The 47226-nt window shown below is 65.0% G+C and carries 52 protein-coding genes (1 of these 52 running past the window's edge); 49 read left to right on the top strand and 3 right to left on the bottom strand.

Annotated elements, in window-relative coordinates; genetic code table 11:
• The 38 genes from FB461_RS08055 to FB461_RS07870 all read left to right on the top strand — a co-directional run.
• Positions 1 to 776 (top strand): DNA-directed RNA polymerase subunit beta (locus FB461_RS08055; RefSeq protein WP_484335623.1); only part of this gene is annotated, 776 nt, incomplete at its 5' end.
• A gap of 115 nt (positions 777 to 891) precedes the next feature.
• Entirely contained in the window at positions 892 to 4758 is a 3867-nt protein-coding gene (locus tag FB461_RS08050; protein WP_142120563.1) for a DNA-directed RNA polymerase subunit beta', read from the top strand.
• Positions 4759 to 5821: 1063 nt separating this feature from the next.
• The gene (gene rpsL, locus FB461_RS08045) at positions 5822 to 6196 is read left to right on the top strand and encodes a 30S ribosomal protein S12 (RefSeq protein WP_142112749.1); all 375 of its coding nucleotides are present in this window, start codon (positions 5822 to 5824) and stop codon (positions 6194 to 6196) included.
• Positions 6196 to 6666, top strand: coding sequence for a 30S ribosomal protein S7 (gene rpsG / locus FB461_RS08040; protein WP_142120561.1), 471 nt, complete (start codon positions 6196 to 6198; stop codon positions 6664 to 6666). Before rpsL ends, rpsG begins: the two co-directional genes overlap by 1 nt.
• A 79-nt stretch (positions 6667 to 6745) precedes the next feature.
• Positions 6746 to 8848 carry an elongation factor G gene (gene fusA / locus FB461_RS08035; RefSeq protein ID WP_142120559.1) on the top strand — a complete coding sequence of 701 codons (2103 nt, stop codon included), beginning with the start codon at positions 6746 to 6748 and terminating at the stop codon, positions 8846 to 8848.
• Between the two features lie 122 nt (positions 8849 to 8970).
• Entirely contained in the window at positions 8971 to 10158 is a 1188-nt protein-coding gene (tuf, locus tag FB461_RS08030) for an elongation factor Tu (protein WP_142120557.1), read from the top strand.
• A 225-nt stretch (positions 10159 to 10383) separates the two neighbouring features.
• A complete protein-coding gene (locus FB461_RS08025; protein WP_170222656.1) occupies positions 10384 to 13308 on the top strand; it encodes an Ig-like domain-containing protein in 2925 nt (974 codons plus the stop codon).
• Between the two features lie 524 nt (positions 13309 to 13832).
• Positions 13833 to 14141, top strand: coding sequence for a 30S ribosomal protein S10 (gene rpsJ, locus FB461_RS08020; protein ID WP_142120553.1), 309 nt, complete (start codon positions 13833 to 13835; stop codon positions 14139 to 14141).
• 17 nt (positions 14142 to 14158) lie between these two features.
• Positions 14159 to 14818 (top strand): 50S ribosomal protein L3, encoded by a 660-nt coding sequence (rplC, locus tag FB461_RS08015; protein ID WP_142120551.1) that lies wholly within the window; start codon positions 14159 to 14161, stop codon positions 14816 to 14818.
• 5 nt (positions 14819 to 14823) lie between these two features.
• The gene (gene rplD / locus FB461_RS08010) at positions 14824 to 15525 is read left to right on the top strand and encodes a 50S ribosomal protein L4 (RefSeq protein WP_142120549.1); all 702 of its coding nucleotides are present in this window, start codon (positions 14824 to 14826) and stop codon (positions 15523 to 15525) included.
• Positions 15522 to 15824 (top strand): 50S ribosomal protein L23, encoded by a 303-nt coding sequence (gene rplW / locus FB461_RS08005; protein ID WP_142120547.1) that lies wholly within the window; start codon positions 15522 to 15524, stop codon positions 15822 to 15824. The genes rplD and rplW overlap by 4 nt, the downstream gene beginning before the upstream one ends.
• Positions 15825 to 15858: 34 nt before the next feature.
• The gene (rplB, locus tag FB461_RS08000; RefSeq protein ID WP_142120545.1) at positions 15859 to 16695 is read left to right on the top strand and encodes a 50S ribosomal protein L2; all 837 of its coding nucleotides are present in this window, start codon (positions 15859 to 15861) and stop codon (positions 16693 to 16695) included.
• Between the two features lie 15 nt (positions 16696 to 16710).
• Positions 16711 to 16992, top strand: coding sequence for a 30S ribosomal protein S19 (gene rpsS, locus FB461_RS07995; RefSeq protein ID WP_142112767.1), 282 nt, complete (start codon positions 16711 to 16713; stop codon positions 16990 to 16992).
• Positions 16989 to 17405: a 50S ribosomal protein L22 gene (gene rplV / locus FB461_RS07990; RefSeq protein WP_142120543.1), complete on the top strand. Its 417-nt coding sequence runs from the start codon at positions 16989 to 16991 to the stop codon at positions 17403 to 17405. The genes rpsS and rplV overlap by 4 nt, the downstream gene beginning before the upstream one ends.
• Positions 17405 to 18217, top strand: a complete 813-nt coding sequence (gene rpsC, locus FB461_RS07985; RefSeq protein WP_142120541.1) for a 30S ribosomal protein S3 — start codon at positions 17405 to 17407, stop codon at positions 18215 to 18217. The genes rplV and rpsC overlap by 1 nt, the downstream gene beginning before the upstream one ends.
• A gap of 2 nt (positions 18218 to 18219) precedes the next feature.
• Complete coding sequence (rplP, locus tag FB461_RS07980; protein WP_142120539.1) at positions 18220 to 18639, top strand: 50S ribosomal protein L16; 420 nt, start codon at positions 18220 to 18222, stop codon at positions 18637 to 18639.
• The gene (gene rpmC / locus FB461_RS07975; RefSeq protein WP_142120537.1) at positions 18639 to 18878 is read left to right on the top strand and encodes a 50S ribosomal protein L29; all 240 of its coding nucleotides are present in this window, start codon (positions 18639 to 18641) and stop codon (positions 18876 to 18878) included. Before rplP ends, rpmC begins: the two co-directional genes overlap by 1 nt.
• 7 nt (positions 18879 to 18885) lie before the next feature.
• Complete coding sequence (rpsQ, locus tag FB461_RS07970; RefSeq protein WP_142120535.1) at positions 18886 to 19161, top strand: 30S ribosomal protein S17; 276 nt, start codon at positions 18886 to 18888, stop codon at positions 19159 to 19161.
• A gap of 117 nt (positions 19162 to 19278) precedes the next feature.
• Positions 19279 to 19647 (top strand): 50S ribosomal protein L14, encoded by a 369-nt coding sequence (rplN, locus tag FB461_RS07965; protein WP_142120533.1) that lies wholly within the window; start codon positions 19279 to 19281, stop codon positions 19645 to 19647.
• Between the two features lie 2 nt (positions 19648 to 19649).
• On the top strand, positions 19650 to 19991 hold the full coding sequence (gene rplX / locus FB461_RS07960; RefSeq protein WP_142120531.1) for a 50S ribosomal protein L24: 342 nt from the start codon (positions 19650 to 19652) through the stop codon (positions 19989 to 19991).
• Entirely contained in the window at positions 19991 to 20572 is a 582-nt protein-coding gene (gene rplE / locus FB461_RS07955; protein WP_142120529.1) for a 50S ribosomal protein L5, read from the top strand. Before rplX ends, rplE begins: the two co-directional genes overlap by 1 nt.
• Position 20573: 1 nt before the next feature.
• Positions 20574 to 20759 carry a type Z 30S ribosomal protein S14 gene (locus tag FB461_RS07950; RefSeq protein ID WP_142120527.1) on the top strand — a complete coding sequence of 62 codons (186 nt, stop codon included), beginning with the start codon at positions 20574 to 20576 and terminating at the stop codon, positions 20757 to 20759.
• 68 nt (positions 20760 to 20827) lie between these two features.
• The gene (gene rpsH, locus FB461_RS07945) at positions 20828 to 21226 is read left to right on the top strand and encodes a 30S ribosomal protein S8 (RefSeq protein WP_142120525.1); all 399 of its coding nucleotides are present in this window, start codon (positions 20828 to 20830) and stop codon (positions 21224 to 21226) included.
• Positions 21227 to 21247: 21 nt separating this feature from the next.
• Positions 21248 to 21784, top strand: a complete 537-nt coding sequence (rplF, locus tag FB461_RS07940) for a 50S ribosomal protein L6 (RefSeq protein ID WP_142120523.1) — start codon at positions 21248 to 21250, stop codon at positions 21782 to 21784.
• The gene (gene rplR / locus FB461_RS07935; protein ID WP_142120521.1) at positions 21784 to 22155 is read left to right on the top strand and encodes a 50S ribosomal protein L18; all 372 of its coding nucleotides are present in this window, start codon (positions 21784 to 21786) and stop codon (positions 22153 to 22155) included. Before rplF ends, rplR begins: the two co-directional genes overlap by 1 nt.
• A 46-nt stretch (positions 22156 to 22201) precedes the next feature.
• Positions 22202 to 22873 carry a 30S ribosomal protein S5 gene (rpsE, locus tag FB461_RS07930; RefSeq protein WP_142120519.1) on the top strand — a complete coding sequence of 224 codons (672 nt, stop codon included), beginning with the start codon at positions 22202 to 22204 and terminating at the stop codon, positions 22871 to 22873.
• Positions 22873 to 23055, top strand: a complete 183-nt coding sequence (gene rpmD, locus FB461_RS07925) for a 50S ribosomal protein L30 (RefSeq protein WP_142120908.1) — start codon at positions 22873 to 22875, stop codon at positions 23053 to 23055. The genes rpsE and rpmD overlap by 1 nt, the downstream gene beginning before the upstream one ends.
• 2 nt (positions 23056 to 23057) lie before the next feature.
• Entirely contained in the window at positions 23058 to 23531 is a 474-nt protein-coding gene (gene rplO / locus FB461_RS07920; protein ID WP_142120517.1) for a 50S ribosomal protein L15, read from the top strand.
• Between the two features lie 232 nt (positions 23532 to 23763).
• Positions 23764 to 25059 carry a preprotein translocase subunit SecY gene (gene secY, locus FB461_RS07915; protein WP_142120515.1) on the top strand — a complete coding sequence of 432 codons (1296 nt, stop codon included), beginning with the start codon at positions 23764 to 23766 and terminating at the stop codon, positions 25057 to 25059.
• Positions 25056 to 25628 carry an adenylate kinase gene (locus FB461_RS07910; protein WP_142120513.1) on the top strand — a complete coding sequence of 191 codons (573 nt, stop codon included), beginning with the start codon at positions 25056 to 25058 and terminating at the stop codon, positions 25626 to 25628. Before secY ends, FB461_RS07910 begins: the two co-directional genes overlap by 4 nt.
• Positions 25629 to 25639: 11 nt before the next feature.
• A complete protein-coding gene (gene map, locus FB461_RS07905) occupies positions 25640 to 26479 on the top strand; it encodes a type I methionyl aminopeptidase (protein ID WP_142120511.1) in 840 nt (279 codons plus the stop codon).
• A 311-nt stretch (positions 26480 to 26790) separates the two neighbouring features.
• A complete protein-coding gene (gene infA / locus FB461_RS07900; protein WP_089395665.1) occupies positions 26791 to 27012 on the top strand; it encodes a translation initiation factor IF-1 in 222 nt (73 codons plus the stop codon).
• A gap of 86 nt (positions 27013 to 27098) precedes the next feature.
• A complete protein-coding gene (rpmJ, locus tag FB461_RS07895) occupies positions 27099 to 27212 on the top strand; it encodes a 50S ribosomal protein L36 (protein ID WP_142120509.1) in 114 nt (37 codons plus the stop codon).
• 165 nt (positions 27213 to 27377) lie between these two features.
• On the top strand, positions 27378 to 27752 hold the full coding sequence (gene rpsM / locus FB461_RS07890) for a 30S ribosomal protein S13 (RefSeq protein WP_142120507.1): 375 nt from the start codon (positions 27378 to 27380) through the stop codon (positions 27750 to 27752).
• 77 nt (positions 27753 to 27829) lie between these two features.
• Positions 27830 to 28231: a 30S ribosomal protein S11 gene (gene rpsK / locus FB461_RS07885; RefSeq protein ID WP_142120505.1), complete on the top strand. Its 402-nt coding sequence runs from the start codon at positions 27830 to 27832 to the stop codon at positions 28229 to 28231.
• A 128-nt stretch (positions 28232 to 28359) separates the two neighbouring features.
• Positions 28360 to 29373, top strand: a complete 1014-nt coding sequence (locus tag FB461_RS07880; protein ID WP_142120503.1) for a DNA-directed RNA polymerase subunit alpha — start codon at positions 28360 to 28362, stop codon at positions 29371 to 29373.
• Between the two features lie 60 nt (positions 29374 to 29433).
• A complete protein-coding gene (gene rplQ, locus FB461_RS07875; protein WP_142120501.1) occupies positions 29434 to 30060 on the top strand; it encodes a 50S ribosomal protein L17 in 627 nt (208 codons plus the stop codon).
• Positions 30061 to 30197: 137 nt separating this feature from the next.
• Positions 30198 to 32492: a DUF6541 family protein gene (locus FB461_RS07870; protein WP_142120500.1), complete on the top strand. Its 2295-nt coding sequence runs from the start codon at positions 30198 to 30200 to the stop codon at positions 32490 to 32492.
• Positions 32493 to 32585: 93 nt separating this feature from the next.
• Here the strand turns inward: FB461_RS07870 and FB461_RS07865 are convergent, their stop codons facing one another.
• Entirely contained in the window at positions 32586 to 33362 is a 777-nt protein-coding gene (locus FB461_RS07865; protein WP_142120497.1) for an ROK family protein, read from the bottom strand.
• Between the two features lie 29 nt (positions 33363 to 33391).
• Between FB461_RS07865 and truA the strand changes: the two genes are divergently transcribed.
• On the top strand, positions 33392 to 34282 hold the full coding sequence (gene truA / locus FB461_RS07860) for a tRNA pseudouridine(38-40) synthase TruA (RefSeq protein WP_142120906.1): 891 nt from the start codon (positions 33392 to 33394) through the stop codon (positions 34280 to 34282).
• A gap of 8 nt (positions 34283 to 34290) precedes the next feature.
• Here the strand turns inward: truA and FB461_RS07855 are convergent, their stop codons facing one another.
• Entirely contained in the window at positions 34291 to 34689 is a 399-nt protein-coding gene (locus FB461_RS07855) for a DUF5709 domain-containing protein (RefSeq protein ID WP_142120495.1), read from the bottom strand.
• 85 nt (positions 34690 to 34774) lie between these two features.
• Here FB461_RS07855 and trhO point away from each other — a divergent pair, with 85 nt between their 5' ends.
• The 7 genes from trhO (at position 34775) to FB461_RS07820 (ending at position 43121) form a co-directional block, all read left to right on the top strand.
• Complete coding sequence (trhO, locus tag FB461_RS07850; RefSeq protein WP_142120493.1) at positions 34775 to 35701, top strand: oxygen-dependent tRNA uridine(34) hydroxylase TrhO; 927 nt, start codon at positions 34775 to 34777, stop codon at positions 35699 to 35701.
• Positions 35702 to 35929: 228 nt separating this feature from the next.
• Positions 35930 to 36373 carry a 50S ribosomal protein L13 gene (rplM, locus tag FB461_RS07845; RefSeq protein ID WP_142120491.1) on the top strand — a complete coding sequence of 148 codons (444 nt, stop codon included), beginning with the start codon at positions 35930 to 35932 and terminating at the stop codon, positions 36371 to 36373.
• Positions 36374 to 36429: 56 nt separating this feature from the next.
• Positions 36430 to 36915 carry a 30S ribosomal protein S9 gene (gene rpsI, locus FB461_RS07840; protein ID WP_142120489.1) on the top strand — a complete coding sequence of 162 codons (486 nt, stop codon included), beginning with the start codon at positions 36430 to 36432 and terminating at the stop codon, positions 36913 to 36915.
• A 451-nt stretch (positions 36916 to 37366) separates the two neighbouring features.
• Entirely contained in the window at positions 37367 to 39046 is a 1680-nt protein-coding gene (locus FB461_RS07835; protein ID WP_211349852.1) for a carboxypeptidase regulatory-like domain-containing protein, read from the top strand.
• Positions 39047 to 39312: 266 nt separating this feature from the next.
• Positions 39313 to 40989: a carboxypeptidase-like regulatory domain-containing protein gene (locus FB461_RS07830; protein ID WP_170222654.1), complete on the top strand. Its 1677-nt coding sequence runs from the start codon at positions 39313 to 39315 to the stop codon at positions 40987 to 40989.
• Positions 40990 to 41163: 174 nt separating this feature from the next.
• Entirely contained in the window at positions 41164 to 42510 is a 1347-nt protein-coding gene (gene glmM / locus FB461_RS07825) for a phosphoglucosamine mutase (RefSeq protein WP_142120483.1), read from the top strand.
• Positions 42511 to 42512: 2 nt separating this feature from the next.
• Positions 42513 to 43121 carry a peptide deformylase gene (locus FB461_RS07820; protein ID WP_142120481.1) on the top strand — a complete coding sequence of 203 codons (609 nt, stop codon included), beginning with the start codon at positions 42513 to 42515 and terminating at the stop codon, positions 43119 to 43121.
• A gap of 56 nt (positions 43122 to 43177) precedes the next feature.
• Here the strand turns inward: FB461_RS07820 and coaA are convergent, their stop codons facing one another.
• Entirely contained in the window at positions 43178 to 44125 is a 948-nt protein-coding gene (gene coaA / locus FB461_RS07815) for a type I pantothenate kinase (protein ID WP_142120904.1), read from the bottom strand.
• A 154-nt stretch (positions 44126 to 44279) separates the two neighbouring features.
• On the opposite strand from coaA, the gene FB461_RS07810 reads away from it, so the two are divergent.
• The 3 genes in view from FB461_RS07810 to FB461_RS07800 are tightly spaced (each overlapping or abutting the next) and all read left to right on the top strand, a layout consistent with a single transcriptional unit that may run on beyond the window.
• Positions 44280 to 44909, top strand: coding sequence for a DUF4956 domain-containing protein (locus tag FB461_RS07810; RefSeq protein ID WP_142120479.1), 630 nt, complete (start codon positions 44280 to 44282; stop codon positions 44907 to 44909).
• Positions 44906 to 45739: a polyphosphate polymerase domain-containing protein gene (locus tag FB461_RS07805; protein ID WP_142120477.1), complete on the top strand. Its 834-nt coding sequence runs from the start codon at positions 44906 to 44908 to the stop codon at positions 45737 to 45739. Before FB461_RS07810 ends, FB461_RS07805 begins: the two co-directional genes overlap by 4 nt.
• Positions 45736 to 47226 carry the 5' portion of a carbohydrate-binding domain-containing protein gene (locus FB461_RS07800; RefSeq protein WP_142120475.1) on the top strand. The gene runs 405 nt beyond the window's last position, so only the first 1491 of its 1896 coding nucleotides appear in the window; the start codon lies at positions 45736 to 45738; its stop codon lies off the right edge, out of view. The genes FB461_RS07805 and FB461_RS07800 overlap by 4 nt, the downstream gene beginning before the upstream one ends.

The following is a 47226-nucleotide window of genomic DNA, read 5'->3' as shown; positions in this document are numbered from 1 at the left end:
CGGGACGAATGAACGTCGGCCAGGTGCTTGAGGTCCACTTGGGCTGGATCGCCTCGCAGGGCTGGGACGTGACGGGACTCAAGGAATCGGCCAACGAATGGCTCAAAAAGATTCCCGCACACGCTCGCCAGGCGGAGCCCGGCAGCCGCGTTGCGACTCCGGTGTTCGACGGCGTGGAAGAGGACGTCCTGACGGGCCTGCTCGCCAACACGCTGCCGAACCGCGATGGTCAGCGCCTCGTCGGCCCGGACGGCAAGGCCCGCCTGTTCGACGGTCGCTCCGGCGAGCCGTTCCCGGACCCGGTGGCGGTCGGCTACATGTACATCCTGAAGCTGCACCACCTGGTGGACGACAAGATCCACGCGCGTTCGACCGGCCCGTACTCGATGATCACCCAGCAGCCACTCGGCGGTAAGGCCCAGTTCGGTGGCCAGCGCTTCGGTGAGATGGAAGTGTGGGCGCTCGAGGCATACGGTGCGGCCTACACCCTCCAGGAGCTCCTCACGATCAAGTCGGACGACGTCCCTGGTCGAGTGAAGGTCTACGAGGCGATCGTCAAGGGTGAGAACATCCCGGACTCGGGAATTCCCGAGTCGTTCAAGGTGCTGCTGAAGGAAATGCAGTCGCTGTGCCTGAACGTGGAGGTGCTCTCGATCGACGGCGGCATCATCGAGATGAAGGAGTCCGACGACGACGACGGTTACCGCGCCGCGGAGGAACTTGGAATCGACCTGTCGCGTCGCCCGAACGCCGCGAACAGCATCGACGAGATCTGACGTGCGTGTGGCGGCGGCCACGGGCATTGCGCCCCGGCGCCGCCGCCACACCACCACTCAAGGTTTTCCATATTTGCCAGCCCTGCTGCTGGCGACAATTAGGAAGTAGGACATCTTGCTCGACGTCAACATCTTCGACGAGCTGCGTATCGGCCTCGCCGACGCCGATGACATCCGCGCCTGGTCTCACGGTGAGGTCAAGAAGCCCGAGACGATCAACTACCGCACGCTGAAGCCCGAGAAGGATGGGCTGTTCTGCGAGCGGATCTTCGGTCCGACCCGCGACTGGGAATGCTACTGCGGCAAGTACAAGCGCGTGCGCTTCAAGGGCATCACGTGTGAGCGCTGTGGTGTCAAGGTCACGCGCTCCAAGGTTCGCCGTGAGCGCATGGGCCACATCGAGCTCGCCGCGCCCGTCACCCACATCTGGTTCTTCAAGGGTGTGCCCTCCCGGCTGGGCTACCTGCTGGACCTCGCCCCGAAGGACCTCGAGAAGGTCATCTACTTCGCGGCCTACATGATCACCGACGTGGATGAGACCGCCCGCGCCGAGGACCTGCCGAACCTCCAGAACGGCATCGACATCGAGCTCAAGGAGATCGCCCAGCGTCGCGACGGTGACATCGACACCCGCGCCACGAAGCTGGAGCAGGACCTGGCCGCGCTCGAGGCCGAGGGTGCGAAGGCCGATGTGCGCCGCAAGGTGCGCGACTCGGCGGAGCGCGAGATGGCCCAGATCCGCAAGCGCGCGGATCAGGAGATCGAGCGCGTCGAGAAGGTCTGGGACCGCTTCAAGAACCTCAAGGTTTCCGACCTCGAGGGCGACGAGGCGCTCTACCGCTCGCTGCGCGACCGCTACGGGGACTACTTCGAGGGCTCGATGGGCGCCGCGGCGATCCAGAAGCGCCTGCAGTCCCTGGACCTCGCTGCCGAGGCTGACTCGCTGCGCGAGATCATCTCGACCGGCAAGGGACAGCGCAAGACTCGTGCGCTGAAGCGCCTCAAGGTCGTCAACGCGTTCCTCTCGACGGACAACTCGCCGACCTCGATGGTGCTGGACGCCGTGCCGGTCATCCCGCCGGACCTGCGCCCGATGGTTCAGCTCGACGGTGGCCGCTTCGCCACCTCGGACCTGAACGACCTCTACCGTCGCGTGATCAACCGCAACAACCGACTCAAGCGCCTGCTCGACCTCGGTGCGCCGGAGATCATCGTCAACAACGAGAAGCGCATGCTTCAGGAGGCCGTCGACTCGCTGTTCGACAACGGCCGCCGTGGCCGCCCGGTCACCGGACCGGGTAACCGCCCGCTGAAGTCGATCTCCGACATGCTCAAGGGCAAGCAGGGGCGTTTCCGCCAGAACCTGCTCGGAAAGCGCGTCGACTACTCGGGTCGTTCCGTGATCGTCGTCGGCCCGAAGCTGAAGCTGCACCAGTGCGGCCTGCCCAAGCAGATGGCACTCGAGCTCTTCAAGCCGTTCGTGATGAAGCGCCTCGTGGACCTGAACCACGCCCAGAACATCAAGGGCGCCAAGCGCATGGTCGACCGTGCTCGCCCCGAGGTCTGGGACGTGCTCGAAGAGGTCATCGCCGAGCACCCGGTGCTACTGAACCGTGCGCCGACCCTGCACCGCCTGGGTATCCAGGCGTTCGAGCCGCAGCTCGTCGAGGGCAAGGCCATCCACCTGCACCCGCTCGTGTGTGGCGCGTTCAACGCCGACTTCGACGGCGACCAGATGGCGGTTCACCTGCCGCTGAGCGCTGAGGCGCAGGCCGAGGCCCGCATCCTCATGCTGTCGAGCAACAACATCCTCAAGCCGTCGGACGGCCGCCCGGTGACGATGCCCTCGCAGGACATGGTCATCGGTCTGTACCACATGACCTCGCTGCGCGAGGACTCGGTGGGTGCGGGGCGTGCCTTCTCGTCGGTGAGCGAAGCGATCATGGCGTTCGACCAGGGATCGTTGCACCTCAACGCGCCGGTTCGCATCCGCTTTTCGGCGGACTTCGTGCCGCCGGCCCCCCTGCCGGAGGACTGGTCCGCGGAGCGCGCCTTCGAGACGACCCTTGGACGAGCCCTCTTCAACGAGTTGCTGCCTGTCGACTACCCGTACATCAACGCCGTGGTGGACAAGAAGAAGCTCTCGGGGATCGTCAATGACCTCGCTGAGCGTTACCCGAAGGTTCTCGTCGCGGCTTCGCTCGACGCGCTGAAGGACGCCGGATTCCGCTGGTCGACCCGTTCGGGTGTGACCATCGCGATCTCCGACGTCGCGACGCCTGCGAACAAGGCCGAGATCCTGGAGGCCGCTGAGGCGCGTGCGCTGACGGTTCAGGAGCAGTACGACACCGGTCTGATCACGGATGACGAGCGCCGCCAGGAGCTCATCGACATCTGGACCCAGGCGACCGACGAGGTCGCCGAGGCGATGCAGAAGAACTTCCCGCAGTACAACACCGTGTACCGCATGGTCGGTTCGGGTGCTCGTGGTAACTGGATGCAGGTGCGTCAGATCGCCGGTATGCGCGGTCTTGTGGCGAACCCGAAGGGTGACATCATCCCTCGTCCGATCAAGTCGAACTACCGCGAGGGACTGTCGGTCCTCGAGTACTTCATCGCGACCCACGGTGCGCGTAAGGGTCTTGCCGACACGGCGCTTCGTACCGCCGACTCGGGATACCTGACGCGTCGTCTGGTGGACGTCTCGCAGGATGTCATCATCCGCGAGGAGGACTGCGGTACCCACCGTGGTCTGACGCTGCCGGTCGCCATCTCCGATGGAGCGGGCAGCCACCTGCGTCACGACAAGGTCGAGACCTCGATCTACTCGCGCACGCTGGCCACCGACGTCGAGATCGACGGCGAGGTCATCGGCCGCGGTGGTGAGGATGTCGGCGACGTGCTCATCGACAAGCTGATCGCCGCTGGCGTCGAGACCCTCAAGGTGCGCTCGGTACTCACCTGCGAGTCGCGCGTCGGCACCTGCGCCAAGTGCTACGGCCGTTCGCTCGCCACTGGAAAGCTCGTCGACATCGGTGAGGCCGTCGGTATCATCGCGGCGCAGTCGATCGGTGAGCCCGGTACGCAGCTGACCATGCGTACGTTCCACACGGGTGGTGTCGCCTCGGCGGATGACATCACGCAGGGTCTTCCGCGTGTGACCGAGCTCTTCGAGGCCCGTACCCCGAAGGGTGTCGCGCCGATCGCCGAGTTCGCTGGCCGCGTGACGATCGAGGACGAGGATCGGTCTCGCAAGATCATCCTCACCCCGAACGACGGCTCGGAGCAGATCACCTACCAGGTCTCGAAGCGTGCTCGCCTGCTCATCTCCGACGGCGAGACGATCGAGCCGGGTACCCAACTGGTTCAGGGTGCGCGCGACCCCAAGGAGGTCCTGCGTATTCTCGGTGCCGCTCTGACGCAGAAGCACCTGGTGGACGAGGTCCAGGAGGTCTACCGTTCTCAGGGCGTGGACATCCACGACAAGCACATAGAGGTCATCGTGCGCCAGATGCTTCGCCGCATCACGGTGCTCGACTCGGGCGACACGAACCTGCTTCCGGGTGAACTGGCCGAGCGTGGCCGGTTCGAGGATGCCAACCGCAAGACGATCGCCGAGGGCGGGCGTCCGGCCTCCGGCCGTCCGGAGCTGATGGGTATCACGAAGGCGTCGCTCGCGACGGACTCGTGGCTGTCGGCGGCCTCCTTCCAGGAGACCACCCGCGTGCTCACCGAGGCTGCCATGTCGGGCCGTCGCGACCCGCTGCTCGGTCTCAAGGAGAACGTCATCCTCGGTAAGCTCATCCCCGCTGGTACCGGCCTGCCGCGCTACCACCAGGTCACGGTCGAGCCGACCGAGGCCGCGAAGGACGAGCTCTTCCCGAGCTTCGGCTACGACACGGACGCCCAGCTGACCGACTTCGGTCTGGGCACCGGCGAGTCGATCCCGCTGGATGAGATCGACTTCGGCGACTTCAACTGAGTCTCCACTGAGTCCTGACGGCTGGGGCCGGTCGTGCTGGGTTTTCCTGGTGCGGCCGGCCCTTGGCCGTCGCCCCGCCACCGCGTACTCTGGCAGCGGTGGGAGAAACAGGAGGGGCATGTGCGCACGTGGATTGAAACACTCGTCTACACGCTGGTGGGCTGCGCGCTCGCTGCGCATTGGGTCTATCTCTTCGTGGGGGCCTCAGCCCCGAACGGAGAGCAGAGCCAAGATGCGGCTCGATTTGTCCTACGCGGGTTCATCACGGTCGCCTATATCGCGTTGGTATGGCGCTGGCAGCGACGGCGAGAGCGGGAACGCCGTCATGTCTGGGAACAGCAGCAGGCCACGTTGGCGCCGACGCCAGAGGAGGACATCCATGGCGAAGCGCCACGAGCTCTCCATGATAGCCGGAACTGGGACACCCAACCTCAACATCGTCCCAGCTGGGACAGGCGATAGCGTGACTTCTGCGTCTGAGGCGCGTTTCCATGCGTGACCCTAAGCACGGGTGTCAGGTCGCAGACGCTAAGACTTTCCTACAGTGTGCAACTTTATCGTTCTGACGCTTGCGATATGGGTCGTGGGGATGGTCTACGCCACTGTCGCTGCGTCTGTACGCAACAGGCATCAATTCGCGCCAGGCGGCTGATGCAACCTGCCTATTGGCCTATTGGAATACCGGCGCGGCGGTGATAGAGTAGTCAACCGTGCCTGTTAGACAGGCCCATTTTCCGTGCGCGTATGCGTGTCGCACCCCTAGGTGTGCGACTCTGTGCCGAGGAAAAGCTAGAGATACAGTGCCGGCCCAGCCGTGCGCCGGCCTCCACGAGGTGAAGTCTTAGCAGCGGGTCGAACCAGACACACACCGGGCAAACCGCCTTCTTGGCAACCTGCCCGGCCATCGAGCCGGTGGTACGTGGCGTAATGCAGCTCTTGGGCTGCGGCGCGCTGGTGCGCCCAGTTCGACCCGAGAGTTTGGGTCCGCCCCGTGGGCCCAGCCAATGCAGTGACAACCACGAAAGCCCGTTAACAATGACTGGCTCGAACAAACGGAGAAGTAGTGCCAACTATTCAGCAACTCGTCCGTAAGGGACGGACTTCGAAGGTGGGGAAGTCGAAGACTCCCGCCCTCAAGGGATCCCCGCAGCGCCGTGGCGTTTGCACCCGCGTGTACACCACCACCCCGAAGAAGCCGAACTCGGCACTTCGCAAGGTTGCGCGTGTCAAGCTCTCCTCGGGCATTGAGGTCACCGCCTACATCCCCGGCGTCGGCCACAACCTGCAGGAGCACTCGATCGTGCTCGTCCGCGGTGGTCGTGTGAAGGACCTCCCCGGTGTTCGCTACAAGATCGTGCGCGGCGCGCTCGACACGCAGGGCGTGAAGGGTCGCAAGCAGGCACGTAGCCGTTACGGCGCCAAGAAGGAGAAGAGCTGATGCCTCGTAAGGGACCGGCCCCCAAGCGGCCCGTAATCATCGACCCCGTCTACGGCTCGCCCGTTGTGACGCAGTTGATCAACAAGGTTCTGCTCGACGGAAAGAAGACGACCGCCGAGGCGATCGTTTACGGCGCCCTCGAGGGCGTCCGCGAGAAGACCCAGCAGGACCCCGTCGCCGTGCTCAAGCGCGCGCTCGACAACGTGCGCCCCGCGCTCGAGGTCCGCTCCCGCCGCGTCGGTGGCGCCACCTACCAGGTTCCGGTCGAGGTCCGCCCCGCCCGTGCGACGACTCTCGCACTGCGCTGGCTGACCGACTTTTCCCGCGCTCGCCGCGAGAAGACGATGACCGAGCGCCTGCAGAACGAGATTCTCGACGCATCCAACGGCCTCGGTGCCGCGGTGAAGCGTCGCGAAGACATGCACAAGATGGCCGAGTCCAACCGGGCCTTCGCGCACTACCGCTGGTGATTCCGCCCGCCCCGGTCCGCCGGGGCCAACCACCCGCATCCTCTAGAAGACCCTCCAGCGAATAGGCGAGGTAACTTACGTGGCACTCGAAGTGCTGACAGACCTGAACAAGGTCCGCAACATCGGCATCATGGCGCACATCGATGCAGGCAAGACGACTACAACCGAGCGCATCCTGTTCTACACGGGTGTGAACTACAAGATCGGTGAGACGCACGACGGTGCCTCGACGATGGACTGGATGGAGCAGGAGCAGGAGCGCGGCATCACGATCACGTCGGCCGCGACGACCTGCTACTGGAAGAACAACCAGATCAACATCATCGACACCCCCGGGCACGTCGACTTCACCGTCGAGGTGGAGCGCTCGCTCCGCGTGCTCGACGGCGCTGTCGCGGTGTTCGACGGCAAGGAAGGTGTCGAGCCGCAGTCCGAGACCGTTTGGCGTCAGGCGGACAAGTACAACGTTCCGCGTATCTGCTTCGTCAACAAGATGGACAAGCTGGGCGCGGACTTCTACTTCACGGTCGACACGATCATCAACCGCCTCAAGGCGAAGCCGCTCGTCATCCAGCTGCCCATCGGCGCTGAGAACGACTTCATCGGCGTCGTCGACCTCATCGAGCGTAAGGCTCTGGTGTGGCGCGGCGAGACGAAGCTCGGCGAAGAATACGCAACCGAAGAGATTCCCGCGGACCTCGTAGACAAGGCTGAGCAGTACCGCAATGACCTCATCGAGGCCGTTGCCGAGGCCGACGAGGAACTCCTCGAGAAGTACCTCGGTGGCGAAGAGCTGTCGATCGACGAGATCAAGGCGGGCATCCGCAAGCTCACCGTCGCCGGCGAGGCATTCCCGGTCCTGTGTGGTTCGGCGTTCAAGAACAAGGGCGTCCAGCCCATGCTCGACGCCGTGATCGCCTACCTCCCGTCGCCGCTTGACGTGCCCGCCATTGAGGGACACGACGTCAAGGACGAGGAGAAGATCGTCGAACGCCACCCGGACGCCAGCGAGCCTTTCTCGGCTCTGGCGTTCAAGGTCGCGACGCACCCGTTCTTCGGCAAGCTCACCTACGTCCGCGTCTACTCGGGCAAGGTCGAACAGGGCGCCCAGGTGCTCAACTCGACCAAGGGCAAGAAGGAGCGCATCGGAAAGCTCTTCCAGATGCACTCCAACAAGGAGAACCCGGTCCAGGAAGCATCCGCTGGTCACATCTACGCGTTCATCGGTCTGAAGGACGTCACCACCGGTGACACCCTGAGCGACGTGGCTAACCCCGTGATCCTCGAGTCGATGACCTTCCCCGAGCCCGTCATCGACGTGGCCATCGAGCCGAAGACCAAGGCCGACCAGGAGAAGCTGTCGACCGCGATCCAAAAGCTCGCCGAGGAGGACCCGACATTCCGCGTGAAGCTTGACGAGGAGACCGGGCAGACCGTTATCGGCGGCATGGGCGAACTCCACCTCGACATCCTCGTGGACCGCATGCGTCGCGAGTTCAAGGTCGAGGCAAACGTCGGCAAGCCGCAGGTTGCGTACCGCGAGACGATCCGCCGCGCGGCGGAGAAGATCGACTACACGCACAAGAAGCAGACCGGTGGCTCAGGACAGTTCGCAAAGGTCCAGGTGACCTTCGAGCCGCTCGACATGTCCGAGGGCGAGATCTACGAATTCAAGAACGCCGTCACCGGTGGTCGCATTCCGCGTGAGTACATCCCGAGCGTGGACGCCGGTATCCAGTCGGCGATGGAACAAGGTGTGCTGGCGGGCTTCCCGCTCGTCGGTGTCAAGGCAACGCTGCTCGATGGTGCATACCACGACGTTGACTCGTCCGAGATGGCGTTCAAGATTGCTGGCTCGATGGTCCTCAAAGAGGGCATCAAGCGGGCAGACCCGGTTCTCCTCGAGCCGGTGATGGCGGTCGAGGTACGTACACCCGAGGAGTACATGGGTGACGTGATTGGCGACCTGAACTCCCGCCGTGGCATGATCCAGTCGATGGAAGATGCGACGGGTGTCAAGGTTGTTCGCGCTCAAGTACCGTTGTCAGAGATGTTCGGATACATCGGCGACCTGCGTTCCAAGACTCAGGGCCGCGCGGTGTACTCGATGCAGTTCGACAGCTACGCCGAGGTTCCTCGGGCCGTTGCCGACGAAATCATCAAGAAGACCCGGGGCGAGTAAGTCCCACAGGTCGAGAACCTCAACCCAGAAATATCAACCTGTAGTAACGCCCCGCAGGATCAAACAAGGTAAGATTCTGCATCGTTCGGCACAACTACCCTTTCGTCCCCAGGAGGACCCCAGTGGCTAAGGCCAAGTTCGAGCGGACCAAGCCGCACGTCAACATCGGTACCATCGGTCACGTCGACCACGGTAAGACCACGCTGACTGCGGCAATCTCCAAGGTGCTTCACGACAAGTTCCCCGACCTGAACCCCGAGTTCAAGTTCGACGACATCGACAAGGCTCCTGAAGAGAAGCAGCGCGGTATCACGATTAACATCGCGCACATCGAGTACGAGACCGACAAGCGTCACTACGCACACGTCGACGCCCCCGGTCACGCCGACTACATCAAGAACATGATCACGGGTGCCGCCCAGATGGACGGCGCAATCCTCGTGGTTGCCGCGACCGACTCGGTCATGGCACAGACCAAGGAGCACGTCCTCCTCGCCCGCCAGGTTGGTGTTCCCTACCTGCTCGTCGCCCTCAACAAGGCTGACGTCGTGGACGACCCCGACATGATCGAGCTCGTCGAGGAAGAGGTTCGTGACCTCCTCGAGTCGCAGGGCTTCGACCGCGACGCCCCCGTCATCCCCGTCTCGGGCCTCAAGGCTCTCGAGGGTGACCCGGAGTGGGTCGCTTCCGTCGAGAAGCTGCTCGACGCTGTCGACGAGAACGTTCCGGACCCGGTTCGCGACCTCGACAAGCCGTTCCTGATGCCGATCGAGGACGTCTTCACGATCACCGGTCGTGGAACCGTCGTCACCGGCAAGGTCGACCGTGGTGTCCTCACCGTCAACTCCGAGGTCGAGATCGTTGGTCTCCGCCCGCTGCAGAAGACGACCGTCACCGGTATCGAGACCTTCCACAAGCAGATGGACGAGGCTCAGGCTGGTGACAACACCGGTCTGCTGCTCCGCGGCATCAAGCGCGACGAGGTCGAGCGTGGCCAGGTCGTCGTCAAGCCGGGTTCGATCACCCCGCACACCGAGTTCGAGGCTCAGGTCTACATCCTCAACAAGGACGAGGGTGGCCGCCACAACCCGTTCTTCTCGAACTACCGCCCCCAGTTCTACTTCCGCACCACGGACGTGACTGGCGTCATCACGCTTCCTGCCGACAAGGAAATGGTTCTGCCCGGTGACAACACCGAGATGACCGTGACCCTGATCCAGGAGATCGCGATGGAAGAGGGCCTCGGCTTCGCCATCCGCGAGGGTGGCCGCACCGTTGGTTCGGGTCGTGTGACCAAGATCCTCAAGTGATCATCTTGCCGTCCTAGGCCGGGACGGCGGCGGGGGCCGGATGCGTCAGCATCCGGCCCCCGCTTTCGTATTCCACCGTTGACGCCTCCGGTCCATTGCGTATTGGGCTCTCATGTCTGTTGACAGGTCTGCGCCGGGGTGAAAGTATGGCAACGTTGTCGGAATTGTGTGCGTGTGTCCCTCTCCGACCTGCCCCTGTTAAAACCTGAAAGGTCTCCCATGCTGTTGAGCCATCAAACTCCGGCGCATATCCACCGCATTCCGCGTGTGTGGCTGGCACTTCTCACAGTCTTGGCACTCATCGCGACCGCGATGGTCTGGCAAGTGGTCCGCCCCGCCGCATCGCAGGCCGCTGCGGTCAACGAATCGTTTGCGGGTGCGACGCTGAGCGATGCGGCCTGGCAGTTGCTCGGAACGGCATGCCTCACGGATGCGCCGACCGGGAGCGCTAACGCGTGCGCACGCGACACGGACCCGACCTCGTCCACGAGTGCGGCCGGATTCGGCACGCCAGCCGCTGGCAACGACGGCACCGGCTTCCTGCAGCTGACGGACAATGCGCTGAACCGCACTGGCGGGATCGTTTACAACTCCGCCATCGCGGCGAACCAGGGCCTGGCCATCGAGTTCACTCAGTACCAGTACGGTCCCACGCGTAACCGCACAGACCGTCGCCCGGCCGACGGCATCGGGTTCTTCCTCGTCGATGGGTCTGCCAACTTGACGGCGACCGGACCGGAGGGTGGTGCGCTCGGCTATGGTGCACGCAAGGACTCGTTACCTGTGCGCGCAGGCATCAACAACGGATACCTGGGTGTGGGACTCGATACCTTCGGAAACTTCGCGAACCAGGGTCACGTCGGCGGTACCGACTGCGTGGCGCCGGGCACGGAACCCGCCAACCTCTACGGCGGCTCCGGATGGAACACTCTCGATAACGCGAACGCACAGTTCACCAACAACATCTCCCTGCGCGGCCCGGGCAATGGCACGACCGGCTACTGCCTGATCCAGCGCCAGAAACTAGACACCATCGGAACCGCGGGGTCCGTGGCCGATACGTTCACCGGCGGCGCCCAGACGACGGTCGGCTCATGGGGCAGTAGGGCGCTGTGGGCGGGCGACCTGACGACGACCCCGTCGCAGGCCGCCGTGCTCGCTGCGGGACGCAAGATCCGCATCGTGGTCTCCCCGGTGACGAACCCCGGCGACTTCCCCCAGGTCACCGTCTCCATCGACTACACCGGAACCGGCAACAGCTACGTTCAGGTGCTCAACACCACGGCTCCCGCAGCGATCCCCGCTGCCGGATTCAAGTTCGGGTTCGCTGCCTCCACCGGTAACAACACCGGATCTCACCTGATCGGCGACCTGACCATCCTCAACGCGCCCAGCGCGATCGATGACTCGGTGACGTTGAACCAGTGGAACGCGGCATCGTTCAACGCGGCATCGCTCGTCACGCCCGGGGCCTCTCCCATTCCAGCGACCGGGGGCTACGCCATCGAAGACCCCGCCAACCCGGGATCGTTCGGGACGACGTTCACGACGGCCTACGGTACCTGGACTATCAACCCCAATACCGGAGCAACCACGTACACGCCGACTGCGGGCGTTCCGCAGACGGGGCAGACTCCGACCATTACGTTCCGTGCGACCGATGGGGTGGGACAGTCCGCCACCGGCACGCTCGAAGTGATCTACGTGCCGGTGACCGGTGACCTGGAGAAGATCGTGGAGCCTGGCGCCACCGCGACGTTCCCCCAGGCCGAACTGGGTGTCGGACGAGGCTCGGGAACGATCACCGGTGACGGGACTACCCCTGCCTACCAGCTTGTGCACCCGACTTCCGGCGCGCTCGTGAACACCTACACGGACACCCACGGCGGTGTCTGGACGGTCAACCCGACCACCGGTCAGGCGCAGTATGCCGCTGACGCCTCGTATCGGGGGCCGGTTCCCTCGATCGACTATCGCATCACGGACTCGAACGGCGAGCAGGCGACGGGTACGTTGTCGATCATTATGCCGCCGTTGGCGGGGGATCAGACGAAGGCTGGGAATCCTGGTGATTCGGTGTCGTTTGATCCGCTTGCTGATTTGGTTGCGGCGGGCTCCTCGCCGGCGTTGACCGTTTCGTTGGTGACGCCTGATACTCCAGGTGGCACGACCCAGACGGTCGCCGGCCAGGGCACCTGGACGCTCAACACCACGACGGGTGAGATCACGTTCACCCCGGTGGCGGGATTCACCGGAAATCCGGACCCGATCAACTATTGCGTCACCGACGGCAACAACCTCTCCGATACCGCGACGTTGACCGTGACCTACAACGTTCCGCCTACGGCGGGCGATCAGACGGTGACGGTGAATCCGGGTACGCCTGCGACGTTGAACCCGGTGATTACTCCCGGTTCGGATCCCACGTTGACTGTTTCCATTGATGGCTCGGATCCGGGTAGCCCGACTACGAAGACGGTGCCGGGCCAGGGTGTGTGGACGATCAACCCGACCACGGGCGTGGCGACGTTCACCCCGGAGCCTGGCTACACGGGTAACCCGACGCCGATCACTTACACGGTGACCGATGGGAACGGGTTGACCGATTCGGGCACGTTGACGGTGCTTACTTTCACGCCGCCGGTCGCGAAGGACCAGTCCAAGACGACCGAGCCGTCCACGCCGGTGACGTTTGATCCGATCGCGAATCTGATCACTCCGGGTTCTAACCCGACGCTCACGGTCCAGTTCATCGATCCGGCGACGGGTAACCCGACCACGGACCTGTCGGTGACGGTTCCTGGTGAGGGTGTGTGGAGCATCGATCCGGCTACGGGCAAGGTCACGTTCACTCCGGAGGATGGTTTCACGGGCAAGGCCACGATCGGGTATCGGGTCACGGATGGCAACACGCTGTTCGATGAGGCGAACTTGACGGTCACGGTGACGGATTCCAAGGACGAGTCCTCCGAGGATGACGGGGACGACACCGAGGACACTGACGACACCGATAGTGGTTCGGGCAACAATGGTGACGACCAGTTGCCCACCACGGGCGCGGACATCACTGCCGGCCTGGTCGGAGCCACGGGAATGCTGCTGCTCGGTGCTGGCCTGGTGATCATCACCCGCCGCCGCACGCAATCCTGAACGACGACGTAGCCACTCCCAACGGGGAGTAGCACGCCAGTCCACATGGGGCAGGTCACCACGGAATCCCGCGGTGACCTGCCCCATATCTAGTGCGTGGCGAAGAACTCGTCCAAAAACCACGGAAAGCGCAACGCGATTGGGTTGCGCTCGCCTCGAAAGCTGTGGCAAGATGTACAGGTTGCCTGCTGACAGGCGGCCCCGCTATGGGGTTTGACGAATCGAACAGTGTAGTGCGTGATTGCGCAGATCCGGCCATGGGCCCGGATCGAATCAGTGCTGGACCGTCGAGGAGTCATGTCTGAGTGACCTCCGGTCGCTGGAATCGTCAGTGTTGGACAGGTAGAGAGACGTTACGATTCCGTCAAGGCGCCAGCCGAGCTGGTCAGCCGCTTCGGAATCGCCACTCACAAACGACCTCCACGTCCCACCCGGGACAGCGCGAAGATGTGCCGCAACATGCGACACGCCCGAGTGCGGGGGTCGGACAGCAAGCGGTTCAAGAAAGAGAGTCTGACGACGCCATGGCGGGACAAAAGATCCGCATCCGGCTCAAGTCCTACGACCACGAGGTCATCGACAGCTCGGCGCGCAAGATCGTCGACACGGTGACCAACGCTGGTGCGACAGTTGTGGGCCCGGTGCCGTTGCCGACCGAAAAGAACGTGTTCGTGGTGATTCGGTCGCCGCACAAGTACAAGGACAGCCGTGAGCACTTTGAGATGCGCACGCACAAGCGGCTGATCGACATCATCGATCCCACGCCGAAGGCCGTCGACTCGCTGATGCGTCTCGACCTGCCTGCCGACGTGAACATCGAGATCAAGCTCTGAGGCGGGGAGGAGAAATCATGACTACCCACCAGAACGAGCGCCCAGTTACCGCGGTGCTCGCCACGAAGCTCGGCATGACCCAGGTCTGGGACGAGGCTGGCAAGCTGGTTCCCGTCACCGTCGTCGCTGTCGCCCCTAACGTCGTGACCCAGGTGCGCACCGCGGACGTCGATGGCTACGCCGCCGTCCAGGTTGCCACTGGGCAGATCGACCCGCGCAAGGTGACGAAGCCGCTCAAGGGCCACTTCGAGAAGGCCGGCGTTACGCCGCGCCGCCACGTGGCCGAGATCCGTACCCCGAACGCCGCCGAGTTCTCACTCGGTCAGGAGATCACCGCCGAGGCCTTCGAGGCCGGCATCCTGGTCGATGTTCAGGGCACGACCCGCGGTAAGGGATTCGCCGGTGTTATGAAGCGCCACGGCTTTGCCGGTGTGAGCGCCTCTCACGGTGCCCACCGCAACCACCGCAAGCCCGGTTCGATCGGCGCTTGCGCGACGCCAGGGCGGGTCTTCAAGGGTCTGCGCATGGCCGGCCGCATGGGCCACGAGACCCAGACCACCCAGAACCTCAAGGTGCACGCCGTGGACGCCGCCAAGGGCCTGCTGCTCGTCAAGGGCGCAATCCCCGGCCCCAAGGGCGGCATCGTCGTGGTTCGCAACGCCGTGAAGGGTGCGTGACATCAATGACTGACGCAACGCTCACGGTCGACATTCTCGACGCCAAGGGCAAGAAGGCCGGTAAGGCCGAGCTCCCCGCCGAGATCTTCGACGTGCAGACCAACATCCCGCTGATCCACCAGGTCGTCGTCGCGCAGCTCGCTGCCGCGCGCCAGGGAACCCACTCCACGAAGACTCGTGGTGAGGTCTCCGGTGGTGGCAAGAAGCCGTTCAAGCAGAAGGGCACCGGCCGCGCCCGCCAGGGTTCGACCCGCGCGCCGCAGTTCGCCGGTGGTGGCGTCGTCCACGGCCCGCAGCCTCGCGACTACAGCCAGCGCACCCCCAAGAAGATGAAGGCCGCCGCGCTTCGCGGAGCCCTCTCTGACCGGGCTCGTGCCGGCCGCGTACACGTGGTCAGCGGCTTCGGAATCGACGAGGCCCCCTCGACGAAGGCCGCGGTTTCCGTGCTCAAGCAGCTGTCCGAGCGCAAGAACGTGCTCGTGGTGCTGGAGCGCACGGACGATCTAGCGCTCAAGTCGCTGCGCAACGTTCCCGAGGTGCACCTGCTCGTCGCGGACCAGCTCAACACGTATGACGTCCTGATTTCGGACGATGTCGTCTTCACCAAGGGAGCCCTCGAGCAGTTCGTCGCCGGTCCGGCGACGGGTCGTGCGGCTACTGCGGTTGCCACGTCTTCCGAGGCAGAAGCTGAGGAGGCAGGCAAGTGACCGCCGTGCAGAAGAACTACCGCGAAATCCTGATCGCTCCGGTCGTCTCTGAGAAGAGCTACGGCCTGATCGACGAGGGCAAGTACACGTTTATCGTCGCACCTGACGCGAATAAGACCGAGATCAAGATCGCGGTCGAGAAGGTGTTCGATGTCAAGGTCGCCTCGGTCAACACGCTCAACCGCAAGGGCAAGACCCGGCGCACGAAGTTCGGTATTGGCAAGCGCAAGGACACCAAGCGCGCGATCGTTACCCTCGCTGAGGGCGACACGATCGACGTCTTCGGTGTCATTAACTGACGCGGGCCACGAAGGAGATTGAGGACAAACCCCCATGGGAATCCGTAAATACAAGCCGACTACGCCGGGCCGCCGTGGCTCCAGCGTCGCGGACTTCGCCGAGGTCACCCGGTCAACGCCGGAAAAGTCCCTGGTACGCCCGCTGACCAAGTCGGGTGGCCGTAACAACACCGGCCGCATCACGACCCGCCACAAGGGTGGCGGACACAAGCGCGCCTACCGCGTCATCGACTTCCGTCGTCATGACAAGGACGGCGTGCCCGCGAAGGTCGCTCACATCGAGTACGACCCCAACCGCACCGCACGCATCGCGCTGCTTCACTACGCGGACGGCGAGAAGCGCTACATCGTGGCGCCGAACAAGCTCCGTCAGGGTGACTTCGTCGAGGCCGGTCCTGCCGCGGACATCAAGCCCGGTAACAACCTGCCGCTGCGCAACATCCCCACGGGTACCGTTGTGCACGCGATAGAGCTCCGCCCCGGTGGCGGCGCCAAGATCGCCCGCTCCGCGGGTGCCTCGGTGCAGCTCGTCGCGAAGGATGGACCCTACGCCCAGCTGCGTATGCCGTCCGGCGAGATCCGCAACGTCGACGCGCGCTGCCGCGCCACCGTCGGTGAGGTCGGCAACGCCGAGCAGTCGAACATCAACTGGGGTAAGGCTGGTCGTAACCGCTGGAAGGGCAAGCGCCCGACCGTCCGCGGTGTCGCCATGAACCCGATCGACCACCCGCACGGTGGTGGTGAAGGTAAGACCTCCGGTGGTCGCCACCCGGTGAGCCCCTGGGGTAAGCCTGAGGGCCGTACCCGTCGCCCCGGCAAGCCGAGCGACAAGTTGATCGTCCGTCGCCGCCGGACTGGCAAGAAGCGCTGATAAGGAGCCTGACTAATGCCACGCAGCTTGAAGAAGGGCCCCTTCGTCGACGACCACCTGCAGAAGAAGGTGGACGCCCAGAACGATGCGGGTACCAAGAATGTCATTAAGACCTGGTCACGTCGGTCGGTCATCACTCCCGACTTCCTAGGTCACACGTTTGCCGTGCACGACGGCCGCAAGCACGTCCCGGTCTTCGTGACCGAGTCCATGGTCGGCCACAAGCTCGGTGAGTTTGCACCCACGCGCACCTTCAAGGGGCACGTGAAGGACGACAAGAAGGGGAGGCGGCGATGAGCGGCACTCCACGTAACAAGGAGAACCCCTCCGAGCGCCGGCTCAGCCTGCTCGGCGATTCCGATGGTGCCTTCGCTGTCGCGCGCTTCGTTCGCGTGACCCCGATGAAGGCCCGCCGCGTCGCCGACCTGGTTCGCGGCACCTCGGTGGAGCAGGCCATCACGACGCTGAAGTTCGCTCCGCAGGCCGCGGCAGCCGACGTGCTCAAGGTCGTGGAATCCGCAGCCGCCAACGCCACTGAGACCGAGAACCTCTCCCGTGAGAGCCTCGTCGTCTCGAAGGTGTTCGTGGACGAGGGGCCCACGTTCAAGCGCTTCCGGCCGCGTGCTCAGGGCCGCGCCGGACGCATCCTGAAGAGGACCAGCCACATCACCGTGGTTGTCACCCCGCGTGAAGAGAAGGGACGGGCCTGATGGGTCAGAAGGTAAACCCGCTCGGGTTCCGCCTGGGCATCACGACTGACCACCGTTCGCGGTGGTTCGCAGACAGCACCAAGCCGGGCCAGCGGTACCGCGACTACGTGAAGGAAGACGTAGCGATCCGCAAGCTCATGAGCACTGGTCTGGAGCGCGCCGGCATCTCCCGCGTGGAGATCGAGCGCACCCGCGACCGCGTCCGCATCGACATTCACACCGCCCGCCCGGGCATCGTGATCGGTCACCGCGGCGCCGAGGCTGACCGCCTGCGCGGTCAGCTCGAGAAGCTCACGGGCAAGCAGGTCCAGCTGAACATCCTCGAGGTGAAGAACCCCGAGATCGACGCTCAGCTGGTCGCTCAGGGGATCGCAGAGCAGCTCGCCAGCCGTGTCTCGTTCCGCCGCGCGATGCGCAAGGGCATGCAGTCCGCCCAGCGCGCCGGCGCCAAGGGTATCCGAGTCCAGTGCTCGGGCCGTCTTGGTGGCGCGGAAATGAGCCGTTCGGAGTTCTACCGTGAGGGTCGCGTTCCGCTGCACACGCTGCGCGCGAACATCGACTACGGCTTCTTCGAGGCGCGCACGACCTTCGGCCGTATCGGCGTCAAGGTCTGGATCTACAAGGGCGACCTCACCGAGAAGGAATGGGCTCGCGAGCAGGCTTCCCAGGGACCCCGCGCTGGTCGCGGCGGTCGTGGTGGACGCCCGGCGCGTGGCCCCCGTCGCGGTGACCGCGCGGCAGCTCCCGCGGCTGCTGAGGCACCGTCCGCTGGTGGCGACGCCGTGCAGGCATCTGCCGGTAAGGAGGCATGAGAATGCTGATTCCTCGCAAGGTTAAGTACCGCAAGCAGCACCACCCCAAGCGTTCCGGCGCTGCCAAGGGTGGTACCACGATCGAGTTCGGCCAGTACGGCATCCAGGCTCTCGAGCCCGCCTACGTGACGAACCGCCAGATCGAGGCTGCTCGTATCGCGATGACCCGCCACATCAAGCGTGGCGGTAAGGTCTGGATCAACATCTTCCCGGACCGTCCCCTGACCAAGAAGCCCGCCGAGACCCGCATGGGTTCCGGTAAGGGTTCCCCCGAGTGGTGGGTCGCCAACGTCAAGCCGGGCCGCATCGTCTTCGAGCTGGCCGGCGTCGACGAGGCTCTTGCCCGCGAGGCGATGCGCCGCGCGATCCACAAGCTCCCGATGAAGTGCCGTTTCGTGGTGCGCGAAGGTGGTGCGAACTGATGGCAGTAGGTTCCAAGGGGCTTGCCCCGTCCGACCTCGACGGTTTCACCGACGAGAAGCTCGTCGCTGAGCTGGACAACGCCAAGAAGGAGTTGTTCAACCTGCGCTTCCAGTCGGCCACAGGCCAGCTGGAGGACCACGGGCGACTGAAGGCTGTCAAGCGCGACATCGCCCGGATCTACACGATCCTGCGCGAGCGCGAGCTCGGCATCCGTACAGCACCGAGCGCGAGCAAGTGAGGCATTGATGAGCGAAAACAACGACACCCAGGTTCGCGCCAGTCGCAAGACGCGGCGCGGCTACGTGGTGAGCGACAAGATGGACAAGACCGTCGTGGTCGAGGTCGAGGACCGCGTAAAGCACGCGCTGTACGGTAAGGTTATTCGCCGTACGTCCAAGATCAAGGCGCACGACGAGGAGAACTCCGCAGGCATCGGTGACCTGGTGCTGATCATGGAGACGCGTCCGCTGTCAGCCACCAAGCGCTGGCGCCTCGTCGAGATCCTCGAAAAGGCCAAGTAAGAAGTCTCGCGTGGCCCGGCCCTGCACAATCACGGCCGGGCCACGCAAGCATGACATGTATCCGTTCGGCAAGGCTCGCACACTGCGAGAACCGGCACGACGACAGGAGTTCAACACATGATCCAGCAGGAGTCGCGACTGCGAGTCGCCGACAACACCGGTGCCAAGGAGATCCTTTGCATCCGTGTGCTCGGCGGTTCCGGCCGCCGCTACGCCGGTATCGGTGACGTAATCGTCGCCACCGTCAAGGACGCAATCCCTGGCGGTAACGTCAAGAAGGGCGAGGTCGTCAAGGCCGTCATCGTCCGCACTGTTAAGGAACGCCGTCGTCCCGACGGTTCCTACATCAAGTTCGATGAGAACGCAGCGGTCATCCTCAAGGGTGACGGCGAGCCTCGTGGAACCCGCATCTTCGGCCCCGTCGGTCGCGAACTTCGCGACAAGCGGTTCATGAAGATCATCTCGCTGGCGCCGGAGGTGCTCTGACCATGGCAAAGATCAAGAAGGGCGACCTGGTCGTCGTCATTGCCGGTTCCGACCGCACCAAGCAGGGCCGCGTGCTCGAGGTGCTCGTGGACTCCGACCGCGTGATCGTCGAGGGTATCAACCGCAAGACGAAGCACCGCAAGGTCGGCCAGACCCAGCGTGGAAGCCGCACCGGTGGCATCGAGACCATCGAGGCGCCGATCCACATCTCCAACGTGATGCTGGTTGACCCGGAGACCAAGAAGGGCACCCGAGTCGGCTACCGCACCGAGACTGTCGAGCGTGACGGTCGTTCCCGCGAGACGCGGGTCCGTGTTGCCAAGCGCTCTGGTAAGGACATCTGATGAGCACCGAAACCACCGTCGCCACGGCGCCGGCGCTGCCGCGCCTCAAGGAGAAGTACCGCGAGGAGATCATCGCGGGGCTTCGCGAAGAGTTCAAGCACGAGAACATCAACCAGGTCGCCGGTCTGTCGAAGATCGTCGTGAACATGGGTGTTGGGGACGCTGCCAAGGACTCGAAGCTGATCGAGGGCGCTATCCGCGACCTGACGATCATCACCGGCCAGAAGCCGCAGGTCACGCGTGCTCGCAAGTCGATCGCGCAGTTCAAGTTGCGCGAGGGCATGCCGATCGGCGCGCACGTCACGTTGCGTGGCGACCGCATGTGGGAGTTCCTGGACCGTCTGCTGTCGCTCGCGCTTCCGCGCATCCGCGACTTCCGCGGCCTGAGCGCCAAGCAGTTCGACGGCCACGGCAACTACACCTTCGGCCTGACCGAGCAGTCGATGTTCCACGAGATCGATCAGGACAAGATCGATCGCGTGCGCGGTATGGACATCACTCTCGTGACCACTGCCACCACTGATGATGAGGGCCGCTCGTTGCTGCGCCGGCTCGGCTTCCCCTTCAAGGAGACGAACTGATATGGCTAAGAAGGCCCTGATCAACAAGGCGGCTGCGAAGCCTAAGTTCGCAGTGCGTGCTTACACCCGGTGCCAGCGGTGCGGCCGTCCGCACTCGGTGTACCGCAAGTTCGGCCTGTGCCGCATTTGCTTGCGCGAGATGGCTCACCGCGGTGAGCTTCCCGGCATCAAGAAGAGCAGCTGGTAAACAACTACGTCGCAGGTCCGCCGGCTTATAGCCGGATGGATACCCCGACGAGGAAGGGCTAGAGCCCAATGACGATGACTGACCCCATCGCAGACATGCTGACGCGTCTGCGTAACGCCAACTCGGCACACCACGACGAGGTGACCATTCCCTACTCGAAGCTGAAGGCTCGCATCGCCGAGATCCTGAAGGCAGAGGGATACATCACCGGGTGGGACGTCGCCGACGCAAAGATTGGCAAGAACCTCACACTGTCCCTCAAGTACGGGCCGAACCGAGAGCGTTCGCTCGCCGGTATCAAGCGCGTCTCCAAGCCGGGTCTTCGCGTTTACGCGAAGTCCACTGGCCTGCCCAAGGTCCTGGGCGGTCTTGGCATCGCGATTCTGTCCACGTCCTCGGGTCTGCTTACTGACAAGCAGGCTCAGGCCAAGGGTGTTGGCGGGGAAGTCCTCGCCTACGTCTGGTGATTCGGAAAGGAATATCGAACCATGTCTCGAATCGGTAAGATCCCCGTTCCGGTCCCGGCCGGAGTGGACGTCAAGATCAACGGTGACCTCGTCACCATCAAGGGCCCCAAGGGCACTCTCGAGCACACCCTGCCCTCGCCCATCGCGGCGGAGCTGGAAGGCAGCGAGCTGAAGGTCGTTCGTCCGAACGACGAGACCCAGTCCCGTGCACTGCACGGCCTGACCCGGACGCTCCTCGCCAACATCATCGAGGGCGTTACCAACGGCTACGAGAAGAAGCTCGAGATCGTCGGCACGGGTTACCGTGTGACGGCCAAGGGCTCGGATCTCGAGTTCGCGCTCGGATTCTCGCACCCCGTCGTCGTGACGCCGCCCGCCGGCATCACCTTCGCCGTCGAGAGCCCCACCAAGTTCTCGGTTTCTGGTATCTCGAAGCAGCAGGTGGGCGAGGTAGCCGCCAACATCCGCAAGATCCGCAAGCCCGAGCCTTACAAGGGCAAGGGCGTGCGCTACGCGGGCGAGAACGTACGCCGCAAGGTCGGAAAGGCTGGTAAGTGATGGCTGTCGAGATCAAGGGCAAGGGCAAGAGCGTCGCACGTGCGCGTCGCCACTTGCGCCTGCGCAAGAAGATTACTGGCACCACCTCCCGGCCTCGCCTGGTCGTGACGCGCTCCACGCGCCACATCGTGGTGCAGGTCGTGGACGACACTGCCGGCCGCACCCTGGCGTCGGCTTCGACCCTCGAGGCGGACCTGCGCGCGCTGGACGGTGACAAGAGCGCCAAGGCCCGCAAGGTCGGCGAACTCGTCGCCAGCCGCGCCAAGGCCGCCGGGGTCGAGACCGTCGTGTTCGACCGCGGCGGAAACAAGTACCACGGTCGTGTGGCTGCTGTCGCAGAGGGTGCTCGCGAAGGCGGGCTGACACTGTGATCGACTACACCAACATTTCCGTAGCACTCGAGCAAAGGACTATCTGATGGCTGCTGGGCAGCAGGGTAACGCCGGCCGCAGTGCCGGAGATAACAACGAGCGCTCGAACGAGCGCCGCAATGACCGTCGCGGCGGTGGCCGTGGCGAGGGTCGCCGTGGCGACGCCGAGAAGAGCCAGTTCGTAGAGCGCGTTGTCACCATCAACCGCGTGTCCAAGGTCGTCAAGGGCGGTCGCCGCTTCAGCTTCTCGGCGCTGGTCGTCGTGGGCGATGGCGATGGCACCGTCGGCGTGGGCTACGGCAAGGCGAAGGAAGTTCCCGCCGCAATCGCGAAGGGCGTCGAAGAGGCGAAGAAGGCCTTCTTCCGCGTTCCGCGCATTCAGGGCACGATTCCTCACCCCGTACAGGGTGAGGCTGCCGCGGGTGTCGTGTTCCTCCGTCCGGCTCGCCCGGGTACCGGTGTTATCGCCGGTGGTCCGGTGCGTGCGGTGCTGGAGTGCGCAGGCATCCACGACGTGCTGAGCAAGTCGCTGGGCTCGTCCAACGCAATCAACATCGTTCACGCGACGGTTGAGGCGCTGCGTCTGCTCGAGCAGCCGGAGTCCGTGGCGGCACGCCGCGGCCTGCCGCTCGACCAGGTGGCGCCGGCCGCGCTGCTCCGTGCTCAGGCTGCGGGGCGCGCTGAGAAGGCCGCCGCTGCAGAGCAGGTAGGTGCATGATGGCGAAACTTAAAGTGACGCAGATCAAGTCAGGGATCGGTGGCAAGCAGTACCAGCGCGACACGCTGCGCAGCTTGGGCCTCAAGCGTATTGGGGACACCGTCGTGAAAGAGGACCGCCCCGAGTTCCGCGGCATGGTCCGGACGGTCGCGCACCTCGTGACCGTTGAGGAGGTCGACTGACCATGGCAGAGAAGAAGAAGGCTGAGGCACCCGTGAGCACTCTCAAGGTGCACCACCTGCGCCCGGCACCCGGCGCGAAGACCGCTAAGACCCGCGTGGGTCGTGGTGAGGCTTCGAAGGGTAAGACCGCCGGTCGTGGTACGAAGGGTACGAAGGCCCGCTACCAGGTTCCGCAGCGCTTCGAGGGTGGCCAGATGCCGCTTCACATGCGCCTGCCGAAGCTGCGCGGATTCAAGAACCCGTTCCGCACCGAGTACCAGGTCGTGAACCTGGACAAGCTGGGCGAGCTCTACCCCGAGGGTGGCACGGTTACCGTGGCCGGTCTCGTGGAAAAGGGCGCGGTTCGCAAGAACCAGCTCGTCAAGGTTCTCGGCACTGGCGAGCTCAGTGTCAAGCTTGACGTTGAGGTCGACGCGGTGTCCGCGTCGGCAAAGGACAAGATCCTTGCCGCAGGCGGCTCGGTAGCCGACAACTGAGTTGTATCGAAGTGAGGCCGGGCGGCCGTCAAGCCGCCCGGCCTCACTTCACACGAGCCAAGGCTCTTCAGTAACGCTGTTCGCCGTTCGGGAGTTTGTGCTGACGCAAGTTCCCCTGGAGCGACGGATACATGTAAGGTTCACAAGTGCCCTCGTAATTCGCGGCACTCGTAGTGACGCCGGCGCACGGCCGGCATCAAGATAACCCGCATTGCGGGTCCAGGAGGATTCGGTGCTCAGCGCATTCGCCCGGGCGTTTCGTACGCCCGACCTGAGACGAAAACTGTTGTTCACGATCGCCATCATGGCCCTCTACCGGGTCGGCTCGTTCGTGCCGTCCGCCGGAGTGGACTACCAGGCCGTTCGTGCGTGCGTCGAGACGGGACAGGCCAGCGACTTCATTGGTCTCGTCAACCTCTTCTCGGGTGGCGCGCTCATGCAGTTGTCGATCTTCGCGCTTGGAATCATGCCGTACATCACGGCCTCGATCATCGTGCAGTTGCTACGCGTGGTGATCCCGCGGTTCGAAACCCTGCACAAGGAGGGCCAGTCGGGCCAGGCGAAGCTGACGCAGTACACCCGCTACCTCACCATCGGCCTCGCCATCCTCCAGGCCACCACGTACACGACCATGGCGCGCACCGGCGTCCTGCTTGGCTGTGAGGGATCGGTGCTGTCCAACGACGGCATCATGAACCAGATCATCGTCATCTCGGCCATGACGGCCGGCACCGGCCTGATCATGTGGCTCGGTGAGATCATCACGGAGCGCGGCATCGGTAACGGCATGTCCCTGCTGATCTTCACCTCGATCGCTGCCACCCTCCCGACCGCCCTGTGGGGCGTGGCCGGTGGATCCGCTGGCATCGGCAAGTTCGTGATCATCATGGCCATCGCACTGCTGGTCGTCGTGGCGATCGTGTTCGTCGAGCAGTCGCAGCGTCGCATCCAGGTGCAGTACGCCAAGCGCATGGTGGGTCGACGCATGTACGGCGGCTCGAGCACCTACATCCCGATCAAGATCAACATGGCGAACGTGATCCCCGTGATCTTCGCCTCCTCCATCCTCGCTGTTCCCGGGCTGATCGGTCAGTTCTCGGGCAACCCGAACGCCGGCTGGGCCGCGTGGGTGCAGCAGAATATCACCGCCACGAGCTCGCCGCTCCACCTGGCGCTGTATACGCTGCTCATCATCTTCTTCACCTTCTTCTACGTCGCGATCACGTTCAACCCGACCGAGGTCGCCGACAACATGAAGAACTACGGCGGGTTCATTCCCGGTTACCGCGCGGGACGCCCCACGGCCGAGTACTTGCAGTACGTGATCACGCGCATCACCTCGGCTGGCTCGATCTACCTCGCGCTCGTCGCGCTGATCCCGACGATCGCTATGATCCAGCTCGGCGTGACGGCGAACATTCCGTTCGGTGGAACCTCGATCCTGATCCTCGTGGGCGTCGGCCTGGAGACCGTTAAGCAGATCGACGCGCAGCTCCAGCAGCGCCACTACGAGGGACTGCTTCGGTGACCTCGCGACTGCTAATCATGGGTCCGCAGGGCGCGGGCAAGGGCACGCAAGCGGCGCTCCTCGCCGAGCGGTTGCAGGTTCCTGCCATCTCGACCGGCGACATCTTCCGCGCCAACATCAAGGGCGAGACAGAGCTCGGCAAGCTCGCGCAGTCCTACACGGCGCGCGGCGAACTCGTCCCCGACTCCGTCACGAACGACATGGTGCGCAGCCGGCTGGCGCAGGACGATGCCAAGTCCGGTTTCATCCTGGACGGGTATCCGCGCAATGCCGCTCAGGTGGCCGCGCTGGACGAGATCCTCGCCGGGCTGGGCATCGAACTCGAGGCTGCGCTCGTGCTGACTGCCGACCGGGATGAGTTGCTCGCCAGAATTCAAAAGCGTGCCGAGATCGAGGGCCGTGAGGACGACACCGCTGAGGCGATCGCTCGGCGGCTCGACATCTACGACGAGCAGACCAAGCCGCTACTCGACGCGTACCGTTCCCGTGGCCTCCTGGTCGAGGTCGATGGCCTGGGGGCGATCGACGAGGTCGCGGAGCGCGTCGCGAGCGCGCTCGAAGCGAAGTAGGCGCTTCGTCGTTGTTCGGCCGCAGCCGGATCGAATACAAGACACGAGCCCAGCTCGCCTCGATGAGGCAGGCTGGGCTCGTTGTCGATGCGGCGCTGGACGAGGCCTGCGCCGCAGCCACGGTGGGCGTCACCACTGCGCGGTTGGACGAGGTCGTCCGCGCCGCGATCGAGGCCGCGGGAGCCCGCCCGGCGTTCCTCGGCTACGAAGGGTTCCCGGCTTCGGCATGCTTCTCCGTGAATGAGGAGATCATCCACGGCATTCCGAACGACCGGCCGCTACAGGACGGTGATGTGCTCTCGATCGATGCCGGGGCGATCGTCGACGGCTGGTACTCCGACTGCGCACGTACCGTGATAGTCGGCAATCCGAGCGCCGATGACACCGCGCTCGTCGCGGTGGCGCGGGATGCCATGTGGAACGCCATCGCCCAACTGGGGCCGGGTGTGCGGGTGGGCGTCGTGGGCGAAGCCGTCGAGCGGACCGTGGCGGAGCAGGGCGCGGCTGACGGCGCCGAGTATGGCATCGTCGAAGAGTTCGTGGGACATGGTGTGGGGTCCAGCCTCCACCAGGATCCAGACATCCCCAACTTCGCCACGAGACGGCGCGGAGCGCGCCTTCGGCCCGGTACCTGCGTGGCGATCGAACCCATGATCACAGTGGGTAGCGCGGAGATCGCCCTGTGCGAGGACGAGTGGACGGTCGTGACGCACTCGGGTCGGCGCGCCGCGCACTTCGAGCACACGGTAGCGATTCTCGACGGAGGAATCCTCGTACTCACCGCCAAGGACGGGGGAGCGGGGGAACTCGCCAAGCGAGGGATCCGCGTCGCCGAACTGGCTGCACCGTAGCGATGAATGTGTGTTTCGTCGCGTGCGGGCTTTCGTGCGGATGACGGCCCCGTGAGGACAGCATCCGCATGGCGGAGCAGCGAACGATGATGGAAGCCCTCCGCCGAGCGGCGAGCGAACATGGAACCGAGCTGCCTCACTGAGGAAACTGGCGAAACGCGGGGATTCTGCGGTATGCTAGTCCGTCGGGTGTGTGTACACTCATGCCCTCGTGCGCGAGGCAGATCCGGTGAACCGCTGGCATTCGTGCCAGGGGACGCCCACCCACCATGCGTCGCAAGACGCGAAGCCACGAACAGTTAGCGGAGGATATGGCGAAAAAGGACGGTGCAATCGAGGTCGAGGGCTCGGTCGTCGAGGCATTGCCGAACGCAATGTTTCGCGTAGAGCTCGCCAACGGGCACAAGGTTCTCGCACACATCTCCGGAAAGATGCGGCAGCACTACATTCGCATCCTCCCGGAGGACAGGGTCGTCGTGGAGCTCAGCCCCTACGACCTCACGCGTGGACGAATCGTCTACCGCTACAAGTAGGACCTCCCCGGCCGACGGCCAGGGATTCCAGGGAAACTACGACGCCGGCAGGCACGTCTCGTGCTGCGCCGGTACAAGGAATCACGATGAAGGTTAACCCCAGCGTCAAGAAGATCTGTGACAAGTGCCGCGTCATCCGCCGGCACGGCAACGTCATGGTCATCTGCGAGAACCCTCGTCACAAGCAGCGCCAGGGCTAGTTCCCGGCTGTAGGTGATCTAGGTTCACCGAAGTACAACGCACCGCCAGCGTCAGCCCGCGAAAGGGCTCGATGCGCTACCCCCGGTCCGGAGGCCGGGGCTCGCAAATCCGCGAGAGGCGATGTGGAAGACCTCCGGAAGGGTAGTTAAGGAAACCACCTGCTCATGGCACGTCTTATCGGAGTTGATCTCCCGCGCGACAAGCGCGTCGAGGTCGCACTCACGTACATCTTCGGTGTTGGGCGCACGCGCGCTCAGCAGACCCTCGCCGCGACGGGCATCAGCCCCGACGTCCGCGTGAAGGATCTGACCGACACCGACCTCGTCACCCTGCGTGATTACCTCGAGGGCAACTACAAGCTTGAAGGTGACCTCCGCCGCGAGGTCGCTGCAGACATCCGCCGCAAGGTTGAGATCGGCTGCTACGAAGGCCTTCGTCACCGCCGCGGTCTACCCGTGCGTGGACAGCGCACCAAGACCAACGCGCGCACCCGTAAGGGCCCGAAGCGCACCGTTGCGGGCAAGAAGAAGGCCCGCTGATTCATTCAGCAATCCGGTGCTAGCCGCCTAAGCGCGCACCGGTTCGACGATCTCAACTTTAGGAGTAGGACCACCACATGCCTCCCAAGACTCGCGGCGCAGTCCGCAAGCCCCGTCGCAGGGACAAGAAGAACGTACCGCTCGGGCAAGCCCACATTAAGAGCACCTTCAACAACACGATCGTGTCGATCACTGACCCGTCCGGCGCGGTTATCGCCTGGGCGTCGTCCGGCCAGGTCGGCTTCAAGGGTTCGCGTAAGTCGACCCCGTTCGCCGCTCAGCTCGCGGCTGAGGCCGCTGCCCGCCGCGCGCAGGAGCACGGCGTGAAGAAGGTCGACGTGTTCGTCAAGGGCCCCGGTTCCGGTCGCGAGACCGCGATCCGCTCGCTGACCGCAGCGGGCCTCGAGGTCGGCACCATCCAGGATGTCACCCCGCAGGCTCACAACGGCTGCCGCCCGCCGAAGCGTCGCCGCGTCTGATCTTTCCTCAAGCGGTGGCGCGGCTCTCGCCGTGCCACCGCCATCCCGGACAATCGGCAGTCGGCCGCGAGTCCGCCAGTCCGCGAAGCGTCATATAGCGGTCGCTTCAAGCGAAAGGAACACCACCAGTGCTTATCGCACAGCGCCCAACCCTGACCGAAGAGAAGCTCTCGGAGACGCGTTCGCGCTTCACCATCGAGCCGCTCGAGCCGGGTTTTGGTTACACGATCGGTAACTCCCTGCGTCGTACCCTGCTGTCTTCCATTCCGGGAGCTGCCGTCACGTCCATCCGTCTGGACTCGGTCCAGCACGAGTTCGAGACGATTCCGGGTGTCAAGGAAGACGTCACCGAGCTGATCCTCAACATCAAGAAGCTCGTCGTGTCCTCGGACAACGACGAGCCCGTCGTGATGTACCTGCGCAAGCCGGGACCGGGAATCGTGACCGCAGCAGACATCCTGCCCCCGTCGGGTGTCGAGATCCACAACCCGGATCTGCACCTCGCTACCCTGAACGAGAAGGGCAAGATCGAGATCGAGCTGACGGTCGAGCGCGGCCGCGGCTACGTGTCCGCCCAGCAGAACAAGCTGCCCGACGCGGAGCTCAGCCGTATCCCGGTTGACTCGATCTACTCGCCGGTTCTCAAGGTCAGCTACGCCGTCGAGGCGACTCGTGTCGAGCAGCGTACCGACTTCGACAAGCTCGTCGTCGACGTCGAGACGAAGCCGGCGATCACGCCGGCCGACGCTCTGGCCTCCGCGGGCAAGACACTGGTGGAGCTCTTCGGCCTGGCCCGCGAGCTGAACGTCGAGGCCGAGGGCATCGAGATCGGCCCGTCGCCGACGGATGCGGAACTCGCGGCGGACCTGGCGCTGCCGATCGAGGAACTCGACCTGACGATTCGTTCGTACAACTGCCTCAAGCGTGAGGGCATCCACACCGTGGGTGAACTCGTTGCGCGCAGCGAGGCGGATCTGCTCGACATCCGCAACTTCGGTGCGAAGTCGATCGACGAGGTCAAGAAGAAGCTGCACGGCCTGGGACTCGGTCTCAAGGACTCGCCGCTCGACTTCACCCCCGTTGCCGACGAGGACTACGAGGACGAGGCCGGCGACGACCTCGAAGACGTCGAGTACAACTGACTTTCCCTTCGGTCCTCGTCCGCGTGAGGACGAGGCCGGCCATCCAAGGAGTAACCAACAATGCCTACCCCAACCAAGGGACCCCGCCTGGGCGGCGGCAGCGCACACGAGCGTGCCATCCTCGCCAACCTGGCCTCGAACCTGTTCGAGCACGGCCGCATCACCACCACGGTGACGCGTGCGAAGCGCCTGCAGCCGCTGGCTGAGCGCCTCATCACGAAGGCCAAGCGCGGCGACCTGCACGCCCGCCGTCAGGTGTCCGCGGTCATCCGCAACAAGACGCCGCGCCGCTGGGACGGAGAGGGCGACGCCTACACGATCGTCCACCGCCTCTTCACCGAGATCGCCCCGCAGTTCGCGGAGCGCAACGGTGGCTACACGCGTATCACCAAGATCGGCAACCGCAAGGGCGACAACGCGCCCCTCGCCGTGATCGAGTTGGTGACCGAGCCGCTGAGCCCCAAGAAGGCCGTGGTTCGCGAGGCCGAGGGTGCCGCCAAGCGCGGAGCCAAGGAGAAGGCCGCCAAGGACGAGGCCGCCGAGCAGACCGAGGGTAAGACCCCCACTGCCGAGGCTCCGGCCGAGGGCGCGGAGAACCCCGGCGACGACGAGGCGAAGATCGAATCGGCCGAGGCTCCCGCAGAGGGCGCTGACGACGAGACGGCCGAGGAGTCGGACGCCAAGTGATCCGCCCGCGGCCGATTGGTCGCTAGCGCTATTGCAGACGAAGATGGTCCAGGGCCTTGTGCCCTGGACCATCTTCGTCTTTCAGCCAGTCCTCGCGAACCCGTCGCGCCGGAGCCGAGTCACCTAGGGAGGTCGTCGTGCGCGTGCTCATAGATTCGCTGCCCGCTGCGATCGCCTTGGCGACCGCGGTGTGGCTGGTCCCCGGCTGGTCTGTACTGCGGGTCGCGGGGGTCCGCGGACTGGCCGCGTGGGCACTCGCGCCGGGACTGACGGCGGGCGTCGCGGCGTGTGCCACGCTGCTGTTTGGCCGCGTCGGCCTGGGCTGGCAGGCGTCCGGCGCGCTAGTGGTGTGGCTGGTTGCGCTGGCCGTCGCGGGCATCGTCGGGTTCGCCGGCCGCCACCGCATGGCGAAGGAGCGCTCTGCCGCGCGAACGGCGAACGAGCGCTCCGACTCGCGCTTGGCGAACGAGCGCTCCGCCGGGCGCTTGGCGAAGGAGCGCTCTGCTGCGCGCATGGCGAAGGGGCCGGGACGCCCCCTGAACGCGATCCAAACACGCCTCGCACTGGCGGGTGCTGCCATAGCCGGCGCGCTCGTACTGGCCGCAACCGTGCTGGGCATGCCCGACGGCGGCGCGCCGCTGCAGGTGCGCGACGCGTTCGTCCACCTGAACGCGATAGCCGAGATCCGATTGACGGGCAATGCCTCCATGTTCGGGGGCATCGACGCGGTTGTGTCACACACCGGGGCCGATTCCTTCTACCCGACGACCTGGCATGCGATTGCTGCACTGATGCCGCAGTCCCAGGTCGGGCTGGCCGCGAACGGTGCGATGCTCGCCGTCATGCTCGTGATCTGGCCGGTCTCGATGGCGTACCTGACGCGGTGCGTATTCCCGGCCCGCCCGGAACTGATGCCCATCGTCGTGGCGCTGAGCGGCGCGCTGTCCTTCTTCCCGTTCACGCAATCCGTGCTGAGTGCACAGTGGCCGAACGCATTGGGGACGGCACTGCTGCCAGTGGCGCTCGGTGCAACGGTGGTTTGGCTACGCGATCCGCGGCGGCTCGCGAACTGGACCGTACTCGGTATTGCGGTGGCCGGCGCGGTTGCGGCCCACCCGAACACGGCCTTCTCGTGGCTCGCGCTCGCCCTTCCCGCCCTAACGATCAGCGCATGGCGGACGGTCAGCGGGCTGGGCATCCCAGGACAGGATGCCGACCCGCGGACGGCACGAACCGCCGGGCCGTGGGAGGCGGCAATGCGGCGGACACGTCCGTGGCTCGTCCTCGTCGTTCTGATCGCGATGCTGGGGGGCCTAGTCCGGTTCACCCCGCTCTGGAACATCCTCGCCGGCGTCATGGGATACCACCAGACGATCGCGACGCGTTCCTACCCGTTCACCGTGGGTCGCCTGCTTGCGGATATGGCACTTTGGCCGGTGCCCGCAAACGTGATCGTCTCGGCCGCGGTCATCTGGGGCGCCGTGGTGCTGCTGCGTAAGCGGCAGGCACGCTACATCGTCGCCGCGTGGTGCCTGACGATCGTCCTCGCCGCGCTAGCCGGGGGTCCGGAGAACGCCCTGCGCGGCGTGACCGGATTCTGGTACAAGCATGTATTCCGCCTGGAGGCGCTATATCCGATCACCGCGCTGTTGCTCGCCGCCGTCGGCATCTGGGCGGCGGCTAACTGGCTCGCCACTCGAGTTCAGCATGGCGGTGGTGGTGTTGGGGCTGGCCGCGACTCGCCCGGTTACGCGGGGGGCGGGGAGGATGGGGCCAACGGTGGAGCCGGCGCCGTCTCGCCCGGTTTCGCGGAAGGTGGAGCCGGGACCGCAGATGCGGCCACGCCCGGCTCGCCGCTCGCGGCCGATGCGGCGGCAGTGCCCGCCGCCCGTGAGGTGAATGTCGCGCGTCTGGCAGGCGCTCTCACGCTGGCTGCCCTCGTGGTCATGGCGGCCTGCCTGGTTCCGGGTATGGCGAGGCGATCGGCGGGCGTCTACGGCCCGGTAGCGCTCGCGGCTCGCGGCGCCCTGATCGTGGACACCGACGATCGCCTGATGCTTCGCGACATCGCGGACCTGATCCCCGCGGGTGCCGTGGTCATCGCCGATCCCGCCTCCGGTGGCGTGCTCCTGACCAGCTTCGGGGGAGTAGCGGCCGTCTTTCAGCGCACGTCCCTCGACGGGCTGGGTGAGGACCAGCGGGTGCTGGCCCAGCACTTCTCCCGGCTCGCCACCGACCCGGCAGTGTGCACGGCGATCGCCGATCTGGGCGTACGCTACGCCTACCTGGATGAGGATCTCCTGCCTGGGGGCTCGCGCCACGATCAGGCCACCGCGGGCTTCGCCGACGTCGATGTGGCTGCTCCCGGCGCGTTCGAAGCGATCGCCACGCGAGGTTCGGTCACCCTGTACCGGCTCACCGCCTGCGACTGACGCCCCCACTTGTGATCGTCTGCGGGTGCCTCATTCGCGTGCGCGGGTTGCATGCCCGCACGCAAATGAAATGACCGCAGGCGATGAGGAGGACTAAGCGAAGTCGCCGGCCAAGGGCAACGACCAGGCGCGCGCCCCGCCAACCAGCGCGGCCGAATTCGGCACGATGACTATGTCTTCCCCCAGCCGGTCGAGCACCACCCGGGTGATGTTGCGCGAGTTGCCCCCGCCGAGATAGAGGCGATCCCACAGGAACACGGGGCGCAGGCCTTCTACGACGCGCAGGACGCGGCGCGACCACAGCGCATCGCCGAGTCGGCGCCGTTCGATCTCGCCGATGTACTCGTCGTAGATGTTTTGTCGCGTCACCGGCGCACGCGAAAGTTCCAGATGCGGCGCCAGGTGCCCGCCATGGAAGTGCGCGGAGCCGAGGCCCGTGCCGAAGGTGAGTACCAGTTCCAGGCCGGCCCCTGCTATCACTCCCGCAGCGTGCACCTCCGCGTCGTTCAGCACCATCACGGGCATCCGCAGGCGGGCACGCAGGGCCGCGGCCATGTCGAAGCCCGACCACAGCGCGCGGAGGTCCTCGTCCACCCTGGAGCGCGGGCCCGAGCGCGTGATGTAGTGCGGCGTGTGTATCACCACGCCATTGCGGATCATGCCCGGCAGTCCGATGGTCGCGCGGTGCGCATGAGGCAGCGCGTCTGCCAGGCTCGCGATCGTGTCCACCAGAAGTTGCGGCTCAAGGGGGTAGGGGGTTGGCACGCGAACGGGCGCGGCGTGCGCGGTCCCACGCGCATCGAGCACCCCCGCCTTGATGCCGCCGCCACCGCAGTCGACCGAGAGGGTGAGCGATTCGGATGTGACCATGGTTCAACACTACGTCGGTGCCGATTAGGCTGGATCGGGTGAGTGACGACCTGCGAGTGCGCCTCGACATCGCCTACCTGGGAACCGGATTCGCGGGCTGGGCGCGCCAGCCCGGGCTGCGAACCGTCGAGGGCCACCTGAGCGAAGGACTCGAGCGCATCCTGCGCCGCGCTGCGCGGGGGATGGCGCCCGTCACACTGACCGTGGCGGGCCGCACCGACGCGGGCGTTCACGCCCGCGGGCAGGTGGCGCACGTCGACATCGACGCCGACGCGTGGTCGCGGCTGCCGGGGCGAAGCGCCCGTTCCGAGCAGGATGCCCTGGTCGAGCGGCTGTCCGGTGTGCTGGACGACGATCTGGTGGTGACCTCGGCGCGGATCGCGCCCCCTGGATTCGATGCGCGCTTCTCCGCGCTCAGCCGCACCTACCGCTACCGCATCGCGGATGCCGCGGCGCTGCGCGATCCGCTACGCGCCCCGTGGACCCTTTGGCGGGGGCGCCCGCTCGACGTTGGGGCGATGGACGAGGCCACCGCCGCGCTCATCGGCCTGCGTGACTTCGCCGCGTTCTGCCGCCCCCGCGAAGGCGCGACGACCATCCGCGAACTGCAGTCGTTCTCCTGGACGAGGCCTACCGAAGGGCCCGACGCCGGGCTCGTAGTCGGGGAGATCACCTCGGACGCGTTCTGCCACAACATGGTGCGGGCTCTCGTCGGTTCTTCGCTGCTGATCGGCGAGGGCAAGCGCCCCACCTCCTGGCTGGCGGAGGTGCTCGCATCGCGCGATCGGTCACGCGCAGGCGCCGTCGCGGGGGCCCGCGGCCTCACCCTGGAGGCCGTCGCCTACCCGCCGGACGCAGAGCTCGCGGCGCGCGCCGACGCGATCCGGGCGCGGCGACTAGATGAGGAAGTCCTCGACTGAGCAATGACCTAGGCGGGGTCCTCGTCCGAGACGATGTGCACGGCGGCTTCCTCAGCGCTCGCGCCGCCGCCATCGATGCCTTCGTCAACGGCGAAGACGTCGTTCTCGCGTCCGTCCGCGGCGTCCGGGTCGTCGACGAGGCGGCCGGCGCGGTCCTCGTCGCCTGAGTCCGGCGTCTCCCACTCGTCCGGCTCCTCCTGGGCCAGTTCCCGCGAAATACCCAGACCATCCGCGTCCTGTTCTGGAGTGTCGTCGTAGAGGCCAGCGCGCGGGAAGTCGTTCGGCGAGTAGCCCTCGTCGAGTTTGTCCGCGAGGTGGGAACCGGTCAGGGTGTCCTCAACGGGCAACTGGTCACCGTCGGGCTCGGGATCGGAAAGGGGAAACGTGCTATCCGTGTTGCTGCTCATGAATCCATCGTGGCACTCACGGCGCGAATGCGCCGTCTGGCAGGTCACTGTCACGATGATGAGTTCGCCTCGTAACCTAGTAGTCATGGCAACGCACCGCATCATCCTGTTCTACGGCTTCACGCCCATAGCCGATCCGTTCGCGGTCAAATTGTGGCAGCGTGAGCTCGCCCAGCGGTGGAATCTGACCGGCCGCATCATCGTCGCCCCCACGGGAATCAACGCGACCCTCGGCGGGACTGTCGAGGCGCTCAAGCGGTATGTGAAATCGACCAAGGAGTATCCGGGGCTGGGCAAGATCGACGTGAAGTGGTCCGCCGGGACGGGCGATGACTTCCCGCGGTTGTCCGTCAAGCAGCGGCCAGAACTCGTTGCCTTCGGGGCCCCGGACGAGGTCTCCGTCACGACAGACGGCGTCGTCGGTGGGGGCAAACACCTGGCTCCGCAGGAGGTCAACGACCTCGTGGCAACTCGAGGCGAAGATGTCGTATTCTTCGACGGCCGCAACGCCTTCGAGGCGCAGACCGGGAGGTTCCGCGGGGCGATTGTTCCCGATGCGGCGACGACGCACGATTTCATCACGGAACTCGAATCGGGCAAGTACGACGACCTGAAGGGCAAGGCCGTGGTCACCTATTGCACCGGCGGCGTGCGCTGCGAGATCCTGTCAGTCCTCATGAAGAACCGCGGATTCGGTGAGGTCTATCAGATCGATGGCGGGATCGTTCGCTACGGCGAGGCGTTCGGCTCGACCGGGCTGTGGGAGGGTTCGCTCTACGTGTTCGATGGACGAGGCTCCCTGGAGTTCGATGCTGGTTCGACCTCGCTGGGCGCGTGCGAATTGTGCGCTGCCACGACGGATCGATTCTTGAACTGCGCGGATGCCGCGTGCACGACCCAGCGGCTAGCGTGCGAGGACTGCGTCCCAGGACAGGCCTTCTCGGACCGTTGCCCGGCATGCTCGACCGCGCGGGAGGCGTGGCTCCCCAGGACTGAAAAAACCTCTGTTTGACCAAACGGCGCGGCACGCGCTAGGATTGTTAGTCGTTGTGCTTGGCCTACGTGTGCCCGGCTTCGTGCGATCCAGATGTGCTCCCACTCGCGTCTAGAATCCACGACTCGCCAGTCCGCGAACGGTTCGGCAACGCCGGTACACCGGAAATAGCCCAAGCACCGACCACCCTCGCCACAGCAACCTCGCTGTTTGGCGCAGATTCGACCCGAAACGAAGGCTACGACCGTGCGTACGTACACCCCGAAGCCCGGCGACATCCAGCGTGACTGGTACGTCATCGATGCGACTGATGTCGTTCTCGGACGCCTGGCGTCCCAAGTGGCTACTCTGCTCCGTGGGAAGCACAAGCCCACTTTTGCCCCTCACGTTGACGGGGGCGACTTCGTCGTCATCATCAACGCCGACAAGGTGGCTCTTACCGGCAACAAGCGCGAGCAGAAGCTCGCCTACCGCCACTCCGGTTACCCGGGTGGTCTGCGTGCGGTGAAGTACGCCGACCTCCTTGCGAAGAACCCTGATCGGGCTGTCGAGAAGGCCGTCCGCGGCATGCTCCCGAAGACCACACTCGGCCGTCAGCAGCTCAGCAAACTCAAGGTGTACGCCGGTGGCGAGCACCCCCACGCTGCTCAGCAGCCCAAGCCCTTCGAGATCACTCAGGTCGCGCAGTAAGCGCACCGAGCGATCAACCGACCCGAATCAGAGCAAAGGACGCGAGGACACCTACCGTGGCCGAGACCAACGTCGAAAATGACACGCTGGAAGAGACCCCCAGCACCTACACCACCGAGACCCAGGCGCCTACCGGCCGTGGCCTGAGCGCAACTGCCCCCGCGCAGGCGCTTGGCCGCCGCAAGGAAGCAGTCGCTCGTGTCCGCATCGTCCCTGGCACCGGCCAGTGGAAGATCAATGGGCGCACACTTGAGGACTACTTCCCGAACAAGGTGCACCAGCAGATCGCTACGTCGCCCTTCACCGTCGTCGATGTCGAAGGGCGCTTTGACGTCATCGCTCGCATCAGTGGCGGCGGCATCTCGGGCCAGGCCGGCGCGCTGCGCCTCGGCATCGCCCGTGCCCTCAACGAGGTCGACCGTGAGAACAACCGCGCGACGCTCAAGAAGGCCGGATTCCTGACCCGCGACGCCCGTGCGGTGGAGCGCAAGAAGGCCGGTCTGAAGAAGGCCCGCAAGGCACCGCAGTACTCCAAGCGTTAATCAATGCTGGCGCACGCTGCTGCGCGCTAGTCCACAGAGCCCTGAGAATCCAATCGGATTTTCAGGGCTCTGCCTTTTCGTCGCCATTGTTACGCGGATCCGGGCGAGGCGCGGCATGCGAAATTCTCGTGCATTAGCGGATTTGGCTGGTGACTAGATCACGGTTAAATCAGCCATCGGAATTCCGGGATGCGCTGCTGCATCCGAGGTGAGTTTGAGAAAGACTTGCGCCCCCAGGGGGGTATATCAGTGCATGTCAATGCGGTTGCGGCGCATCGTGGGAGCGCGTAGCGTGTGATTAATGAACTCGGAATCCTTACGTCCCGCAAGCGCGACACGACCCGCTCCAGCATCGCGAAGTCGAGTGTTGCTGACTAGCCTTCTCGTCGCCGTTCTGGTTGCGTTCTCAAGCATGGTGGCGCCAGCGAGCAATGCATCCGCTGCATCGTCAGTGACGCTGAGGTTCCTATCCTCGGATGGCTATCCGGCTCCGGGCCTCAAGGTCAAGATCGGCAAGAAGACGGGCACGACATCGTTTGGGGGGGCGGTGAAGTTCGCCGGGCTGAAAGCTGGCAAGCAACGCGTCACCCTGGTCCTGAAGCGGCCCGGCGACGATGCCGAGACCCGCACGTTCACCAAGCGGGTGAGCGTCACCTTGCAGCCAGGGGCGAACGGCACGAAGAGCGTCAGGGTGAGTGACTTCGTCGTGGTTCGCGGTGTGGTTCGCGATAGCAAGGGTAAACCCTTGCGAGGGCAAACGGTGACCCTGGTGGAGGGCGACAGCGGATCCACGACCGGGCGCACGAACTCGCGAGGAGCATACTCGTTGCTCTATGCCATCACGGCAGATAAGACGGCGGAATACCTGGTCACGGTCGCGGTCGAGGTTGAGAAAAACGTGACCGCGTTCGCTCCTGCCACTATCCGCGAAACGAGCGCCCGCAGGTATTCAGCCGGGCGAGCCAAGAGCACACGCGTCAACGTGACTGTGCCCAAGCTGGCATCAGGCGGCGTCACGGGCAAGGTGGTGGCCGCCGACGGCACCCCCGTGAAGAACGCTGTCGTGGGCATCGAGCTCAGCACCACGGCGGGAACCGAGCTGGCGCAGGTCGTCTACACGAAAAAAGACGGGACTTACCACGCGCGGCACCTGATTCCTGGCAAGTACACGATTTCCATCCACGCCAAGAAATCAATCGCCCAACCCAAGGAGATTACGGTCAAGAAGAAGAGCGTCAAAGCTGGCACACACAGGATTCTGGGTACGGGCACCCTGGTGGCAACCATCACGACCGCTGGCGCATCCGACCCGGTATCGACGCTGCTGGAATCCGACCCGGACTGGCTCACCCTCGGCTGGATACAGAGCGAGACCGTTGCCGCCTCGAACTCGCCCGAGAACGTGCAGCACACTGTTACCTACACGAACGTTCCGGCGGGCAAGTACAGAGTTCGCATCAACCGGCCCTCCGGTCCGGTGGGAGAGTGGGTCACCGTCTTGGCAGGCGAGTCGACTAACGCCGGAGCGCTCGTCCAACCCCCTCAGCCGGCCACGACGACGCTGACCGGCACCGTCAAACTCAGCGACGGCAAGGCCACGCAAGCAAACGTTCAGGTGTATGACGCCGACGGCACGCTAATCAGCGCCTACTCCAACAAGTCGAACGCCACAACCGGCAAATTCGAGGTCAAGCGCGCCCACCTCGACGGTACCTACTTCGTCGTGGCAACGAAGAGCCAGAAGGTCAAGATCAATGGCAAGAAGACATTCGTTGCCCAGCAGGGCAGTTCGACCGTGACACTGACCAACGGGACCGTCACGCCGGTCGTGGACATCACGCTGGCACCCGCCGCGAAGGTCACGGTCCGTACCGTTGCGGGCGGCAAGGCCGTCGACGGAGTGCGAGTCGATCTTGTCAGGCTCGATGATGTGGGTCCGTTCGCTCGGGACAGCGTGACAACGAGCTACCCCTGGAGGTCGAACAAGTCGGTTTTCAGGCACGTGTCACCCGGCGTGAAGTACCGACTCCGCTATGTGGATCCCGACGTCACGGGAATCAAGTGGATCGGGCCGACTTTCACTCTCAAGGCGGGGCAGAACAAGACCGTGACTGCGAAAGTTCAGCGATAGCCTTCGATACCGGCCGTCACAGTTGTGATCATTGCGTGTCGATTTCGGTGTAGCGCTGGCCCGAGGCGGATGTGCGGCGTAGTGTCCAAAACAGGCCCCTCGTGGGGCACAGAAATCTCACAGGAGGACAACTGTCCATGAATGGTCATGCCAACACTCGAGTGCGTCGAAGTCGCCTGTTGCGAGTGGCGCTCGTTGGTCTCACCGCAATTGCGCTCGCATTTTCAACGGTGGCGACCCCTGCCAATGCGGCAACGGTTTCGACGGTGACGATCAAGATCGCTACCAAGAACGGCGTCGGCGCTCCCGGGCTGTACGTGGCCCTCGGAGACACGATCAAGAAGACGAAGGCCGACGGCACGGTGCGGTTCAAGCGAGTCAAATCCGGCAAGCAGCGCATCGTCGTGAGCGTCACCAAGGGTCTGGTCACGACCGGGTGGCAGTACTCCGAGAAGATCAAGGTCCCAGCGAAGAAGAAGGCGACCGTCACTGTCCGCACCTCATCGCTGACCGTGGTGAAGGGCAAGGTCACGCGCAAGAAGAAGGCCGTCAAGAAGAAGGTCGTGTCGGTATTCCTGCCGCAGGCCATCTACCAGGCGAAGACGGATAAGAACGGGAAGTACGCGATCGCCGTGCCGAAGCCGTTACGCAGCTCCTACCAGTATCCGGCAAAGATCGCCGTCGATCTCGGTAACGGTCGTCTGGTCTATGCAAAGAACAATCTGCGTGTCAGCACCGCGAAGAAGTACCGGCTCTCCTGGAACGCGGCGAACACCGTCAACATCAAGGTGACCTCAGACCCGGTCAAGGGTGCGATCGCGGGGACCATCCGCGACGCCTCTGGTGCCCGAGCCGCGGGAGTGAAGGTCCACGTTGAAACCGTCAATCCGTCCGGAGTCGTCGTTCGCACCGCCCTCACCGGAGCCAAGGGAAGGTTCTCCATCGGAGGTCTGCCTAAGGCGACGTATCGGGTCTACGCGGTTGATCCCGACCAGTATTCGGACGTGGTGACGAAGTCCGCCGTAGCCACCGTCAAGGTTGGTGCGAAGAAGATTTCCGTCGGCACGCTGAGTTTGCCGAAGGTTGGTGACATCACGGCGCCGATCACTGCTCCAGCTAGCCGCTCGAATGGGGTTCGAATCGTGCTGCAGGACGAGGCAGGGAGCGAAGTCGCCTCGAACTTCACGTACGTGAGCGATCCTCCTGCCGCGACGAATGCGAAGTTCCAGAACGTACCTGTCGGTCGCTATCGGGTGGTACTCGCTGGCATGAACACAGCCTCCGCATACTTCGACGTCGCGGCGGGTGGGGTTGTCACCGCCCCGGCCCTGCTGATACCGACGACGGTCAAGGCGAACGGCAAGGTCACGCTTCCCGATAATTCGGGAATCTCTGCCTCAGTGCAGGCGCTCGACAGCAACGGCACGTGGGGCGAATGGGGCTACTCGTCTACGGACGGAGCCTTCACCATCTCGGATCTCGGGCCGGGAGCCCACAAGATCTATGCCTTCCGGAACGGCACCGTGACCTCCGGGGCAAACAAAGTGAAGTTGGCACAGGTCGCTCCCGTACAGATCAATGTCACCGCTGGCGTGCCCCTGACGGGCGTGAACGTCTCCCTCAACCTGGGCGGGACGGCGACCGGAAAGGTTATCGATGCCAAGACCAAGAAGACGATCGAACGGGTTCAGGTCGTGGCGACTCGTGTGGTAGCCACCGGACATGACGAACTCGATGTCGTTCGGGCGGCGACCACGGCGAAGGGCACCTTCAGGCTTCAGGGACTCGCCCCTGGAGTCGACTATCGAGTCGCCTTCGTGGACGGTGACGGCGTGTACCGGACCTCGTGGTACTCGAACGCCAACACCGCATCCAAGGCCAAACTGCTCAAGGTGAGCGCAGCCAAGTCGGTCACCTTGACGACGGCAAAACTCAAGCGATAACTCGGGCCCCGTCCGAGTAGGGCTGGGGGCGCGGAACCTAAGGATTCCGCGCCCCCAGCCCTTTGATCATTGCGTCAACTATGCTTTGTGGGGCACAAATCCGCTGTCGCACACCCAGCGTTCGGCGAGTGCCCGAGAATTGACTTCGACACCACATTGGAGACTTCGCGCGCCATGGCACGACTTTTCGGTACGGATGGGGTTCGCGGCGTAGCGAACCAGGACGTCACAGTCGAGCTCGCGCTCGATCTGGCGGTTGCCGCTGCGCACGTCCTTGGACAGGAGGGGCGATTCACCGGCCCTCGGCCGAAGGCGGTCATCGGCCGCGACCCCCGCGCGTCGGGCGAATTCCTCGGCGCGGCCGTGAGTGCTGGTCTGGCGAGCGCGGGCGTTGACGTCATCGATGTCGGCGTGGTGCCGACGCCGGCGGTGGCCTACCTGACGCAGACCATGGACGTAGACCTCGGCGTCATGATCTCGGCATCGCACAATCCGATGCAGGACAACGGCATCAAGTTCTTCGACCACTCCGGCTACAAGCTCGACGACGCGGTTGAGGACCGCATTGAGTCGCGTCTGCGCGAACCCTGGCAGCGGCCGCTCGGCGCTTCGGTGGGGCGCCTGTCCTACGACGGTCACGCGATCGACGCTTACCTCGACCACATCGTGACCACGGTCCCGCACCGCCTGGACGGCCTGCGCGTGGTCGTGGACGGCGCCAACGGCGCCGCCTGGCAGATCGGCCCCGAGGCGCTGCGCCGTGCGGGGGCCGAGGTGATCGTGATCGGCGCCTCGCCCGACGGCATCAACATCAATCACGGCTACGGCGCCACCGAGCCCCGCCGCATGGCGGCAGCGACAGTCGGGCACTGGACCAACGCGGGGGTCTCGTTCGATGGCGACGCCGACCGCTGCATCGCGGCGGACGACAACGGGGAACTCGTCGACGGTGACCAGATCATGGGCATCCTCGCCGCCGCTCTCCACGAGCGCGGCGAGCTCAAGGGGGACACGCTCGTGGCCACGGTCATGTCGAACCTCGGATTGACTCTCGCGATGGAGAAGCTCGGGATCACGGTCGCTCGGACATCCGTGGGGGATCGCTACGTGCTCGAGGAGATGCGGGCGAACGGGCACAACCTGGGCGGCGAACAGTCCGGGCACGTCGTAATGCTCGATCACGCATCGACCGGCGACGGCACCCTCACCGCCTTGCACCTCCTCAGCCGCGTGGCGCAGACCGGCAAGTCCTTGTCCGAATTGGCAGCCGAGATTCCTCGCCTTCCGCAGGCGCTGGTCAACGTTCGCGGAGTCGACAAGTCGCGCGCCGCCACGGATGAGGTTCTCAGCCGCGCGGTCGCCGCAGCCGAGGAGGAGCTCGCGGGCTCGGGACGGGTCCTGTTGCGCGCCTCGGGAACCGAGTCCATGGTGCGCGTCATGGCCGAGGCCGCCACCCAGGAGCAGGCGGACGAGGTGACGGCTCGCCTCGCGCAGGTGGTGCGAGACCGCCTGGCGATCTAGCCATGCGCGGTTTCAAGCGGGATACCGGTCATCCCGTGCGCAAGCAGGTCGAGTCCCTTCTGCGCGCCAGCGCCGATGGCATCCTGCCCATCGTCCGCGCGGGCGATCCCGTCCTGCGGGAGCGGACCGAGCCCTATCACGGCCAGCTCGGCGACCTGCTCGACGCCTTCCTGGACGCCATGCGCCGCACCATGCTCGACGCCCCCGGAGTTGGCCTCGCCGCGAATCAGGTCGGTGTTGCGCTACAGATCGCGGTGATCTGGGATCCCGGTGGCCCCAAGAACGATCCGCGGGAGCGCCCCGCGCTGCCTCATCGCACCATCATCAACCCCGCGTACGAACACGTATCGTCGCCCGACACGGGTGAACTGGAGGTGCGATCCTTTCACGAGGGATGTCTATCCGTTCCCGGTTACCAGGCGGAGGTGGCACGCATGCGTGCCGTCCGCCTGCGTTGCCTGGACGAGGCCGGCGCCGCGATCGACGAGGTCCTGGTGGGCTGGCCGGCGCGCATCGTGCAGCACGAGACGGACCACGTGGGCGGCGGGCTCTACCTCGACAAGGCCGATCTCAGATCACTCGCGACGAACGAGTGGCTCGCATCGCACTGAGTACTTGCCGTGGTGCCCCTGCCGCTAGAAGACACGGCGGGCTCGGCTGGCTAGGGCTAGCGTTTGCGCAGATGGATCTGCTCGACTGAGTGCGACGCCCCTTTGCGCAGCACCAGGGTCGCTCGGCTCCGCGTCGGGGCGACGTTCTCGCGCAGGTTCGGGGCGTTGATCTGATCCCAGATGCGCAGCGCCTCACCGGTCGCAGCCTCGTCCGTGAGCGACGCGTAGCGGTGGAAGTACGAGGCCGGGTCGGCGAACGCCGTCTGGCGTAGCGACAGGAACCGCTCGACGTACCAATGCCGGATATCCGCCTCGTCCGCATCGATGTAGATCGAGAAGTCGAAGAAGTCCGAGACCGCCAAGCTGGAGGGATGCTCGGGCGTCGTTCGAGCCGGTTGCAAGACGTTGAGGCCTTCGACGATCAGCACGTCCGGTCGCCGCACGGCGATGAACTCGTCCGGCACGATGTCGTAGGTCAGGTGACTGTAGACCGGCGCGAAGACCTCGTCCGCACCCGACTTCACCTGGGCAAGGAAGCGGATCAGCGCCCGGCGGTCGTACGACTCGGGGAATCCCTTGCGGTCCATCAGCCCGCGCGCCGTGAGCACCGAGTTGGGCAGCAGGAACCCGTCAGTGGTCACCAGCGACACCTTCGGCGTCTCCGGCCAGCGGGCGAGCATCTCACGCAGGATGCGCGACACCGTGGATTTTCCGACCGCCACCGAACCGGCGATGCCGATCACGAACGGCGTTCCGTCCCAGCGTTCGCGCAGGAAGGTGGACGAGGCCTGATGCAGCGTCTCGGCGGCGCCCGCGTAGAGGCTGAGCAAGCGCGACAGGGGGCGATACACGACGTCGACCTCGTGCAGGTCGACGGGGTCGCCGAGCCCGCGCAGGCGGCGCACATCGGCCTGGTTGAGTGGCAGCGGTGTCGATTCCGAGAGGCGGGACCACGATTCGCGGTCGAAGCTCACATACGGCGACGCGCCCTCGAGATCGTCCATGTTCACCCCGTAATTCTAAGGGCGACAGGTCGAGGCTCCGCGCGCTCTGCCGAGGCGAAGGCTCAAAGGTTTGACCCGGCTGACGCACAGGAACGACTTGTGACGGGCGGGCAGGGTGGAGTCATCAGGTAGGAACGACCAACTAGGAGCCACCATGAACGCCTTGCCCATGATCGCGGCAGATCTCGTCGCCATCGGCCTGCTCACCTTCGCTCTGTACTTCCGACGGCATCACCGACGCGACCTGGTCGTGGCCTTCCTTGGCGTCAATGTGGGCGTGCTCGCGGTGTCGCTGCTTCTCAGCGCCTCATCGATCGGCCTCGGGCTGGGTCTGGGCCTGTTCGGTGTCCTGTCGATCATTCGGCTGCGTTCGACCGAGATCGCGCAGCACGAGGTCGCCTACTACTTCTCGGCGCTCGCCCTCGGGCTCACTGCGGGGCTGTCCGCTCAGTTCGACGCACTGGCACTGGCGATGATGGGTGCGATCGTCGCGACGATGTGGGTCGGTGACAGTTCGCTGCTCCTGCGCGGCTACCGCAGTCAGGTCATGGTCCTCGATCACGCCGTGGCAAGGGAGGAAGAGGCCGCCGCGGCAGCCGGTGGCCTGCTCGGTGCGGAGGTGAAGCACATTTCGATAGTGCGCACCGACTACGTCAACGACTCCACCGTCGTTGACGTGCGTTACCGCCTGGGCGTGCCCCGGCAACGCCGCGGAGGGCATGATCCAGAGGAGGCGGCGCTGGCTCGCCTCGTCCAGGGTGAGCGCTCGGCGGTTCTCTCGTGAGCCGCCGCATCGCTCCTGCCGGGCGCGGAGCCCTCGTGATGGAACTCCTGGAGGATTGGGCAGACGATCAGCCGAGTATTGACCTGGCAGCGCTCAACGTGCACGCGCAATTGCTCAGCAGGGTGGACCGGAAGTACCTTCTTACCTCCGAGCAGGCTTTCGACTCGCTCCGGCTCCTCGCGGTGCAGGCGGAGAGCCGGTCCGAGGCGCTCGCGGTCCTGTCCACTGGCCCGGATGCGCTCTCGCGGTACGAGTCGGTCTACTTCGACACCCCAGGTCTGGACAGCTTCCATCAGACCGCTCGCAAACGCCGCCGCCGGTTCAAGGTCCGGACTCGCAGTTACCTGGACTCCGGCCTGCACTACCTGGAGGTCAAGACAGCCGTGGCCCGCGGCGTGACGCGCAAGGAACGGATCGAGATCGCTCCGGGCCTCGCCGGAGATATGGACGTGCGCGCGCTGAGTTTCGTCGAAGCGTGCCTGGCGGATGCTCAGATCGATCCGTCAACCGCGGCCAGGCTCAGGCCGACCATCACCACGACCTACAAGCGGCTCACCGTCCTGCAGCCGGACGGCGTGAGCCGCGCCACCGTCGACGTCGGGCTTGCCTGGAACGGCCAGGGCCGCACGATCCGTCCGGCGGGGATCGTCATCGTCGAGACAAAGTCGGCTGCGGGAACAAGCCCGCTCGACAGACTGCTGTGGCGCGGAAGGAACCGGCCGCAGTCATTTTCGAAGTTCGGGACCGGAATGGCACTCACCATTCCCGGTTTGCCGGCGAACAAGTGGACCCGCGCAATACGGGACGTGAGGGAAGGACAAGACCGATGAAACGCTCATTCACGGCCACGATTACGGCCATCGTCACCTCAACGGCACTGCTAGCCGCGTGCGGATCGGCGGGCGGTACCGCCGCGACCTCCACGTCGCAGGCGGCGGGCACCAGCACGGCGGCTTCCGTCTCGGCAACGCTGGCAAGCCTGACCGGCGCCGAGGTGCTCGCGTCCAACTCCGACCTCACGGTCGTCGACACGTCGAACTGGGCCAGTGACGAGGCCACGCGGATCGTCGCGAGCGGTGAGACGGCCGAGGTCGAGGGCGATACCGCATCGGTGAGCGTCGAGGACGGCACGCTCACCATCACCGAGGCCGGCATTTACGCACTCTCGGGAGACCTGACCGGTCAGGTAGTGATCGCAGCGCCCGACGATGCCACCGTCATCCTCGTGCTCGATGGCATCCGGATCGACTCACAGACGTCGGCCGCCATAGCCGTGACCGGCGCCGACGACGTGGGACTCGTCCTTGCCGACGGCACGGAGAACGCCGTATCGGATGCCTCGTCCTATGCCGAGGACGCCGAGATCGACTCTGCGATCTACTCCGAAGCCGACCTCACGATCGCGGGCACCGGTTCACTGACCGTTACGGCGAACGGCAACGACGCGATCTCGTCCAAGGACGATCTCGTCGTGACTGGCGGTGTCCTGACGATCCGCTCCGTCGATGATGGGCTCGTGGGTAAGGACGCCGTCGGCGTGGCCGGCGGGACCATCACCATCGACTCGGCCGGCGACGGCGTGAAGGCGAGTCAGGACGAGGACGCCGAGAAGGGCTACATAACGATCACGGGTGGCACGCTCGACATCACGGCGAGCGACGACGGCCTGAGCGCCGCGACGGACGTCGTGGTCAGTGGCGCAGAGGTGTCCATCCTGGCCGGTGGCGGGGTCACGGCGGCGGGCGATAGCGCGGAGTCGAGTCCCAAGGGCGTGGACGCCGGCGGTCAGGTCGTGTTCGAGGGTGGCAGCATTACGATCGACGCTGCCGATGACGCGGTGAACAGCGCCGGCACGGTACGCGTCGATGGCGCCACGCTACAGCTGGCGACCGGCGACGACGGGCTCCACGCCGATGCGGCACTCGTGGTCGCTTCGGGAAAGGTCGATGTCACGAGCGCGGTCGAGGGCATCGAATCCTTCGACATCGCCATCAACGGCGGAGAGATCTCGCTGGTCACGTCCGACGACGCGATCAACGCGGCGGGTGAAATCAGCGACGCGTCATCGGCGGCGGCGCAGGAGGACCAGGCCTCCGCAGGCGCCACAGGCGAATCCGCAGCGGTCGACCCCCAAGGGCCCGGCGGGCAGGGTGGCGACGCCGATGGCGGGCAATCGCTGGTCGTCACCGGGGGCACCATCACGGCCCAGGCGGGCGGAGACGTGTTCGATTCGAACGGATCACTGACCATCACCGGTGGCGCGGTGTCGCTGTTCGGTCCGACCTCGAACGACAATTCGATGCTCGACGCGAACGGC

It is taken from the genome of Rarobacter faecitabidus, assembly GCF_006716265.1.
In the GTDB taxonomy this organism is placed as follows: Bacteria; Actinomycetota; Actinomycetes; order Actinomycetales; family Cellulomonadaceae; genus Rarobacter; species Rarobacter faecitabidus.
Note: the sequence above shows the minus strand (reverse complement) of the source record. Positions and strands in the feature narration are given on the sequence as shown.

Coding starts and splice junctions, on each gene's coding strand:
- rpsG (WP_142120561.1), top strand. CDS start 6,196: ATGCCTCGTAAGGGACCGGCCCCCAAGCGGCCCGTAATCATCGACCCC.
- rpsJ (WP_142120553.1), top strand. CDS start 13,833: ATGGCGGGACAAAAGATCCGCATCCGGCTCAAGTCCTACGACCACGAG.
- rplC (WP_142120551.1), top strand. CDS start 14,159: ATGACTACCCACCAGAACGAGCGCCCAGTTACCGCGGTGCTCGCCACG.
- rplD (WP_142120549.1), top strand. CDS start 14,824: ATGACTGACGCAACGCTCACGGTCGACATTCTCGACGCCAAGGGCAAG.
- rplB (WP_142120545.1), top strand. CDS start 15,859: ATGGGAATCCGTAAATACAAGCCGACTACGCCGGGCCGCCGTGGCTCC.
- rpsS (WP_142112767.1), top strand. CDS start 16,711: ATGCCACGCAGCTTGAAGAAGGGCCCCTTCGTCGACGACCACCTGCAG.
- rplV (WP_142120543.1), top strand. CDS start 16,989: ATGAGCGGCACTCCACGTAACAAGGAGAACCCCTCCGAGCGCCGGCTC.
- rpsC (WP_142120541.1), top strand. CDS start 17,405: ATGGGTCAGAAGGTAAACCCGCTCGGGTTCCGCCTGGGCATCACGACT.
- rplP (WP_142120539.1), top strand. CDS start 18,220: ATGCTGATTCCTCGCAAGGTTAAGTACCGCAAGCAGCACCACCCCAAG.
- rpmC (WP_142120537.1), top strand. CDS start 18,639: ATGGCAGTAGGTTCCAAGGGGCTTGCCCCGTCCGACCTCGACGGTTTC.
- rpsQ (WP_142120535.1), top strand. CDS start 18,886: ATGAGCGAAAACAACGACACCCAGGTTCGCGCCAGTCGCAAGACGCGG.
- rplN (WP_142120533.1), top strand. CDS start 19,279: ATGATCCAGCAGGAGTCGCGACTGCGAGTCGCCGACAACACCGGTGCC.
- rplX (WP_142120531.1), top strand. CDS start 19,650: ATGGCAAAGATCAAGAAGGGCGACCTGGTCGTCGTCATTGCCGGTTCC.
- rplE (WP_142120529.1), top strand. CDS start 19,991: ATGAGCACCGAAACCACCGTCGCCACGGCGCCGGCGCTGCCGCGCCTC.
- FB461_RS07950 (WP_142120527.1), top strand. CDS start 20,574: ATGGCTAAGAAGGCCCTGATCAACAAGGCGGCTGCGAAGCCTAAGTTC.
- rpsH (WP_142120525.1), top strand. CDS start 20,828: ATGACGATGACTGACCCCATCGCAGACATGCTGACGCGTCTGCGTAAC.
- rplF (WP_142120523.1), top strand. CDS start 21,248: ATGTCTCGAATCGGTAAGATCCCCGTTCCGGTCCCGGCCGGAGTGGAC.
- rplR (WP_142120521.1), top strand. CDS start 21,784: ATGGCTGTCGAGATCAAGGGCAAGGGCAAGAGCGTCGCACGTGCGCGT.
- rpsE (WP_142120519.1), top strand. CDS start 22,202: ATGGCTGCTGGGCAGCAGGGTAACGCCGGCCGCAGTGCCGGAGATAAC.
- rpmD (WP_142120908.1), top strand. CDS start 22,873: ATGGCGAAACTTAAAGTGACGCAGATCAAGTCAGGGATCGGTGGCAAG.
- rplO (WP_142120517.1), top strand. CDS start 23,058: ATGGCAGAGAAGAAGAAGGCTGAGGCACCCGTGAGCACTCTCAAGGTG.
- infA (WP_089395665.1), top strand. CDS start 26,791: ATGGCGAAAAAGGACGGTGCAATCGAGGTCGAGGGCTCGGTCGTCGAG.
- rpmJ (WP_142120509.1), top strand. CDS start 27,099: ATGAAGGTTAACCCCAGCGTCAAGAAGATCTGTGACAAGTGCCGCGTC.
- rpsM (WP_142120507.1), top strand. CDS start 27,378: ATGGCACGTCTTATCGGAGTTGATCTCCCGCGCGACAAGCGCGTCGAG.
- rpsK (WP_142120505.1), top strand. CDS start 27,830: ATGCCTCCCAAGACTCGCGGCGCAGTCCGCAAGCCCCGTCGCAGGGAC.
- rplQ (WP_142120501.1), top strand. CDS start 29,434: ATGCCTACCCCAACCAAGGGACCCCGCCTGGGCGGCGGCAGCGCACAC.
- FB461_RS07865 (WP_142120497.1), bottom strand. CDS start 33,362: ATGGTCACATCCGAATCGCTCACCCTCTCGGTCGACTGCGGTGGCGGC.
- FB461_RS07855 (WP_142120495.1), bottom strand. CDS start 34,689: ATGAGCAGCAACACGGATAGCACGTTTCCCCTTTCCGATCCCGAGCCC.
- trhO (WP_142120493.1), top strand. CDS start 34,775: ATGGCAACGCACCGCATCATCCTGTTCTACGGCTTCACGCCCATAGCC.
- glmM (WP_142120483.1), top strand. CDS start 41,164: ATGGCACGACTTTTCGGTACGGATGGGGTTCGCGGCGTAGCGAACCAG.
- FB461_RS07820 (WP_142120481.1), top strand. CDS start 42,513: ATGCGCGGTTTCAAGCGGGATACCGGTCATCCCGTGCGCAAGCAGGTC.
- coaA (WP_142120904.1), bottom strand. CDS start 44,125: ATGGACGATCTCGAGGGCGCGTCGCCGTATGTGAGCTTCGACCGCGAA.
- FB461_RS07810 (WP_142120479.1), top strand. CDS start 44,280: ATGAACGCCTTGCCCATGATCGCGGCAGATCTCGTCGCCATCGGCCTG.